The organism is Vogesella sp. LIG4, from assembly GCF_900090205.1.
Classification (GTDB): Bacteria; Pseudomonadota; Gammaproteobacteria; order Burkholderiales; family Chromobacteriaceae; genus Vogesella.
Genome location: NZ_LT607802.1, coordinates 1,966,491 through 2,019,957 on the forward strand (window position 1 = coordinate 1,966,491; position 53,467 = coordinate 2,019,957).

The 53,467-nt window shown below is 63.9% G+C and carries 60 protein-coding genes and 1 tRNA gene (2 of these 61 only partly in view); 33 read left to right on the top strand and 28 right to left on the bottom strand.

The features are described 5' to 3' along the window. From PSELUDRAFT_RS09240 to PSELUDRAFT_RS09265, 6 genes are all read left to right on the top strand, one after another. On the top strand, positions 1-83 hold the end of the coding sequence (locus PSELUDRAFT_RS09240) for a flagellar basal body P-ring protein FlgI (protein ID WP_231895347.1). The gene continues 1,024 nt to the left of window position 1, outside the view; the window shows 83 of its 1,107 coding nt (coding positions 1,025-1,107); its start codon lies off the left edge, out of view; its stop codon occupies positions 81-83. Continuing rightward, positions 83-427, top strand: coding sequence for a rod-binding protein (locus PSELUDRAFT_RS09245; RefSeq protein WP_088966571.1), 345 nt, complete (start codon positions 83-85; stop codon positions 425-427). The genes PSELUDRAFT_RS09240 and PSELUDRAFT_RS09245 overlap by 1 nt, the downstream gene beginning before the upstream one ends. Before the next feature lie 72 nt (positions 428-499). Further along, positions 500-1,879: a flagellar hook-associated protein FlgK gene (gene flgK / locus PSELUDRAFT_RS09250; RefSeq protein WP_088966572.1), complete on the top strand. Its 1,380-nt coding sequence runs from the start codon at positions 500-502 to the stop codon at positions 1,877-1,879. A 12-nt stretch (positions 1,880-1,891) separates the two neighbouring features. Beyond that, on the top strand, positions 1,892-2,806 hold the full coding sequence (locus tag PSELUDRAFT_RS09255; protein WP_088966573.1) for a flagellar biosynthesis protein FlgL: 915 nt from the start codon (positions 1,892-1,894) through the stop codon (positions 2,804-2,806). An 18-nt stretch (positions 2,807-2,824) separates the two neighbouring features. Beyond that, positions 2,825-3,850, top strand: a complete 1,026-nt coding sequence (locus PSELUDRAFT_RS09260; RefSeq protein ID WP_088966574.1) for a hypothetical protein — start codon at positions 2,825-2,827, stop codon at positions 3,848-3,850. A gap of 8 nt (positions 3,851-3,858) precedes the next feature. Further along, positions 3,859-4,440: a hypothetical protein gene (locus tag PSELUDRAFT_RS09265; protein ID WP_088966575.1), complete on the top strand. Its 582-nt coding sequence runs from the start codon at positions 3,859-3,861 to the stop codon at positions 4,438-4,440. A 10-nt stretch (positions 4,441-4,450) separates the two neighbouring features. On the opposite strand, the gene cysB is transcribed toward PSELUDRAFT_RS09265, so the two are convergent. Then, positions 4,451-5,389 (bottom strand): HTH-type transcriptional regulator CysB, encoded by a 939-nt coding sequence (gene cysB, locus PSELUDRAFT_RS09270; protein WP_088966576.1) that lies wholly within the window; start codon positions 5,387-5,389, stop codon positions 4,451-4,453. A 109-nt stretch (positions 5,390-5,498) separates the two neighbouring features. On the opposite strand from cysB, the gene PSELUDRAFT_RS09275 reads away from it, so the two are divergent. From PSELUDRAFT_RS09275 to ispH, 8 genes are all read left to right on the top strand, one after another. After that, positions 5,499-6,203: a phosphoadenylyl-sulfate reductase gene (locus PSELUDRAFT_RS09275; protein ID WP_088966577.1), complete on the top strand. Its 705-nt coding sequence runs from the start codon at positions 5,499-5,501 to the stop codon at positions 6,201-6,203. A 59-nt stretch (positions 6,204-6,262) separates the two neighbouring features. Next, a complete protein-coding gene (locus tag PSELUDRAFT_RS09280) occupies positions 6,263-7,921 on the top strand; it encodes a nitrite/sulfite reductase (protein WP_088966578.1) in 1,659 nt (552 codons plus the stop codon). After that, positions 7,905-8,399 carry a DUF934 domain-containing protein gene (locus PSELUDRAFT_RS09285; protein WP_088966579.1) on the top strand — a complete coding sequence of 165 codons (495 nt, stop codon included), beginning with the start codon at positions 7,905-7,907 and terminating at the stop codon, positions 8,397-8,399. The genes PSELUDRAFT_RS09280 and PSELUDRAFT_RS09285 overlap by 17 nt, the downstream gene beginning before the upstream one ends. Positions 8,400-8,650: 251 nt before the next feature. Further along, positions 8,651-9,322, top strand: coding sequence for an OmpA family protein (locus tag PSELUDRAFT_RS09290; RefSeq protein WP_088966580.1), 672 nt, complete (start codon positions 8,651-8,653; stop codon positions 9,320-9,322). A gap of 125 nt (positions 9,323-9,447) precedes the next feature. After that, entirely contained in the window at positions 9,448-10,383 is a 936-nt protein-coding gene (locus PSELUDRAFT_RS09295; RefSeq protein WP_088966581.1) for a bifunctional riboflavin kinase/FAD synthetase, read from the top strand. Next, entirely contained in the window at positions 10,380-13,163 is a 2,784-nt protein-coding gene (gene ileS / locus PSELUDRAFT_RS09300; RefSeq protein ID WP_088966582.1) for an isoleucine--tRNA ligase, read from the top strand. Before PSELUDRAFT_RS09295 ends, ileS begins: the two co-directional genes overlap by 4 nt. Then, a complete protein-coding gene (gene lspA / locus PSELUDRAFT_RS09305; RefSeq protein ID WP_088966583.1) occupies positions 13,156-13,668 on the top strand; it encodes a signal peptidase II in 513 nt (170 codons plus the stop codon). Before ileS ends, lspA begins: the two co-directional genes overlap by 8 nt. A gap of 46 nt (positions 13,669-13,714) precedes the next feature. Then, positions 13,715-14,665, top strand: a complete 951-nt coding sequence (gene ispH, locus PSELUDRAFT_RS09310) for a 4-hydroxy-3-methylbut-2-enyl diphosphate reductase (protein WP_088966584.1) — start codon at positions 13,715-13,717, stop codon at positions 14,663-14,665. Between the two features lie 72 nt (positions 14,666-14,737). Here ispH and PSELUDRAFT_RS09315 read toward each other — a convergent pair whose 3' ends face one another. The 13 genes from PSELUDRAFT_RS09315 to PSELUDRAFT_RS09375 form a co-directional block, all read right to left on the bottom strand. Continuing rightward, complete coding sequence (locus PSELUDRAFT_RS09315; RefSeq protein WP_088966585.1) at positions 14,738-15,643, bottom strand: DMT family transporter; 906 nt, start codon at positions 15,641-15,643, stop codon at positions 14,738-14,740. Beyond that, entirely contained in the window at positions 15,640-17,127 is a 1,488-nt protein-coding gene (locus PSELUDRAFT_RS09320; RefSeq protein ID WP_231895348.1) for an NAD(P)H-hydrate dehydratase, read from the bottom strand. The genes PSELUDRAFT_RS09315 and PSELUDRAFT_RS09320 overlap by 4 nt, the downstream gene beginning before the upstream one ends. Further along, entirely contained in the window at positions 17,124-17,738 is a 615-nt protein-coding gene (locus PSELUDRAFT_RS09325) for a flavin prenyltransferase UbiX (protein WP_088966586.1), read from the bottom strand. The genes PSELUDRAFT_RS09320 and PSELUDRAFT_RS09325 overlap by 4 nt, the downstream gene beginning before the upstream one ends. Positions 17,739-17,837: 99 nt before the next feature. Continuing rightward, positions 17,838-18,695, bottom strand: a complete 858-nt coding sequence (gene rapZ, locus PSELUDRAFT_RS09330) for an RNase adapter RapZ (protein ID WP_088966587.1) — start codon at positions 18,693-18,695, stop codon at positions 17,838-17,840. Beyond that, positions 18,676-19,632 carry an HPr(Ser) kinase/phosphatase gene (gene hprK / locus PSELUDRAFT_RS09335; RefSeq protein WP_088966588.1) on the bottom strand — a complete coding sequence of 319 codons (957 nt, stop codon included), beginning with the start codon at positions 19,630-19,632 and terminating at the stop codon, positions 18,676-18,678. The genes rapZ and hprK overlap by 20 nt, the downstream gene beginning before the upstream one ends. Further along, the gene (locus PSELUDRAFT_RS09340) at positions 19,625-20,083 is read right to left on the bottom strand and encodes a PTS sugar transporter subunit IIA (protein WP_088968451.1); all 459 of its coding nucleotides are present in this window, start codon (positions 20,081-20,083) and stop codon (positions 19,625-19,627) included. Before PSELUDRAFT_RS09340 ends, hprK begins: the two co-directional genes overlap by 8 nt. A 132-nt stretch (positions 20,084-20,215) precedes the next feature. After that, complete coding sequence (gene hpf, locus PSELUDRAFT_RS09345) at positions 20,216-20,545, bottom strand: ribosome hibernation-promoting factor, HPF/YfiA family (RefSeq protein WP_088966589.1); 330 nt, start codon at positions 20,543-20,545, stop codon at positions 20,216-20,218. 67 nt (positions 20,546-20,612) lie between these two features. Further along, on the bottom strand, positions 20,613-22,046 hold the full coding sequence (locus PSELUDRAFT_RS09350; RefSeq protein WP_088966590.1) for an RNA polymerase factor sigma-54: 1,434 nt from the start codon (positions 22,044-22,046) through the stop codon (positions 20,613-20,615). Between the two features lie 6 nt (positions 22,047-22,052). Beyond that, positions 22,053-22,781, bottom strand: a complete 729-nt coding sequence (gene lptB / locus PSELUDRAFT_RS09355) for an LPS export ABC transporter ATP-binding protein (protein ID WP_088966591.1) — start codon at positions 22,779-22,781, stop codon at positions 22,053-22,055. Next, complete coding sequence (gene lptA / locus PSELUDRAFT_RS09360) at positions 22,778-23,299, bottom strand: lipopolysaccharide transport periplasmic protein LptA (protein ID WP_088966592.1); 522 nt, start codon at positions 23,297-23,299, stop codon at positions 22,778-22,780. The genes lptB and lptA overlap by 4 nt, the downstream gene beginning before the upstream one ends. Beyond that, a complete protein-coding gene (gene lptC, locus PSELUDRAFT_RS09365; protein ID WP_088966593.1) occupies positions 23,289-23,855 on the bottom strand; it encodes an LPS export ABC transporter periplasmic protein LptC in 567 nt (188 codons plus the stop codon). The genes lptA and lptC overlap by 11 nt, the downstream gene beginning before the upstream one ends. Continuing rightward, positions 23,852-24,376: an HAD family hydrolase gene (locus PSELUDRAFT_RS09370; RefSeq protein WP_088966594.1), complete on the bottom strand. Its 525-nt coding sequence runs from the start codon at positions 24,374-24,376 to the stop codon at positions 23,852-23,854. The genes lptC and PSELUDRAFT_RS09370 overlap by 4 nt, the downstream gene beginning before the upstream one ends. A gap of 8 nt (positions 24,377-24,384) precedes the next feature. Then, on the bottom strand, positions 24,385-25,365 hold the full coding sequence (locus tag PSELUDRAFT_RS09375) for a KpsF/GutQ family sugar-phosphate isomerase (RefSeq protein WP_088966595.1): 981 nt from the start codon (positions 25,363-25,365) through the stop codon (positions 24,385-24,387). A 238-nt stretch (positions 25,366-25,603) separates the two neighbouring features. On the opposite strand from PSELUDRAFT_RS09375, the gene PSELUDRAFT_RS09380 reads away from it, so the two are divergent. Then, entirely contained in the window at positions 25,604-27,577 is a 1,974-nt protein-coding gene (locus PSELUDRAFT_RS09380; protein ID WP_088966596.1) for a monovalent cation:proton antiporter family protein, read from the top strand. Positions 27,578-27,689: 112 nt separating this feature from the next. On the opposite strand, the gene PSELUDRAFT_RS09385 is transcribed toward PSELUDRAFT_RS09380, so the two are convergent. Together PSELUDRAFT_RS09385 and PSELUDRAFT_RS09390 are read right to left on the bottom strand one after the other, a co-directional pair. Then, entirely contained in the window at positions 27,690-29,870 is a 2,181-nt protein-coding gene (locus PSELUDRAFT_RS09385; RefSeq protein WP_088966597.1) for an AsmA family protein, read from the bottom strand. A 135-nt stretch (positions 29,871-30,005) separates the two neighbouring features. Continuing rightward, positions 30,006-30,079, bottom strand: a tRNA-Gly gene (locus PSELUDRAFT_RS09390). Positions 30,080-30,324: 245 nt separating this feature from the next. Here PSELUDRAFT_RS09390 and PSELUDRAFT_RS09395 point away from each other — a divergent pair. The 8 genes from PSELUDRAFT_RS09395 (at position 30,325) to PSELUDRAFT_RS09430 (ending at position 36,185) form a co-directional block, all read left to right on the top strand. Next, positions 30,325-31,320: an asparaginase gene (locus PSELUDRAFT_RS09395; protein ID WP_088966598.1), complete on the top strand. Its 996-nt coding sequence runs from the start codon at positions 30,325-30,327 to the stop codon at positions 31,318-31,320. A gap of 273 nt (positions 31,321-31,593) precedes the next feature. Beyond that, complete coding sequence (locus tag PSELUDRAFT_RS09400; RefSeq protein WP_088966599.1) at positions 31,594-32,151, top strand: AAA family ATPase; 558 nt, start codon at positions 31,594-31,596, stop codon at positions 32,149-32,151. 238 nt (positions 32,152-32,389) lie between these two features. Continuing rightward, on the top strand, positions 32,390-32,605 hold the full coding sequence (locus tag PSELUDRAFT_RS09405) for an RNA-binding S4 domain-containing protein (protein ID WP_088966600.1): 216 nt from the start codon (positions 32,390-32,392) through the stop codon (positions 32,603-32,605). Beyond that, entirely contained in the window at positions 32,602-32,805 is a 204-nt protein-coding gene (locus PSELUDRAFT_RS09410; protein WP_231895349.1) for an oxidoreductase-like domain-containing protein, read from the top strand. Before PSELUDRAFT_RS09405 ends, PSELUDRAFT_RS09410 begins: the two co-directional genes overlap by 4 nt. A 1-nt stretch (position 32,806) precedes the next feature. Beyond that, a complete protein-coding gene (locus PSELUDRAFT_RS09415) occupies positions 32,807-33,685 on the top strand; it encodes a 3',5'-nucleoside bisphosphate phosphatase (protein ID WP_088966601.1) in 879 nt (292 codons plus the stop codon). Between the two features lie 3 nt (positions 33,686-33,688). Continuing rightward, positions 33,689-34,309, top strand: coding sequence for an L-threonylcarbamoyladenylate synthase (locus tag PSELUDRAFT_RS09420; RefSeq protein WP_088966602.1), 621 nt, complete (start codon positions 33,689-33,691; stop codon positions 34,307-34,309). Positions 34,310-34,322: 13 nt separating this feature from the next. Then, positions 34,323-34,961 (top strand): site-2 protease family protein, encoded by a 639-nt coding sequence (locus PSELUDRAFT_RS09425; RefSeq protein WP_088966603.1) that lies wholly within the window; start codon positions 34,323-34,325, stop codon positions 34,959-34,961. A gap of 27 nt (positions 34,962-34,988) precedes the next feature. Further along, positions 34,989-36,185: a tryptophan--tRNA ligase gene (locus tag PSELUDRAFT_RS09430; RefSeq protein ID WP_088966604.1), complete on the top strand. Its 1,197-nt coding sequence runs from the start codon at positions 34,989-34,991 to the stop codon at positions 36,183-36,185. A gap of 60 nt (positions 36,186-36,245) precedes the next feature. Here PSELUDRAFT_RS09430 and PSELUDRAFT_RS09435 read toward each other — a convergent pair whose 3' ends face one another. Genes PSELUDRAFT_RS09435 through PSELUDRAFT_RS09445 form a run of 3 tightly spaced genes read right to left on the bottom strand, consistent with a single transcriptional unit; the run spans position 36,246 to position 37,586 of the window. Then, positions 36,246-36,500, bottom strand: coding sequence for a hypothetical protein (locus PSELUDRAFT_RS09435; protein WP_088966605.1), 255 nt, complete (start codon positions 36,498-36,500; stop codon positions 36,246-36,248). Next, positions 36,497-37,036: a DUF4105 domain-containing protein gene (locus PSELUDRAFT_RS09440; protein WP_088966606.1), complete on the bottom strand. Its 540-nt coding sequence runs from the start codon at positions 37,034-37,036 to the stop codon at positions 36,497-36,499. The genes PSELUDRAFT_RS09435 and PSELUDRAFT_RS09440 overlap by 4 nt, the downstream gene beginning before the upstream one ends. A gap of 1 nt (position 37,037) precedes the next feature. Next, on the bottom strand, positions 37,038-37,586 hold the full coding sequence (locus PSELUDRAFT_RS09445) for a PAAR domain-containing protein (RefSeq protein ID WP_369800101.1): 549 nt from the start codon (positions 37,584-37,586) through the stop codon (positions 37,038-37,040). 161 nt (positions 37,587-37,747) lie between these two features. On the opposite strand from PSELUDRAFT_RS09445, the gene PSELUDRAFT_RS09450 reads away from it, so the two are divergent. The 5 genes from PSELUDRAFT_RS09450 to greB all read left to right on the top strand — a co-directional run bounded on the left by PSELUDRAFT_RS09450 (position 37,748) and on the right by greB (position 41,672). Next, the gene (locus PSELUDRAFT_RS09450) at positions 37,748-38,569 is read left to right on the top strand and encodes a ScpA family protein (RefSeq protein ID WP_088966607.1); all 822 of its coding nucleotides are present in this window, start codon (positions 37,748-37,750) and stop codon (positions 38,567-38,569) included. 2 nt (positions 38,570-38,571) lie between these two features. Beyond that, on the top strand, positions 38,572-38,895 hold the full coding sequence (locus PSELUDRAFT_RS09455) for a YnfA family protein (RefSeq protein WP_197693953.1): 324 nt from the start codon (positions 38,572-38,574) through the stop codon (positions 38,893-38,895). Positions 38,896-39,108: 213 nt separating this feature from the next. Then, entirely contained in the window at positions 39,109-39,720 is a 612-nt protein-coding gene (gene scpB / locus PSELUDRAFT_RS09460) for an SMC-Scp complex subunit ScpB (protein ID WP_088966609.1), read from the top strand. Between the two features lie 48 nt (positions 39,721-39,768). Beyond that, the gene (locus PSELUDRAFT_RS09465) at positions 39,769-41,025 is read left to right on the top strand and encodes a pseudouridine synthase (protein WP_088966610.1); all 1,257 of its coding nucleotides are present in this window, start codon (positions 39,769-39,771) and stop codon (positions 41,023-41,025) included. Between the two features lie 89 nt (positions 41,026-41,114). Next, positions 41,115-41,672, top strand: a complete 558-nt coding sequence (greB, locus tag PSELUDRAFT_RS09470) for a transcription elongation factor GreB (RefSeq protein WP_088966611.1) — start codon at positions 41,115-41,117, stop codon at positions 41,670-41,672. Positions 41,673-41,732: 60 nt separating this feature from the next. On the opposite strand, the gene PSELUDRAFT_RS09475 is transcribed toward greB, so the two are convergent. After that, positions 41,733-42,176: a MarR family winged helix-turn-helix transcriptional regulator gene (locus PSELUDRAFT_RS09475; RefSeq protein ID WP_088966612.1), complete on the bottom strand. Its 444-nt coding sequence runs from the start codon at positions 42,174-42,176 to the stop codon at positions 41,733-41,735. Between the two features lie 78 nt (positions 42,177-42,254). Here PSELUDRAFT_RS09475 and PSELUDRAFT_RS09480 point away from each other — a divergent pair, with 78 nt between their 5' ends. Continuing rightward, a complete protein-coding gene (locus PSELUDRAFT_RS09480) occupies positions 42,255-43,406 on the top strand; it encodes a PLP-dependent aminotransferase family protein (RefSeq protein WP_088966613.1) in 1,152 nt (383 codons plus the stop codon). Between the two features lie 151 nt (positions 43,407-43,557). Here PSELUDRAFT_RS09480 and PSELUDRAFT_RS09485 read toward each other — a convergent pair whose 3' ends face one another. Genes PSELUDRAFT_RS09485 through minC form a run of 4 tightly spaced genes read right to left on the bottom strand, consistent with a single transcriptional unit; the run spans position 43,558 to position 46,322 of the window. Beyond that, complete coding sequence (locus PSELUDRAFT_RS09485; protein WP_088966614.1) at positions 43,558-44,496, bottom strand: LysR substrate-binding domain-containing protein; 939 nt, start codon at positions 44,494-44,496, stop codon at positions 43,558-43,560. 4 nt (positions 44,497-44,500) lie between these two features. Further along, entirely contained in the window at positions 44,501-44,758 is a 258-nt protein-coding gene (gene minE / locus PSELUDRAFT_RS09490; protein WP_088966615.1) for a cell division topological specificity factor MinE, read from the bottom strand. A 3-nt stretch (positions 44,759-44,761) separates the two neighbouring features. Further along, positions 44,762-45,574: a septum site-determining protein MinD gene (gene minD / locus PSELUDRAFT_RS09495; RefSeq protein WP_088968454.1), complete on the bottom strand. Its 813-nt coding sequence runs from the start codon at positions 45,572-45,574 to the stop codon at positions 44,762-44,764. 25 nt (positions 45,575-45,599) lie between these two features. Beyond that, positions 45,600-46,322 (bottom strand): septum site-determining protein MinC, encoded by a 723-nt coding sequence (gene minC / locus PSELUDRAFT_RS09500; RefSeq protein ID WP_088966616.1) that lies wholly within the window; start codon positions 46,320-46,322, stop codon positions 45,600-45,602. 368 nt (positions 46,323-46,690) lie between these two features. Between minC and PSELUDRAFT_RS09505 the strand changes: the two genes are divergently transcribed. Beyond that, on the top strand, positions 46,691-47,260 hold the full coding sequence (locus PSELUDRAFT_RS09505) for a phasin family protein (RefSeq protein ID WP_088966617.1): 570 nt from the start codon (positions 46,691-46,693) through the stop codon (positions 47,258-47,260). 70 nt (positions 47,261-47,330) lie between these two features. Here PSELUDRAFT_RS09505 and PSELUDRAFT_RS09510 read toward each other — a convergent pair whose 3' ends face one another. Further along, positions 47,331-48,023 (bottom strand): hypothetical protein, encoded by a 693-nt coding sequence (locus PSELUDRAFT_RS09510; RefSeq protein WP_088966618.1) that lies wholly within the window; start codon positions 48,021-48,023, stop codon positions 47,331-47,333. Positions 48,024-48,027: 4 nt separating this feature from the next. Continuing rightward, the gene (locus PSELUDRAFT_RS09515) at positions 48,028-48,918 is read right to left on the bottom strand and encodes a LysR family transcriptional regulator (protein ID WP_197693954.1); all 891 of its coding nucleotides are present in this window, start codon (positions 48,916-48,918) and stop codon (positions 48,028-48,030) included. A gap of 220 nt (positions 48,919-49,138) precedes the next feature. On the opposite strand from PSELUDRAFT_RS09515, the gene PSELUDRAFT_RS09520 reads away from it, so the two are divergent. Then, positions 49,139-49,687, top strand: a complete 549-nt coding sequence (locus PSELUDRAFT_RS09520) for a flavodoxin family protein (RefSeq protein ID WP_088966619.1) — start codon at positions 49,139-49,141, stop codon at positions 49,685-49,687. A gap of 62 nt (positions 49,688-49,749) precedes the next feature. On the opposite strand, the gene ppa is transcribed toward PSELUDRAFT_RS09520, so the two are convergent. Then, positions 49,750-50,277 (bottom strand): inorganic diphosphatase, encoded by a 528-nt coding sequence (gene ppa / locus PSELUDRAFT_RS09525; protein ID WP_088966620.1) that lies wholly within the window; start codon positions 50,275-50,277, stop codon positions 49,750-49,752. Between the two features lie 108 nt (positions 50,278-50,385). On the opposite strand from ppa, the gene coq7 reads away from it, so the two are divergent. After that, entirely contained in the window at positions 50,386-51,006 is a 621-nt protein-coding gene (gene coq7 / locus PSELUDRAFT_RS09530; RefSeq protein ID WP_088968456.1) for a 2-polyprenyl-3-methyl-6-methoxy-1,4-benzoquinone monooxygenase, read from the top strand. 252 nt (positions 51,007-51,258) lie between these two features. On the opposite strand, the gene PSELUDRAFT_RS09535 is transcribed toward coq7, so the two are convergent. Next, positions 51,259-52,350 (bottom strand): extracellular solute-binding protein, encoded by a 1,092-nt coding sequence (locus PSELUDRAFT_RS09535; protein ID WP_088966621.1) that lies wholly within the window; start codon positions 52,348-52,350, stop codon positions 51,259-51,261. A 930-nt stretch (positions 52,351-53,280) separates the two neighbouring features. Between PSELUDRAFT_RS09535 and PSELUDRAFT_RS09540 the strand changes: the two genes are divergently transcribed. Further along, on the top strand, positions 53,281-53,467 hold the start of the coding sequence (locus PSELUDRAFT_RS09540; RefSeq protein WP_088966622.1) for a polyamine ABC transporter substrate-binding protein. The gene runs 911 nt beyond the window's last position; the window shows 187 of its 1,098 coding nt (coding positions 1-187); its start codon is at positions 53,281-53,283; the stop codon falls past the right edge of the window.

The window sequence follows — 53,467 nt, forward strand, 5'->3', positions numbered from 1 at the left end:
GCGCCACGCCGGACGACATCATGGCGATCTTGCAGGCGCTGGACGAAGCGGGCGCCATCGAAGGCGAACTGGTGGTGATCTGATGCAACAGAATTTTCCGCAATTCCCCGCGGCCGCACTGCCGCAGCAGGACCCGGAGACAAATGCCGCAGTGGCGCCGGCCAGCGATGCGGCCAACCCTGCCTACCGCAAGCAGGTGCAGGACGCCGCGGTGAAGTTCGAAGGCATGTTCGTCAAGCAGCTGCTGCACCAGATGCGGCAGAGCAACGAGGCGTTCAGCGACAAGGACAGCATTTTCAGCAACCAGCGCGACCGCGACATGCTGGATTTCGCCGACGGCCAGGTGGCGGACAGTCTGGCATCGCAACGCGCCTTCGGCATTGCCGACCTGATCGTGAAACAGCTGTTGCCGGGCAGCAAGGGCTGAGCCGGCGGCGGATTTAAGTTTCGCCCCGGCCCGGTCGCTCTGCCTGTACAAGCACCTTAACGGTAAGCACCCATGAGCATGATCAATATCGCGCTGTCCGGCGCCGTGGCGGCCCAGGCCGCACTGAACGCCAGCAGCCAGAACATCGCCAACGTGATGACGCCCGGCTATACCCGCCAGGGTGTGTTGCTGGCGGCGCAGGCGCCGCTGCAGGGCGGTGTCGCCGCTGCCGGCAGCGGTGTCAATGTCAGCGCCCTGCTGCGCTTCTCCGACAGTTACAAGAGCCAGCAGCTGTGGAGCGCCAACTCGCAGCTGGGCACGCGCGACACCGTGCAGCCCTATCTGTCGCAGCTGGAGCAGGTGATGGGCAGCAGCACCGCCAGCATCAACGTGGGGCTGGACGGCTTTTTCAAGGCGCTGAACGCCGCCAGCGTGGACCCGTCGTCCAGCCCGCTGCGCCAGCAGGTGCTGACCTCGGCCGGCGCGCTGGCGCAGAACTTCAACACCATGGCGCAGGTGCTGGCCAACCAGCGCATCTCGGTGGATGCGCAGCGCAGCAGCATGGTGACGCAGATCAACGCCTACAGCACCGCCATTGCCAAGTACAACCAGGAAATCAGCCTGGCGCAGGCCAATGGCGACAATGCCTCCGGCCTGATCGACCAGCGCGACCAGAGCATCGACCAGCTGGCCAAGCTGGTCGGCGTGCAGGTGGTGAACCAGGCCGATGGCGCGCGCAATGTGTCGCTGCTCAACGGCCAGCCGCTGGTGGCCGGCAACACCGCCGGCGTCATGGCGGTGCAAAGCTCGCCCAGCGGCGCCCAGGTGCTGACGCTGCAGTTCGCCAAGGAAAACTTCGTGCTGCCCGACAGCCAGCTGGGCGGCGCCATGGGCGGCCTGGGTTCGCTGGAGCAGCAGACGCTGCTGCCCATGCTGCAGTCGCTGAGCGATATGGCCTCCGGGCTGGCCACCGCGGTCAACAACCAGTTGGCCGCAGGCTTCACCCCGGCCGGCAACCCGGGCCAGCCGCTGTTCCTGCCGGCAGTGCCCGGCAGCAGCAATCTGCTGAGCGTGGATACCAGCCTGCAGGCGCAGGACCTGGCGTTTGCCGGCTCCGCCACCACGCCAGGCGACAGCAGCAACCTGCTGCAGATCATCGGCCTGCGCGGCTCGACCATGACGGTGAGCGGCCTGGGGCCGGTGACGCTGGGCGACGCCTACACCCAGCTGATGGGCAACCTGGGTACCCAGAGCCAGCAGAACCAGACCGCGCTGACCACCGCGCAGACCGTGCGCAATCAGACGGAAGAAAACTGGAAGTCCACCAGCGGGGTGAGCCAGGACGAGGAAGCCACCAACCTGGTGCAGTTCCAGCAGATGTACCAGGCCAACATGAAAGTCATTGCCGTGGCCAACCAGCTGTTCGACAGCACGCTGGCCATGATGGGTTAAGGAGTACAGCACATGCGTATCGCCAGCACACAGTACAGCGCCACCATGAACCAGGCCCTGCAGCTTGCCAGCTCGGGTATGGCCGACCTGATGCAGCAGATGGCCACCGGGCAGCGCATCCTGCGCCCGTCGGACGAACCGGTAACCAGCGTGCGCCTGGCGCGGCTGGAGCGTGAGGATGCGGCGCTGTCGCAGTACCGCGACAACATCAGCGCGCTGAAGACCCGCCTCACCAAGAACGAGGCACTGATGGACGGCATGGTGAAGGACATGCAGCAGGCGCGCGACCAGCTGGTGTGGGCGTCCGACAGCGGCGGCAACAGCAATGCCGACGTGGCGGCCATGGCCAGCACCCTGGTGGCGCTGCGCGACAGCCTCTACTACAGCACCAACAGCCGCGACGACGAAGGCCACTACCTGTTTTCCGGCACCGCCAGCAATCAGCCGGCGGCAACCTTCAACGCCGTGGCGCCGGCGGGCAGCCGCTACGCTTTCGGCGGCAATACCAATGCCCAGCTGGTGATGGTGGGCAATGGCGTGACCCAGGCGGCCAACGTCAGCCTGGACGAGATGGCAACCCTGCTGAACCAGCTGGACAGCACCATCGCCACGCTGCAGTCGCCCGCGCTCAACATCAGCAACCCGGCCACCCAGGCCAATATCACGGCCAGCCTGAACCTGGTGGACAGCACCATGAACTCGGTATCGGCCAAGATCGCGCTGCAGGGCGGTGCGCAGAACACGCTGCAGACCCTGGACGGCAACCACGCCAACGTCAGTCTTTCCAACCAGCAGGCGGCGCTGAGCCTGGGGCAGCTGGACTACGGGAAGGCGTCGGTGGAACTCAATGGCTACACCACCGCGGTACAGGCGACACAGAAGGTGTACGGCCGCGTCAGCCAGCTGTCGCTGTTCAACGCACTGTAAGGCAGGGGAGGCTGCGCGATGAAGCTTGAATCCACCTTGCCGGACAGTGGCCGGCTGGCCGGCAGCAGCGCGCTGGGCGCGATACTGCCGGCTGCCGCCACGGCGGCCGACAGCGGCACGCCGCCGGGGCTGCCACGGCTGCGGCTGTCCAGCAGCCAGGCGCTGGGCAACGATCAGCAGCTGAATGCGCAGATCACCAGCGCCCAGCAGGCGCTGGGCTTTCTCGACCGTACCGCCAGCCAGCTGCAGGCGCTGAAGCAGGAACTCGGCGCGCGCCTTGCCGGCCGCCCCGGCGACCAGGCTGCGCTGGCGCGGCACCTGGCCGACTTTGCGGCCAACTGGTCGCAGCGGGTAAGCGACACCGGTGCCTCGCTGGATGCCAGCCTGAAACTGGTGGCGCCGGGCGAGGCGCAGCGCTCATTCCGCCTGCGCGGCATCAGCCTGCAGAGCCTGCAGCAGGGCGGCACGGAAACCCTGAGTTTCTACCCCGGCGGGCCGGGCAAGCCGTCACAGTCGGTGGTGATCGATCCCGGCCTGACGGCCGACGAGATTGTCGGCCGCTTCAACAAGGGGTTGGCCGCAGCAGGGATAAGCGCCAGCTTGGGCAGTGACGGCGAGCTGACTTTCAGCGTGGCGGAAACCGCCTGGCCGGCACTGGCCGACAACCTGCAGCTGAAGGGCGACGGTATCCGCTTTCCGAGCGGGCAGCCCAACCGGGTGCGGCTGGACCCGCAAGGCGACAGCATCACCCCGGCCAGCTGGAGTGGCGACGACGTTGCCGGGCTGCGCCGCAGCCTGCAGCAGGTGGTGGCCGCCATTCAGCAGGTGCAGGCAAGCCGCGAGCGGGTGGAGGCCGCGCTGGCGCGCGCCAACAGCCTGATTGCCGCTGCCAGCTCGGTGGGTGAGCCTGCCTGGGCCAAGGCCTTCGCCGGTGATTTCAGCAGCAGCCTGCAGCAGGGTTCCGGCTATGCGCTGCTCAACAATATTGCCCCGGTGCTGATCGGCATCAGCCGCTACCGGGTTGTTTCGCTGCTGTCGCTGTAGGGCTGCTCATGATGTCTGCGCGCCGCTGGTTTCTGCTACTGGGCCCGGTGCTGGGCGTGTTGCTCGCGGTGCTGCTGGCGGCGTGCTCCTCCACGCTGCAGCCGGACGAGCGTGCCGCCGTGGCCAGGATCAGCCAGTACGAGGATATCGCCGGGGTGGCCTATGCCGCCAGCTTCCGGCTGATGCGCATGGAGCAACCGCACGACGACCGCTATACGCTGTTCTACAGCTACGAAGTGCGCGCGGCCGACGATTACCAGCATGCGGTGCTCAAGCTGGCCAGCACCATCGATGCCGACAGCGAAGATTACTACCCGGCCAGGCTGCGCGGGCAGATCGGTCCCTTCATGCTGCGCAAGGGCGTGGTGCTGGCGGCGGACAAGCTACCGGCAGCCTTTCAGGATTACCTGCACGCCGCCAGCACCACGCCCTACCGGGAGCGGCTGGAGCATCTGCAGCTGGCGATGTATGCGGCGCAGGCGTACGGCTTTCTGCCGGATACGGAAAAGGGCGAGATGCTGGAGGAGCGCAATATCCGCATCTATTTCCGCCATACCCAGGTCTACGGCTGGGTATCGGGTCTGGGTTAGGCGCTGGCGCCTACACTTCCTCTTCGCTGTGATGCAGCGCGCCGTCCACCGCCTTGCGTGTCAGGTGCGGGGCAAACAGCTCGATGAAGGTATAGGCGTAGCCGCGCAGGTAGGCATCCTTGCGCAGGCCGATCTTGGTGGTGGACGATTCGAACAGGTGGCCGGCATCCAGTGCGGCCAACCCTTGATCCTGCGCCGGCTCGAACGCCATGCTGGCGATGATGCCGATGCCCAGTCCCAGGCGCACATAGGTCTTGATCACGTCGGTATCGATGGCGGTAAGCACCACATTGGGGCTGAGGCCGGCGTCGTGGAACGACTGGTTGATCTTGGAGCGGCCGGCAAAGGCGAAATCGTAGGTGATGATGGGGTAGCTGGCGATGTCGGCCAGGGTGAGTTCGCGCTCCAGCAAGAACAGCGGGTGCCCCTGCGGTGCCACCACGCTGCGGTTCCACTGGTAGCAGGGCAGCATCGCCAGTTCCTTGTACAGCGAGATGCCCTCGGTGGCGATGGCCAGGTCGGCCTCGCCGGATACCACCATGTCGCAGATCTGCGTAGGGCTGCCCTGTTTGATCGACAGCCGCACCTTGGGGTAGCGCTGCACGAAGGCGCTGATCACTTTCGGCAGCGCATAGCGTGCCTGGGTGTGGGTGGTGGCGATGGTCAGCGAACCTTCCGCCTCGCGCGAAAACTCCTCGCCCACGCGCTTGAGGTTCTGTGCCTCGCGCAGGATGCGCTCCGAGATGCGCAGCACCTCCTTGCCGGGCTCCGATACCGCCACCACGCGCTTGCCGTTGCGGATGAACACCTGGATGCCCAGTTCGTCCTCCAGCAGGCGGATCTGCTTGGAAATGCCGGGCTGCGAGGTATGCAGCTTCTCGGCAGCTTCCGATACGTTCAGGCCCTGCTTGGCGACTTCCACCAGATAGCGCAGTTGCTGGAGTTTCATGAGCGCCCCTTTAAAACTGATAGTAATTAAATACTAACACAATATTCTTTTCGGAATTAAAGGCTTTGGCTACCATCGCACACTCTACAAGTATGCCCTGGAGCCCCCGATGAGCCTTGCCGACAAGCTCGCCCATACCGAAGCGTTGCTGAAAGAAATCGCCGCCAAGCACGGCAAGGTGGCGCTGGCCAACAGTTTTGGTGCCGAGGACATGGTGCTGACGCACCTGATCGCTACCCTGCAGCTGCCTATCGGCATCTTCAGCCTGGACACCGGCCGCCTGCCGGTGGAAACCTATGACCTGATGCAGAAGGTGGGCGAACGCTACCCGGCCAACCCGGTGCGTGTGTACTACCCGGATGCCGCCGCGCTGGAAGCCTATGTGAACCAGAACGGCATCAATGCCTTCTACAATAGCGTGGAGCTGCGCAAGGGCTGCTGCCACATCCGCAAGATCGAACCACTCAAGCGTGCGCTGTCCGGGCTGGAAGGCTGGATCACCGGCCTGCGCCGCCAGCAGTCGCAGACCCGTGTCGACCTGCCGGAAGCCGAATTCGACGCCGACAACGGCCTGATGAAGTTCAACCCGCTGCTGGACTGGACCGAAAAAGAAGTGTGGGAATACATCCGCGCCAATGACGTGCCGTACAACAGCCTGCACGACAAGCACGTGCCGTCCATCGGCTGTGCGCCCTGTACCCGCCCGATCGCGGTGGGCGAGGATATCCGTGCCGGCCGCTGGTGGTGGGAAAACCCCGACAGCAAGGAGTGCGGCCTGCACGTGAAGGCCAGCCCGCTCAAGCGCCCCGCTTAATCCGGAATCACCCCCGGTCTGCCGCATACTGCGGCAGACCTGCACAAGAGAGTTTCTGCATGTACAAGTACGATGAAGTGGACCACCGCCTGGTGCGTGAGCGGGTTGCCCAGTTCCGCGACCAGACCCGGCGTTTCCTGGCCGGCGAGCTGAGCGAGGACGAATTCCGCCCGCTGCGCCTGATGAACGGCCTGTATGTTCAGCGCCATGCGCCGATGCTGCGTGTCGCCATTCCCTATGGCCACCTCAACAGCACCCAGCTGCGCAAGCTGGCGCACATCGCCCGTACCTACGACCGCGGCTACGGCCACTTCACCACCCGGCAGAACATGCAGTTCAACTGGCCGGCGCTGGAAACCGTGCCCGACATCCTCGGCGAGCTGGCCGAAGTGGAAATGCACGCCATCCAGACCTCCGGCAACTGTGTGCGCAACACCACCACCGACGCCTTCGCCGGCGTGGCCGCCGACGAGCTGATCGACCCGCGCGCCTACTGCGAGATCATCCGCCAGTGGAGCACGCTGCATCCCGAGTTCGCCTACCTGCCGCGCAAGTTCAAGATCGCGGTGTCCGGCAGCCTGGAAGACCGTGCCGCCAGCTGGGTGCACGATATCGGCCTGCACGTGGTACGCAACGAAGCCGGTGAAGTCGGCTTCCGCGTGATCGTGGGCGGCGGCCTGGGCCGCACTCCGATGGTGGGCAAGGCGGTGCGCGAGTTCCTGCCGACCCGCCATCTGCTGACCTACCTGGATGCCGTGTTGCGCGTGTACAACCGCTTCGGCCGCCGCGACAACAAGTACAAGGCACGTATCAAGATCCTGGTGCAGGCAATGACCGTGGAAGCGTTCGCCGCCAAGGTGGAAGACGAATGGCTGCACCTGAAGGATGGCCCGTCCACCCTCAGCGATGCCGACGTGGCCTACTACGCCGCCTTCTTCACTGACCCGGCCTACCAGGCGCTTGCGGCCAACCCTGCCGACTTCGTGGCCAAACAGCAGGGTGAGCTAGCGTTCTCCCGCTGGCTGGAGCGCAATACCCACGCCCACAAGCAGTCGGGCTACCGCTCCGTGGTGCTGTCGCTGAAGAAGACCGGCGTACCGCCGGGCGACATCACCGCCGAGCAGATGGACGTGGCCGCCGACATGGCCGACCGCTACAGCTTTGGCGAACTGCGCGTGGCGCACGAGCAGAACCTGATCCTGCCGGATGTGCGCGAAAGCGACCTGTACCAGGTGTGGCAGCTGGCGAAGGAACATGGCTTCGCCACCCCGAACATCGGCCTGCTCACCGACATCGTGTGCTGCCCGGGCGGCGACTTCTGTTCGCTGGCCAATGCCCGCTCCATTCCGGTGGCCGAGGCGATCCAGCGCAAGTTCGACGACCTGGACTACCTGTTCGACCTGGGCGAGATCGACTGCAACTTCTCCGGCTGCATGAACGCCTGTGGCCACCACCACATCGGCAACATCGGCATTCTCGGCGTCGACAAGAACGGCGAGGAGTGGTACCAGATCACGCTGGGCGGCAGCCAGGGCAACCAGGCCGCCATCGGCAAGGTGATCGGCCCGTCGTTTGCCCAGGCCGACGTACCGACCGCGTTTGAAAAAATCATGAAGCTTTACCTTGAGCAGCGTCTCGCAGGTGAGCGTTTTATCGAGACCGTGCGCCGTATCGGCCTGGATCCGTTCAAGGAGCGTGTATATGCAAAACTTGATTAAGCAGGGCGCCCTGGTCGCCGACGACAGCTGGCAGCTGCTGCGCGATGCCGAGGCAAGCTTTGCCCCCGGCGATGACGTGATCCTGCCGCTGGCGCGTTTTCTGCAGGTGGCCGCCGCCGGTCACCAGGGCGGGCTGGCAGTGCTGCTGTCGCCCGACAGCGACCCGCTGGCGCTGCAGCCGCATCTGGCCAGCCTGCAGCTGATCGCCGTCGACTTCCCGGCGTTTGCCGACGGCCGTGGCTACAGCATTGCGCGCATTCTGCGCGAACGTTTGGGCTATGGCGGGGAACTCCGCGCAGTTGGCGATGTCTTGCGCGATCAGCTGTCGTATATGGCGCAGGTAGGCTTTGACGCTTTTGCCATCCGCGAGGATCGCTCAGCGGCAGAGGCGCTGGACGGCTTGGCCGATTTTAGTGAACAGTACCAGGGGACCGTACTCAAACCGGTACCGTTGCTTAAACGGCGTGTTTCGAATTGAGGTGTGTCTTTCCGGCAACTTATATGGATAATATCAATACATCCGCATGCCAAAGTGTTGCTTTTTTTATGATTTTTTAAAAATGCGACATTGACATGATGGTTATTGGTTTTCTATAGTCACGCAGGATGCGTTTGTTTTACCTTCCAGACGCAAGCGTGATAGCTGGAATCAGACTGTTCCCTTTAAAAAGCTCATTTTAAAGAACAGGTTTCACACCGTGATGCTTGCATCAACTTAGAGGATCCAACATGAAAAAATCGATCAAACTGAGCGCCCTGCTTGCCTCCCTGCTGGTGTCTACTGCTGCGATGGCTGCAGCAAACCAAGGCTATTCCGTTGATGGCCAGAACACCAACGTTATCAAGAACGCATACGGCGAATGCTGGCGTCTGCCGACCACCTACGACAAGGCCCGTGACGGTCTGGTTGAGTGTGGCGATCGCGAAGCACCGAAGCCGGTAGTTGCTGCTCCGGCCCCGGCTCCGGCCCCGGCTCCGGCTCCGGCTGCTCCGCAGTACGTGACCAAGAACGTAAGCCTGTCCGCTGAAGGCCTGTTCCAGTTCAACAGCGCCAAGATCATCGAAGGCAACCAGCAGCTGAACGACCTGGCCAACAGCCTGAAGTCCGACAACCAGCTGAAGTCCGTGACCATCACCGGCCACACCGACTACCTGGGTTCCGCCAAGTACAACCAGGCCCTGTCCGAGAAGCGTGCCAACGCTGTTAAGGACTACTTCGTATCCGCTGGTGTACCGTCCGACAAGATCACTGCCATCGGCAAGGGCGAGTCCGAAGCCAAGCTGACCGCAGAATGCACCGCCAAGAAGTTCAAGAAGCGTGCTGACCTGATCGCTTGCCTGGCCGGCGACCGTCGTTTCGACGTAACTGTTGAAACCGCCAAGCAGGAACAAGTGAAGTAATCGGCTAAATCGCTGATCTTCATTGCAAAAGCCCCGGCCCTGCCGGGGCTTTTTGTTTGGGCGTTTGACTGGCGTTGTCGGGGTTGGCTGGTTAAAATCGCCCTTTACCTTGTTTTAGTGCAACCATGCGTGCGTTTCTGGGAAGCCCTTGCCGTTTCGACCTGCCGCCCTGTGCCTTGACCATAGGCAACTTCGATGGCGTGCACCTGGGGCATCAGCGCATGCTGGCTCGGCTGCGCGAGGAAGCGAATGCGCGTGGCCTGCCCACCGCGCTGCTGACCTTCGAGCCGCATCCACGTGAATTCTTTGCCAAGGGCCAGCCGCCGGCGCGTCTTTCCGTGCTGCGCGACAAGCTGCAGTTCCTCGCCCAGGGCGATCTGGTTGACTACGTTTTTATCTACCGCTTCAACCATGCGTTCTCGCGCATGGCAGCGGAAGACTTCGTGCAGCAGGTGCTGCTGCAGGAGCTGAAAACCCGCTACCTGCTGATCGGTGACGATTTCCAGTTCGGCGCAGACCGCAGGGGCGACTTTGCCTTGCTGCAGTCGTGCGGCGACTTCGTCATCGAGGCGATGCCGTCGGTGCTGGTGGCCGGTGAGCGCGCCTCCAGCACCCTGGTGCGCGAAAGGTTGGCCGCAGGCGACCTGGATAGCGCCGCGCGCCTGCTGGGGCGCCCCTATCAGGTGTCCGGCAAGGTGATGCATGGCCAGAAGCTGGGGCGCACCATCGGTTTCCCCACCGCCAACGTACACTTGCCGCACCGCCGCCCGCCGCTGGAAGGCGTGTTCGTGGTGCAGGTGGATACCCCGGCCGGGCGACTGGGCGGCGTGGCCAGCCTGGGCAAGAATCCTACCGTGACCGATAGCCAGCACTACAAGCTGGAGGTCTACCTGTTCGACTTCCAGGGTGATCTGTACGGCCAGCGTCTGACCGTGCATTTCCTGCACAAGCTGCGGGACGAACAGCGCTTTAACGATTTGAACGAGCTGGTGGCGCAGATCGAACACGACGCCGCCAGTGCCAGAACCTATTTGAACAGTTTGCAACGAGACCAGGCATGAGCATCGACTACCGCAAGACCGTGAACCTGCTGGACACCCCGTTTCCCATGCGCGGTGATCTGGCCAAACGTGAACCCGCCTGGCTGAAAAGCTGGCAGGAACAGCAGCGCTACCAGAAGCTGCGCCAGATCGCGGCCGGTCGTCCCAAGTTCATCCTGCACGACGGCCCGCCGTACGCCAACGGCGACATCCATATCGGCCACGCCGTCAACAAGGTACTGAAGGACATCATCGTCCGCTCCAAGACCCAATCCGGCTTCGACGCTCCCTACGTGCCGGGCTGGGACTGCCACGGCCTGCCGATCGAGCTGATGGTGGAAAAGCTGCACGGCAAGGAAATCCCGGCTGCCAAGTTCCGCGAACTGTGCCGCGAATACGCCAGCGAGCAGATCGCCCGCCAGAAGAAGGACTTCATCCGTCTGGGCGTGCTGGGCGACTGGGACAACCCCTACCTGACCATGGCATTCAAGACCGAGGCCGACATTGTGCGCACCCTCGGCACCATCTACGAAAACGGCTACCTGATGAAGGGCGAGAAGCCGGTGCACTGGTGTATCGAGTGCGGCTCCGCGCTGGCCGAGGCCGAGGTGGAATACGAAGACAAGACCTCGCCGGCCATCGACGTGGGCTTCCGCGTGCTGGAAGGCGACAAGCTGGCCGTAGCCTTCGGCCTGCAAGGCAGCGTGGATGACGCCTACGCGGTGATCTGGACCACCACGCCGTGGACCCTGCCGGCCAACCAGGCGGTAGCGGTCAGCGCCAGCCTTACCTACCAGCTGATCGACACCCCCAAGGGCAAGCTGATCCTGGTGAAGGAGCTGGCCGAGTCGGCACTGAAGCGCTACGGCTTTGAAGGTGCGACCGTGCTGGGCGAAACCGTGGGCGAGCAGCTGGATCTGATCCGCCTGCAGCACCCGTTCTACAGCCGCGAAGTACCGATCATCTGTGGCGACCACGTTACCACCGATGCCGGTACCGGCCTGGTGCACACTGCGCCGGCGCACGGCCTGGAAGACTTCCAGGTGGGCCAGCAGTACGGCCTGCCGGTGGAAAACCCGGTAGCCGACAACGGCCGCTACAAGAGCAACACCGAGCTGTTCGCCGGCCTGTCGGTGTGGGAAGCCAACCCGAAAGTCATCGAAACCCTGATCGAGCAGGGCACGCTGATCCAGCAGGACAAGCTGCTGCACAGCTACCCGCACTGCTGGCGCCACAAGACCCCGATCATCTTCCGCGCCACCGCGCAGTGGTTCATCGGCATGGACAAGGCCGGCAACGACGACCAGGTACTGCGCGAGCGCGCCCGGCAGGCGGTGGACAGCACCGAATTCTTCCCGGCCTGGGGCCGTGCCCGCCTGGAAGCCATGATTGGCAACCGCCCGGACTGGTGCGTATCGCGCCAGCGCAACTGGGGCGTGCCGATGACCTTCTTCGTGCACAAGGAAAGCGGCGAGCTGCACCCGGATTCCGCCGCGCTGCTGGAACAGGTGGCGCTGCGCATCGAGCAGCAGGGCATCGAAGCCTGGTTCAGCCTGGATGCGGCCGAACTGCTGGGTGAGGATGCGGCCAACTACCGCAAGCTCAGCGATACCCTGGACGTGTGGTTCGACTCCGGCTCCACCCACTTCGCGGTGCTGAAGCAGCGCCCGGAACTGGCCTGGCCGGCCGACCTGTACCTGGAAGGCTCCGATCAGCACCGCGGCTGGTTCCAGTCCTCGCTGCTCACCGGCTGCGCCACCATCGGCCGCGCGCCGTACCAGCAGCTGCTGACCCACGGTTTCGTGGTGGACGGCAAGGGCATGAAGATGTCCAAGTCCAAGGGCAACGTGGTGGCGCCGCAGAAGGTAAACGACACCCTGGGTGCCGACATCCTGCGCCTGTGGGTGGCTTCCACCGACTACTCCGGCGAGCTGGCGATCTCCGACGAGATCCTCAAGCGCGTGACCGAGAGCTACCGTCGCCTGCGCAACACCATCCGCTTCCTGCTGGCCAACCTGTCGGACTTCGACCCGATGGAAAACGCCGTGCCGTACGAGCGCCTGGCGGAGATCGACCGCTACGCGCTGATGATGGCCAAGGAAATGCAGGAGAAGGTAACCGGCGAGCTGTACCCGCGCTACGCCTTCCACCACGCCATGCAGGAGATCGTGAACTACTGCTCGGAAGACCTGGGCGCCTTCTACCTGGACGTGCTGAAAGACCGCCTGTACACCACCAAGGCCGACAGCCATGCCCGCCGCAGCGCGCAGACCGCGCTGTACCACATCACCCGTAGCCTGCTGCTGCTGCTGTCGCCGGTACTGTGCTTCACCGCCGACGAAGCCTGGCAGGTGCTGCTGGGCAGCGAGGAGGAAACCCCGCTGTACCACGTGTGGCACGAGTTCCCGAACCCGGCCGCCGGCAGCGAAGCCGCCCTGGTGGCCAAGTGGCAGGCAATCCGCGATTTCCGCGCCGAGGTGAACAAGGAGATCGAGGCACTGCGCAGTGCCGAGCAACTGGGTTCCTCGCTGCAGGCCGAGCTGGAAGTGGTGGCTTCCGGCGAGCTGTACCAGCAGCTGGCCAGCCTGGGCGACGATCTCAAGTTCGTGCTGATCGTGTCGGGCGTGAAGCTGAGCCAGGGCGCCGAGACCCGTATCGCGGTATCGCCGTCCGGCCACGCCAAGTGCGAGCGCTGCTGGCATTACCGTGCCGACGTGGGCGCGCATGCCGGCCACGAAACCGTATGCGGCCGTTGCGTGGACAATATCGACGGTGCAGGCGAGGCGCGTATCCATGCTTAAAGCCAGCCCCGCGGCTGCCGGCTCGCCGGCAGCCAAGCGCAGCCTGCGCTGGTTCGCTCTGGCGCTGCTGGTGATCGTGCTGGATCAGCTCACCAAGATCTACTTCAACGGCAGCTACCAGTTCGGCGAGCAGCGCGAGGTCATCCCCGGTGTGCTGAACTTCACCCTGCTGTACAACCCGGGCGCGGCGTTCAGCTTTCTCGCCGGCGCCGGCGGCTGGCAGAAGTATTTCTTCACGCTGCTGGCCTTCGGTGTGTCCGGCTGGCTGGGCTGGAACATCATGCTGGGCCGCTTCGGCTGTCTGATGAACCTGGCGGCGTCGTTCATCATCGGCGGCGCGCTGGGCAATGTGATCGACCGCATGATCCACGGTCATGTCATCGATTTCATCCTGGTGCACTGGCAGCAGAGCTGGTACTACCCGGCGTTCAACGTGGCCGACAGCTTCATCTGTGTCGGTGCGGCGCTGATGGTGATCGACAGCCTGCACAAGCCGCAGCACTGACCCGTTGGCCGCCTTGCGGCCAACCTTTTCTTGCAAGGACATTCCGATGACGAAAACCATCATGCTGGCCAACCCGCGCGGCTTCTGCGCCGGCGTGGACCGTGCCATCGCCATCGTCGAGCGCGCGCTGGAGCTGTACGGCGCGCCTATCTACGTGCGTCACGAAGTGGTGCACAACCGTTTCGTGGTGGAGAACCTGCGTGCCAAGGGCGCGGTGTTCATCGAGGAACTGAAGGACGTGCCGGCCGGCAGCACGCTGATCTACTCCGCCCACGGCGTGCCGCTGTCGGTGCGGCAGGAGGCCGAGGCACTGGGGCTCACCGTGTACGACGCCACCTGCCCGCTGGTGACCAAGGTGCACGTGGAAGTGAAGCGCATGCACCAGTCCGGCATGGAGATCATCATGATCGGCCACGCCGGCCACCCGGAAGTGGAAGGCACCATGGGCCAGGTGGACGACCACATGTACCTGGTGGAAACCGTGGCCGACGTGGCGAAGCTGCAGGTGCAGCACCCGGATGCGCTGTCCTACGTCAGCCAGACCACGCTGTCGGTGGATGAAACCCGCGACATCATCGAGGCGCTGAAGGCTCGCTTCCCGGCGATTCACAGCCCGAAGAAGGACGATATCTGCTACGCCACGCAGAACCGCCAGGACGCGGTGAAGGTGCTGGCCGACCAGTGCGACATCGTCATCGTGGTGGGCTCGCCCAACAGTTCCAACTCCAACCGTCTGCGCGAAGTGGCGGCGCTGCGCGGCGTGGACGCCTACATGGTGGACAACGCCAGCCTGCTGAAGGCGGAATGGTTTGCCGACAAGCGCCAGGTGGGCGTGACCGCCGGTGCCAGCGCGCCGGAGGTGCTGGTGCAGGCGGTGATCGAGCAGATCAAGGCCTACGGCGCCGGTAACGTCAGCGAGCTGGAAGGCGTGGAGGAGAGCATCACCTTCGCGCTGCCGCCGGGCCTGCGCGAGCCGAAGGCGGGCAGCGCAGCCTGATCCTCCGGCAACCGGAAAGCATGCGGCCAACCCTGAGTCATCGGGGTTGGCCGCATTGTTTTATGGGTCGCGTCAGTATTCGCTTACCGCTTCCAGCGGCCGCCGTACCGGCAGCTTCTGCAGCAGCAGCCCGCCGAGGATCAGCGCCAGCCCGGCCAGCGTGCTGGGCAGGATGGGCTCGCCCAGCAGCAGGTTGATCAGGAATAGCGACAGCATCGGCGACAGGAAGATCAGGTTGGCGATGCGTGCGGTGCTCTGTGTCAGCTTCATCGCCGACAGCCACAGCACGAAGGTAAAGCCCATCTCCAGCATGCCCACATAGGCGGCGCCGGCGATGCCCTGCCAGGCCACTGGCTGCAGCTCGCCGCGCAGCGCGCACCACAGCAGCGTCAGCGGCAGCGACAGCAGGAAGTTGAGGGTGAGGCCGATCACCGGCTCGCGCTCGTCGCGGGTATTGAATAACCAGTAGCCGGCCCACAGCAGGGTGGAGAGCAGCGCGAAGCCGACGCCAGGCAGGTTGCTGAACTGCAGCGCAAACGGCGCGCCGCGGGTGGCGATGGTGAGCACGCCGCCGTAGCACACCACGGCGGCCAGGGCGTCCTGCGTGCGCAGCCGCTGCCCCAGCACCGGCACCGCCAGCAGGGTCATGGTCAGCGCCCAGGTGTAGTTCAGCGCCTGCGCCTCCTGCGCCGGCAGCAGCGCATAGGCCTGGAACAGGATCAGGTAGTAGACGAAGGGATTCACCGCCCCCAGCAGCAGCGAGCGGCGCCAGTGGCGGCGCAGCGCCGGCAGCAGCTCGCCCAGGCGGCGCTGCCAGCCGAGGATGGTAAGCAGCGCCAGCAGCGAGAATGCGCTGGCGTACAGCAGCAGCTGTGCCGGGCTCAGGTGCTGCAGGCTGATTTTGAAAGCGGTGGCGACGGTGGACCAGGCAAGTACGGCGGACAGACCAAACAGATAGGCTTTACTTTGTTGCTTCAAAACGGTGGAACTCCGGAACGCGAAATGCGGTGATTCAGCTCCCGCGTCATCAGCGGCAGCAGGCAGTGGCTGGTGAGGCCGATGGGGCCGCCGGCCTGCTCGCTGTAATGCTCGCCGGCGCTGGCGTGCACGTCGGCAGCCAGGTGGGCGGCATCCAGCGCTGGCATGCCCTGTGCCAGCAGCGCGGCAATGGCGCCGGCCAGCACATCGCCCTGGCCGGCCACCGCCAGCGACGGGCTGCCGCGCGTCAGCAGGCGGTAGGGTTGGCCGTAGCGGGCCAGCAGGGTACCACAACCCTTGAGCAGCACCACGCAGTCGAAGCGCTGCGACAGCTCGCGCACCGCGGCGACGCGGTCGGCCTGCACGCTGGCGGTATCGCTGTCCAGCAGGCGAGCGGCCTCGCTCGGGTGCGGGGTGAGAATGGTGTCGCCGCTGCGCTGGTGCAGCAGCTGCTGCAGGCTGTGGTCGGCGGCCAGCAGGTTCAGGCCGTCGGCATCCAGCAGCAGGGTGCCGGGGTGCAGCAGGGCGCGCTGCAGCGCGGCGTGCGCCTGGTCGCTGAGCCCCAGCCCCGGGCCCACCACCAGCTGGTGGTTGTCCGGAATCAGCAGATTGTGCTGCCAGGGGCGCAGCATCAGCTCGGGGCACAGCGGGTCCAGCGTCAGCGCGCTGTCCAGCGGGTGCACGAAGATCTTGCCGGCGCCCATGGCCAGCGCGGCGCGGCCGGCCAGCAGCGCGGCGCCGGTCATGCCCGGCGCGCCGCCGATGATGCTGAGCACGCCATGGCTGCCCTTGTGCGAATCACGGCGCCGGCGCAGCAGCGCGGCATCGGGCAGCGCCAGGCTGCCGGCAACGGGCGGGTACAGTGTGGGCGGGCAGGCCAGGTCATCGATGATTACCTCGCCGCAGTAGTCTGGGCCGGCGGCGGTGTACAGGCCGGGCTTGGGGCACAGAAAGCTGAGGGTGACATCGGCATGCAGTGCCACGCCCTGCGGCTGGCCGCTGCCGGCATCCAGCCCGCTGGGCACGTCGATGGCCAGCTTGCGGCAGGGCAGCTGTTCCAGCTGTTCGATCAGCATGCGCCATTCGCCCTGCAGCGGGCGCGTCAGCCCCACGCCGAACAGGCCGTCCAGCAGCAGCTCCGGCGGCGGTGCGCTGGCACTGGCGGACAAGGTTGGCCGCACGCTGCCGCCCAGTGCCCGCCATTCGGCCAGCGCCGCCTGTACCGCGGCGTTGCCTTCCGCTGGCAGCAGCACGTCCACCTGGTAGCCGGCGCGTTGCAGGCGGCAGGCGGCGAACAGCGCGTCGCCGCCGTTGTTGCCGGGGCCGACTGCCGCCAGGATGCGGCTGGCCGGCGGATAGTGCTTGCTCACCCAGGCGGCGATGCTGTCGGCGGCGCGCTGCATCAGCGCCAGCCCGGCGGCATCGGCGGCCAGCTCCAGCTGGCGCAGGCCGGGCAGATCCAGCATGTCGGTTTGCGGGTTCATGCGCGCTCCTCGCCCCAGCGGGGCTGCAGCTGCTGCGGTACGCGCAGCTGGTCCAGGATGCGGGCGACCACGAAGTCCACCATGTCGTCCACGCTTTGCGGGTGGGTGTAGAAGCCGGGCGAGGGCGGCAGGATGCACACGCCGAGGCGCGCCAGCTTGAGCATGTTTTCCAGGTGGATGGCGGACAGCGGCGACTCGCGCGGCACCAGCACCAGCTTGCGGCCTTCCTTGATCGTTACATCGGCGGCGCGTTCGATCAGGTTGTCGCTCATGCCCTGTGCCACCGCCGCCAGGGTGCCCATCGAGCACGGGCAGATCACCATGGCGTCCGCCGGGTTGGAGCCGGAGGCCGGCGGCGCGAACCATTCCTCGCGGCCGAACACCCGCAGCTGGCCGTCCGCCGGCTGGTAGCGTGCGGCCAACCATTGCTGCAGCTCGGCCGGGCGCGAGGGCAGGGTGAGGTTCATTTCCTGCTGCGCCACCACCTGCGCCGCCTGCGAGTACAGCACCCACACCCGCACGCCGGCGGCGAGCAGGCAGTCGATCAGGCGCAAGCCGTAGGGCAGGCCGGAGGCGCCGGTAAGGGCAACGGTAACGGTGTCAGGTTTCATCCGTGGCGGACTCCGGCAGATTCTGGGTATGGTCTTGCGGCAGCAGGCAAGACGATGCGGGGGCAAGGCAGAGACTGGCGGCGCTGCGAGGCTCCGCTTTTATTTATGGCTGTCGCCGCTGCGGCCATCCAGCTGGCGGTGGCGCAGCAGCACCTGCTCATCGGCAAAGCCTGCGGCCAACCTTTCGGTCAGGTAGACCGAACGGTGCTGGCCGCCGGTACAGCCTATGGCCACGGTGACGTAGCTGCGATTGTCCTGCTTGAAGCGCGGCAGCCAGCGCTGCAGGAAGGTGGCGATGTCCTGCTGCATCTGCGCCACTTCCGCCTCGCCGGCAAAGAAGTCGCAGATTGCCTGGTCGCGGCCGGTGAGCGGGCGCAGTTTTTCGTCGTAGTAGGGGTTGGGCAGGCAGCGCACGTCGAACACGAAATCGGCATCCAGTGGAATGCCGTGTTTGAAGCCGAAGGATTCGAACACCAGGGTCAGCCGGCTGCTGTCGGCCTCGGCCAGCACTTTCACGTAGCTGCGCAGCGCATTGGCCGACAGGTTGCTGGTGTCGATGCGGTGGCCCAGATCCACGATGTGCTCCAGCATCTCGCGTTCCAGCTGGATGCATTCCTCCACCGTCAGGCGGTTGCCGGACAGCGGGTGGCGGCGGCGGGTCTCGGAGAAGCGCTTCACCAGCACTTCGCTGGTGGCTTCCAGGTACAGCAGGCGCACGTCGGTGCCGCCGGCTTTCAGCTGGGCCACCACCTGCGGCAATGCGGCCAACGTTGGTGCCGAGCGGGTATCCACGCTGATGGCGATGTGCTGGTAGCCGAACTGGCTGTACAGCGCCATGGCATCGGCCAGCATGGTGGCCGGCAGGTTGTCCACGCAGTAGTAGCCGACGTCTTCCAGCACCCGCAGTGCCACGGATTTGCCGGAGCCGGACAGGCCGCTAATCAGGATCAGCTGCATGTTCCTGGTCCCGGAGCAGGTTGGTGTGGCGGTCGATGAATTCACGGGTGCTGTCGATACCGCGCAGCTGCAGGATGTAGTTGCGCACCGCGGCTTCCACCAGTACCGCCAGGTTGCGGCCGGCGGCCACCGGCAGGATCACCTTGCGCACGGTGACGCCGAGAATGTCCTGGGTTTCGGACTGAATGTTGAGGCGGTCCAGTGCCTGCATGGCCTGGTCGTTGGCCTTGATCAGCTGGATGATCAGCTTCAGCACCTTCTTCGGCCGTACCGCGGTTTCGCCGAAGATGGTACGGATATTGAGGATGCCGAGGCCGCGCACTTCCAGGAAGTCGCGCAACAGCGGCGGGCAGCGGCCTTCCAGCGTTTCCGGGCCGATGCGGTACAGCTCCACCGCGTCGTCGGCCACCAGGCCGTGGCCGCGCGAGATCAGTTCCAGCGCCAGCTCGCTCTTGCCCATTGCCGAGTCGCCCATGATCAGCACGCCGATTTCCAGCACGTCCAGGAACACGCCGTGCATCACGGTGGATACCGCCAGTGCGCGCGCCAGGTAGATGCGCAGCACGTCCATCAGGTACGGGCTTTCCAGCGGCGTGCTCATCAGCGGCACGCTGTCGCTCTGGCAGTAGTCCTGCAGCAGCTTGGGCACCGGCTGGCCGTTGGCGACGATCACCACCGCCATGGTCTTGTGGAACAGTTGATCCAGCGCGGTGCGCGCCGCTGCCTGCTCCAGCTTGTCCAGGTATTCCACCTCGGCCAGGCCCAGCACCTGCACCCGGTTGGGGTGGATGAAGTTCAGGTGGCCGACCAGCGCCTGTGTCGGCCGCTGTTCGTCGTTGGAAATCAGGTTGTCGGAACCGGCCTTGCCGGCGATCCAGCTCAGGTTGAGTTTGTGCTGATTGTCCTGGAACAGGCGGCGGACACTGACATTAGGCATGGTGGCTGTCTTCGCAAAGCATGGCGTGCAGGGTGAGATTGTCGGCGCAACACATCTTTTCGCGCAGGCTGCGGCTGGAGAACAGCTGGGCCAACTCCGACAGCACCTGCAGGTGCAGGTCGGTAGCCTGCTCCGGCACCAGCAGCACGAACAGCAGGTTCACCGGCTTGCCGTCCGGCGCCTCGAACGGTATCGGGGTTTTCAGGCGCACGAAGAAGCCGGTGGCGTCCTTCAGGCTCTTGAGGCGGCCGTGCGGAATGGCCACGCCCTGGCCCAGGCCGGTGGAGCCCAGCTTTTCGCGGGCGAACAGGCTGTCGAATACATCGCTGCGCGCAATGCCGAAGCTGTTCTCTACCAGCAGGCCGATTTGTTCGAACAGCCGTTTCTTGCTGGAGATTTCCAGGTCGGCCAGTACGTGCGACTGGGGAAGAATCTTGCCGATCAAGCTCATGATATCTGTGAGGGGCAGAAAAACGTCGGCCATTCTACGCTGAGTCCGGCGTTTTCCATAGCAAGGTCAGTGGTTGCGGCTAGCAAAAACGGGAGCCTGTGGCTCCCGTTGTCATCTTGCTGTCGTCCTGATTTACAGGGCGGCATCGGCAGCGTTTGCCTGCGGCGTTACGCTACGGTGTTCCCCCTGTTTTTCCTTGAATTTCAGAACCTGACGGTCCAGCTTGTCCATCAGGGCATCGATGGCGGCGTACATGTCGGCGTCGGTTGCCTCGACATGGATGTCCTTGCCTGCCAGATGCACATTGACCTCCGCTTTTTGTACCAGTTTATCCACGGACAGCGTCACGGTGATGCCGATCACGTTATCGACATGGCGGGTGATGCGTTCCAGTTTGCTCTCGATGAATTCGCGCAGGGGCGGGGTAATTTCGAGGTGAAGACCGGTAATTTTGAGGTTCATACCCTGACTCCTTCTGTTGACGGCACGGTCGGGCTGGCCGTACCGGGTTTTCGTCGCACTCTTTCTTTTAAAGTGCTTTGCGAAGGTTAACTGGCGGTATCTGCATAGCTTCACGATACTTGGCTACGGTGCGCCTGGCAACCTGTATGCCCTGTGCCGTGAGGCGGTCGGCGATGGCACTGTCGGACAGCGGTTTCCTGTTGTCTTCACCATCGATGATCTGGCGGATATGCGCCTTGATCGCCGTGGCGGAGCATTCGCCGCCGCTATCGGTTTCCAGGGCATTGCCGAAGAAGTATTTGAGCTCGAACAGGCCTCGGCTGCACAGCAGATACTTCTGGGTGGTGACCCTGGAAATCGTTGACTCATGCAGCCCGAGTTCATCCGCGATGTCGCGCAGAATCAGGGGTCGCATGGCCACTTCGCCGTGTTCAAAGAACGCCTGTTGCCTGTCAACGATAGCTTCCGACACTTTCAGAATAGTGTCAAATCGCTGCTGGATGTTTTTCACCAGCCAGCGCGCCTCCTGCAGTTGGCCGCTGAGATTGTGGCTGCTGTCTCGCTGTTGCAGCATGCCGGCATATAGTTGATTTACCTGCAGTTTCGGCAGCGCGCCGCGGTTGAGCTGGGCCATCCAGCGACCGTTGCGCCGAATCACATGGATATCCGGCGCCACGTAGTGGGTTTCGCCCTGATCGAAGCCGCTGGTCGGCCGCGGGCGCAGGGTGGAGATCAGCTGGTGCGCGGCACGCAGTTCGGCTTCGCCCACGCCAAGCAGTTTCTTCAGCCGTACGTAGTCGCGGTTGCCCAGCAGTGCCAGGTGCTCGCGCACCAGGGTCAACGCCAGCTCGCGTGACGGGGTGGCCGCCGGCAATGCGGCCAACTGCAGCTGCAGGAATTCGGCCAGATCACGGCTGCCGATGCCTACCGGCTCGAACTGCAGCAGCAGCTTGCGTAGGTATTCCAGCTCGTCGGTGTCGATGTCCAGTTCCAGCGGCAGGCTGGCGGCGAATTCATCCAGCGGCGTGGTGAGGTAGCCGTCTTCGTCCAGTTCGTCGATCAGCAGCGTCAGCAGCGCGCTGTCGCGGCGGCTCAGTGGCCGCTCGCCGATCTGCGCTGCCAGGTGCTCGCGCAGGGTAGGGCGGCAGGGGGTGTTGAGGATGGGGTCGAACTCGTCGTCGTCATCGCGGCTGCCACTGCCGGAACCGCTGCCGCTGCCCCAGTCGCTGAGGTCCATTTCCTCGCGCTCGCGTTCGCGTTCCTGCGGCGCGTCCTCGCCGCCGCTGTCGCCGGCGGTGTCGTTGCCGCTGCCGGCTTCCACCGGCTCATGCTCGGCGGGGCCGTCGCCGTCGGCGCGTTCCAGCAGCGGGTTTTCCAGCAGGTAGCGTTCCAGCTCGCTGGACAGGTCCAGGGTGGACATTTGCAACAGCTTGATCGACTGCTGCAATTGCGGGGTCAGGGTCAGATGCTGGCTGACTTTGAGTTGCAGTGTCTGTTTCATGCCGCTTTACAAGTGGAAGTGCTCGCCCAGGTACACCTGGCGCACCTGTTCGTTGCTGACCAGTTCGGCCGGCAGGCCGGAAGCCAGCACGCGCCCTTCGGAGATGATGTAGGCGCGGTCGCAGATGCGCAGGGTCTCGCGCACGTTGTGGTCGGTGATCAGCACGCCGATGCCGCGCTCCTTGAGGAAGGAGATGATCTTCTGGATGTCGATCACCGCGATCGGGTCCACGCCGGCAAACGGTTCGTCCAGCAGGATGAAGCGCGGGCGGGTGGCCAGCACGCGGGCGATCTCCACGCGGCGGCGCTCGCCACCGGACAGCGCCATGGCATTGCTGTCGCGCAGGTGGCCGATGTTGAGATCGTCCAGCAGCAGCTCCAGCTCCTTGTCCAGCTGTTCGCCGCTGTAGCCGGCCACTTCCAGCACCGCCTGGATATTCTCTTCCACCGTCATCTTGCGAAAGATGGAGGCTTCCTGCGGCAGGTAGCCCAGGCCCAGGCGCGCGCGCTTGTGGATGGGCAGGTGGGTGATGGCTTCGCCGTTGAGGCTGATGTTGCCGGCGTCGGCGGCGATCAGCCCCACCACCATGTAGAAGCTGGTGGTCTTGCCGGCGCCATTGGGCCCCAGGAGGCCGATGACTTCACCGCTGGCGATGTCCATCGACACGTCCTGCACCACGGTACGCTTCTTGAAGGTTTTCTTCAGGTGCTGGATGGTCAGGCGGCTTTGCGTCATGGCTTTTCCTGCGCCTTGGGCTGGAGGATCACGGTGACGCGGCCCTTGGCGGCGCCACTGGCCGTCGGGTTGTTGCCTGCCACCTGGTAGATTTCGGTGACGGTGTTGTAGGTGATCTGCTCGCCGGTCACCAGATCCTGGCCGCGCTTGACGCGCGCCTTGCCGGTGAGGATGACCTGGTTGCTGGCGCTGGTGTAGTCAACGCGGCTGCCCTGGCCGTCCACGTATTCGTTCTTGCCTTCCACTTTCTGGCGGAAGGTGGCCGGGTTGCCGAAGGCCTGCAGCGTCTGGTTGCCCTGCGTGTCGCGGGTGACGATGGTCTTGTCGGCATGCAGGGTCAGCGTGCCCTGGGTGGCAACCACGTTGCCTTCCAGGATGTTGATTCCCTGCTTCTGGTCCAGCGAGCCGCGGTCGGCGGCCAGTTCGATCGGCTTGTTGCTGTCGGCCCGTTCGGCGTAAACGTTGGCCGCAACACCGCTCAAGCCCAGAATCAGGGCGAGCATCAGGCTATGGCGCATAGTGCATCCTTACTTGGGACAGCAGTTTGAGCTGCCCGGCTTGATGGTTATAGATGAGGCCGACGCTGCGCACCCGGCTGTTGCCGTAGTTCATCAGCACTTCGGTATGCGAGCTGGCCAGCTGGTTGCGGTTGTCCAGGCGCAGTGCCTGGGTCTGCAGTGTCATGTCGGGTTTGCCGGCCTGCCCGGTGCGCAGCAGGTGCACGTTGCCGCTGAAGTCGGCGATGTCCTGCGGCCGGTTGTAGCGGCCGCTGTCTGCAGTGATGTGCAGGTCCGGTGCGCCCTGCTGGTACTGTTTCAGGTCGGGAGCCGTGAAGTATACCGATTCCACCTTGGGCAGCTTCCACATGCGGGTGGCCACCAGCTGCTGCCACGGGCGGCCCTGTTCATCGAAGCGCTTGGCGGTGAGCTGCTCGATGGTGTACTCGGGCTGGTTGGGGTTGAGCTCGCGCTGCGCCGGCTGCTGCCACTGGGTCAGCACGTCCAGCCAGGAGGTGAGCAGGCCCATGCCCACGAGCAGGGCCAGCGGGAACAGTTTGCCGGCGCGGGTCTTCATGCCAGGTAGGCCGCCATCAGGCGCTCATAGTTGCCCTGCGCCTGCAGGATCAGCTCGCATAGCTCGCGCACCGCGCCGTTGCCGCCACTGCAGCCGGTAACGAAGTGGGCATGCTGGCGCACGAAGCTGGGTGCATCCGGCACCGCCACCGCGAAGCCGGCGCGCGACATCACCGGCAGGTCCACCACGTCGTCGCCGATGTAGGCGCACTGGCTGGCGGTGAGGCCAGTTTTCTGCAGCAGCTCGGCAAACACCGCGCGCTTGTCGTGCACGCCTTCGTAGTAGTGGTCGATGCCCAGGCCGCGGGCGCGGTGTGCCACGCCCGGCGCGGCGCGGCCGGTGATGATGGCCAGCTGCACGCCGGTGGACTGCAGCATTTTCAGGCCGTGGCCGTCCAGGGTGTTGAAGGCTTTCAGCTCTTCGCCGCTGGCGGTGATGAAGATGCGGCCGTCGGTGAGTACGCCGTCCACATCCATGATCAGCAGCTTGACCTGTTTTGCCAGTTCGGTAATCGGTTGCATGGGCAGTCCTAAACCACGCCTGCCTTCAGCAGGTCGTGCATATTGAGTGCGCCGGCAAGGCGCCCCTGCTGGTCTACCACCAGCAGGCCGTTGATCTTGCGGCGTTCCATTTCCTTGACGGCTTCCACCGCCAGCAGGTTGGCCGCAATGGTGCGCGGCTGGCGCGTCATCACGTCGTCGATGGCGAGGCCGGCCAGGTCCAGCGTGCGGTCCAGTGTGCGGCGCAGATCGCCATCGGTAAAGATACCGATAAGGCTGTCGGCAGCGTCCACCACCGCGGTCATGCCCAGGCCCTTGCGCGTCATTTCCAGCAGTGCTTCTTTCAGCGAGCTGCCGCTTTGTACCCGCGGCAGCGCGTCGCCACTGTGCATCAGGTCGCTGATGTGCACCAGCAGGCGGCGCCCCAGGCTGCCGCCCGGGTGCGACAGCGCGAAGTCTTCCGGCTTGAAGTTGCGCGCATCCAGCAGCGTCACCGCCAGCGCGTCCCCCAGCGCCAGCGCGGCGGTGGTGCTGGTGGTGGGGGCCAGGCCCAGGGTGCAGGCTTCCTTTTCCACCGCGGCATCCAGGTGCACGGTGGATTCGCGCCCCAGCGTGGACTGCGGGCGGCCGGTCATGGCGATAATGGGAATGCCCTTGCGTTTTACCGCCGGCAGCAGCGCGACCACTTCCGCGCTTTCGCCGGAGTTGGACAGCGCCAGCAGCACGTCCTGCTCGGTGAGCATGCCCAGGTCGCCATGCGCGGCTTCGGCCGGGTGCATGAAGAACGACGGCGTGCCGGTGCTGGCCAGCGTGGCGGCGATCTTGTTGCCGATATGGCCGGACTTGCCGATGCCGGTCACCACCACCCGTCCCGGGCATGCCAGGATCAGGTCGAGGGCGGCCAGAAAATCGTCGCCCAGTCGGTTGGAGAGGGCGACGATGGCGTCGGCTTCGGTGTGCAACACCTCGCGTGCCAGCGCAAGACGCTGTAGTTTGAGCGCATTATCCATAGACGGTAATTATAACAGTTTATAATCGGCCCCTGTCCCGCAGGTGCAATTTTTGCTTGGGCGTCAACGGGCGCCTCGACAGCCTCGGTTTCCAAGCGAGACAAGGCGCGAATGAAAAATCCCGACGCAGCATATGTTTGATATGTAAGGAGGGATTTTTCGTGAGTAACGCCGTATCGCAACGAAAACGGGGGTGCACGAGGTGACCGCCGGTTGGCGCCAGGAGTTTCCCGACATAATGCACTCTTCCTTGTTTCCCGTAGTAATGGTGTTGCTGGTGGCCGTACTGGCCGTCACCGGCTGTCGCCGGCTGCATGTGCCGCCGATGCTGGGCTACCTGGTAGTGGGTTTTCTGGCCGGCCCCGGTGTGATGCACCTGGTGCCGGAGGGTCCGGAAACCGAGTTTCTGGGCGAAATCGGCATCGTGTTCATGATGTTCTCCATCGGCCTGGAGTTTTCGCTGGCCAAGCTCAAGGCCATGCGCCATCTGGTGTTCGGCCTGGGGCTGGCGCAGGTGCTGCTGACCATGCTGCTGGTGGGTAGCGGCATCGCGCTGCTGTCCGGCAGCGTGCTGTCCGGCTTTGCCATTGCCGCGGCGTTGACCATGTCGTCCACCGCGATTGTCAGCAAGCTGCTGTCCGAACGCCTTGAGCTGCCGCAACCGCATGGCCAGCTGGCCATGGGCGTGCTGCTGTTCCAGGACATCGCCGTGGTGCCGCTGCTGATCCTGCTGCCGGCGTTTGCGGCCAACTCCAGCAGCCTGTGGCAGGACCTGGGCCTGGCGCTGGTGAAGGTGGTGCTGGTGCTGAGTCTGCTGCTGGTGTTCGGCCAGAAGCTGATGCGGCGCTGGTTCCACCTGGTGGCGCGGCAGCGTTCCGGCGAACTGTTCATGATCAACGTGCTGCTGGTTACCCTGGGGGTGGCGCTGATCACCCAGCTGGCCGGCTTGTCGCTGGCGCTGGGGGCGTTTGTGGCCGGCATGCTGATTTCGGAAACCGAATACCGCTTCCAGGTGGAAGAGGACATCAAGCCGTTCCGCGACATCCTGCTGGGCTTTTTCTTCGTTACCGTCGGCATGCGGCTGGACGTGAGCGTGCTGTTCTCCGAATCCGGCAGCATCCTGCTGGTGCTGTTCCTGCTGCTGCCGCTGAAGCTGGCGGTGGTATGGGCGCTGGCGCGGCTGTTCGGCCAGCGCAGCAAGGACGCGCTGAAGGCAGCCCTGGCGCTGGCGCAGGGCGGCGAGTTCGGCTTCGTGCTGCTGTCGCTGGCCGGCAACCTGCACCTGTTCGGGCCGGCGCTGGAGCAGGCGGCCATTGCCGGCATCCTGATCTCCATGTTGGCCGCACCGTTCCTGATCCAGAACGCGGAGCGCATCGCCAAGCGCCTGGTCAAGCAGGACTGGACCATGCAGTCGCTGGATCTGCACCAGATCCTGGTGCAGAGCATGCTGAAGAACGAACACGTGATCGTGTGTGGCTACGGCCGTAGCGGCCAGTACCTGGCGCGCCTGCTGCAAAGCGAGGACATCCCGTTCTTTGCGCTGGATCTGGACCCGGAGCGGGTGCGCGAAGCGGGCGAGGCCGGCGACGCGGTGGTGTTCGGCGATGCCGGCAAGCGCGAGGTGCTGATGGCGGCCGGGGTGATGCGCGCCAAGGCGGTGGTGATCACCTTTGCCGACACCCACGCCTCGGAGCGCATCATCGACGTGGTGCGCCAGCTGCGCCGTGACCTGCCGGTGATCGTGCGCACCATCGACGATACCGATATGGCGCAGCTGCGCGCCGCCGGTGCCGACGAAGTGGTGTCCGAGGTGATGGAAGGCAGCCTGATGCTGGCGTCGCATGCGCTGATGGTGCTGGGTGTGCCGCTCAACCGCGTGCTGCGCCGCATCCGCACCGTGCGCGAGCAGCGCTACGACCTGTTCAAGGGCTTCTTCCGCGGCGCTTCCGACGAGGTGGACGGCATCGACGATGAGCAGCTGGAACGCCTGCTGAGCGTGCAGCTGCTGCCGGGCGCCAGCGCCATCGGCATGCACGTGGGCAGCCTGCCGCTGCCGACGCTGGGGGTGCAGATCAAGGCGGTTCGCCGTGGCAGTACGCGCTACACCGAGCTGGGGCGCGATTTCGAGCTGGCCGAGGATGATGTGCTGGTGCTGCTGGGCAAGCCGGCCCCGCTGACCCAGGCGGAAAGCCTGCTGCTGCAGGGGGAATAGCCGGCGCGCGGATATAGGCACAAGGTGGGCCGCAGCTTGCGGCCAACCTACGCTACGGCAAACAAAAAGCCCTTGCGCACTGCGCAAGGGCTTTGTCGTTCATGGCCTGCGTTTACTTCTGGTGAAAGCGGTCGCCCGGTAACGGCAGGATGCCATTGATCTGGTTCTTCAGCTCCTGTTTCAGCGCCTGCTGTTTTTCGCCCTGGGTCTTCTTGCCCTTGACGATGGAGTTGAAGTCCAGCGCGTACACCGGCTGGTTGATCGGGCCAGTGATCTTCAGCGGAATGTTCACCCCGCCCAGCCGGGTAAAGGCCTTGGGGTTGGCGCGCACGTTCAGCGTGTAATCGACGATGTTCTGCGGCAGGTCGATCTTTCCGCCGCCGTTGACATCCACCAGCGAGGAGGCCAGCTTCAGGTCCTGGCTGCGGGCAACGCCGTTTTGCAGCTCGAATGCCGCCGACAGCGCCGAGAAGGTGGTTTTCTGGTCCGCGCGCGCGGTCATGTTCCAGTCCTTCAGCTCCGTTGGCAGGTTGCGCAGCGCCGAGGCGAGGTCGATGCCGGTGAGCGCGCCTTTTTCCAGCCGCACCGCCACCTTGCCATTGAGGTTGTTGCGCAGCGCCGCCAGCGAATTGCCGTGCGCATCCAGCTGCACCCAGCCGTTGCCGGCGCCTTCCACGCGGCTGAAGTCGAACAGGTCCTGCATCAGCGGGCGGATCTGCATGCCCAGCAGCTGTTGCGATACCTGCAGCCGCGGCTCCTTGTCGCGCAGCAGGTGCAGCGAGCCTTTCAGCGAGCCGTCGTAGATGTCGGCGCTGAGGTTGTCCAGCGCCAGGGTTTCCGGGCGCACGCTGACATCGGCGCCGATATTGCGGATGCGGAAGCGGCCCATGGACAGCTCGCCGATATTGAGCTTGCCGTTCAGGTCGAAGAAGTCCATCCAGTCCAGGTGGAACGGGGTGCCGTTCTTGAACAGCGCCACGGTCTCCGCGCCCTGGTTTTCCGGCAAGTAGCGGTTGAGGTCCAGCTTGCCCACCGACAGGGTGACCTCATGCCGCGGCGAAACGAAGCCGTACTGGGTGGCGGTGGCGGCCAGCGCGGCGCCATCCAGCTGGCCACTCACGCGCAGGTTGAGGCGGCTTTCGTTCAGGTCGCCATCCAGCTCGCCGCCGAGCGATGCCTGTAGTTGGCCGCGCGGCAGCGCCGGGGTCTTCAGCTGGGTGCTCAGTGTCAGCGGCTGCAGGCGCAGCAGGTTGTAGTTGGCCAGGCTCAGCGGCGCGTGCAGCGTCATATTCAGCGAATGCGCACCCACCTGCCAGGAGAGCTGGCTCTGCAGCTGGCTGGCGGCGGCGCCGTCGTGGTTCAGGCGCACATCGGCCAGCTGGCTGTTGAAGCGGTACTGGGTGCGGGCGTAGTCGATGCTGCCGTTGATGCTGGCTGCCGGGGTGGTGAGCTCGGACAGGCTGGCGTTCACTGCCGGCAGCAGCGCCTCGGCATGGCCCTTGGGCTGCGAGGTGTCCAGTGTCAGCTTGAGGTTTTCGCCGCTGGCCAGCAGGTTGCCGAAATTGAGCTTGAGCTTGCCTTCGGCCTTCAGTCGCACTTCGCCCAGCTTGTCGGTGCTGCTGATTGCCAGTGCCGACAGCTGGTCGATGCTGATCTGGTCGTCCTGGCGGGTGAACGGCGCCTGCATCGCCAGGCTGATGACGCGGTTGCCGCTGGCCAGCCGGCCGCCGAACGACAGGTTGGCCTCGCTGTGCAGGCCGGTGACATCCAGGCTGCCTTCTTCCAGCTTGCTGTTGATGCCGTTGACGCGGTCGGACAGCAGGATGGTGGTGCCGCGCAGCGCCATGGTGTCGAGGTCCAGCTTGAAGCGGCTGGGTTTGCGCCGGCGCAGCAGGTCGGCAAAGTTCAGCGAGCCATCGGTTTCGCGCAGCAGGTGGAAGGTGCTGTCATGCAGCTCCAGGTGGGTGATCTGCAGATCGCCGAACAGCAGCGGCATCCATGCCAGGCGGGCCTGGATCTTGCCGATGCGGGCAAATTCGTTCTTGCTGCCGGGGTCGCTGATGCTGACATCGCCCAGCGACAGGCCGGGCGAGGGGAAGACCATCGGCAGGACCGAGCCGTTGATGGTGACGGTGCGCTGGGTGTCGTCCAGCGAGCGTTGCAGGTTCACGCGCACGCTCTGGCTGTCGAAGCGCAGGAAGAACAGGGTCAGTGCCATTGCCAGCACGGTGGCGAACAGCAGTACGGTGTACACCGATACTTTCAGCCACAGGCGGCCGGAATTCCATTTCATTGTGCAGTACCCATCCCGGTAGTCGTCAGTTTGGCGTCTTGCCCAGGCGCGGCATGGCGGCCAGTGACTTCAGCGGAACGACAGCATGGCGGCGGATGACGGCGGAGGCAGGGCAGGCTTCGGTATAAGGCGGGGTGGAGCGGGTGAAGGGAATCGAACCCTCGTCGTAAGCTTGGGAAGCTTCTGCTCTACCATTGAGCTACACCCGCATCAGGCGAAGCGCGAGTATACGCATGCAGCCCGGGCTGCGCAACGTGGCTGCCTGGCAGGGAGGCTGGCTGGACGCTTGGTGGGGCGCCTGGCGCATGGTATGGTTGGCCGATTGTATTTCATATGCAATCAAGGCTTTCCAGGGCCGGAAACGTTCCAATCCAGGGCCACGATCACCACGAAACCGCATCGCCGCTTGCCGGTACCGTTTCGTGGCTACCGTGCCCAAAGCAAGGAGATATGCATGAGCAAACTGCTCATCCTGTATACCGGTGGCACCATCGGCATGGACTACACCCCGCAGGGGCTGGCGCCGGTATCCGGCTACCTGCCGCGCCAGCTGGAGCGCCTGGCGCGCGACGGCGTGAGCTGGGACGTGGTGGAGTACCCGCAGCTGATCGACTCTTCCGCCATCACCATCGGCCACTGGCACCAGCTGGTGGCCGATATTGCCGCTGCTTATCAGCAGTACGACGGCTTCGTGGTGATCCACGGCACCGACACCATGGCCTACACCGCCAGCGTGCTGGCCTTTGCGCTGCAGAACCTGCAAAAGCCAGTGATCGTCACCGGCTCGCAGTTGCCGCTGGTGCACCCGCGCAGCGATGGCTGGAGCAATGTCGGCGTGGCCATCGAGGCTGCCTGCCAGCCGGATCTGCATGAAGTGGCCATCGCCTTCGATAATGTGCTGCTGCGCGGTTGCCGCGCACGCAAGGTGGATGCCACCAGCTTTGCCGGCTTCGATAGCCCCAACGCCGCGCCGCTGGCGCGCTTCGGCATCGAGGCGCACTGGTATCGCAGCCAGTGGCGTCGCGGCAGCGGCGAATTCCACGCCGTGCTGCCACGGGAACAGGACATCCGCAGCGGCTTCCTGCTGCCTGGCGGCATGGCGGCGGCGTTCGGCCGCTGGTTGGCCGCAGAGGTGCCGCATGGTGCGCTGCTGTTCTCCTACGGCAACGGCAACACCCCGGAAGAGCCGGCGCTGCTGGATGGCATTCGCGCAGCCAGCGCCGCCGGCTGCGTGGTGGTGAACCTGACGCAATGCCCGCGTGGCGCGGTGGAAGTGGGCGCCTATGCCGCCAGCCAGCCGCTGGCGCAGGCCGGTGCGGTAAGCGGCGGCGACATGACGCCGGAAGCAGCGCAGGCCAAGCTGCTGCTGCTGCTGTCGCAGGGTTTGTCCACAGCTGGGATTCGCGCCGCATTCGAGCGCGATCTGGTGGGTGAAATCACCCTGGTTTGATTAAAAAATAAGCAGGCGCGGGTTTGTCCTGCGGCATCAGGTACTTGCCGCGTTTATCCACAAGCGGCTCACAGCACTATGCAAAAAGCTGCGGGATAATCCAATGGCTGCTGCTCAAAAAATAATCAGCAGCGATTGCCGCCTGCTGGCTCAATGACTTAGCCTGCTTTTCCACAACGCGCCCACATCCTTGCTCCCACAGGATGTGGGCGTTTTGCATTCTGTTGTGGACAAGCGCCGTGGTGGGGGTTCGGCACGCTATAATGGCGGGCTATGTCAGAGTCTGTTCAATGTCTGCGCATTGCCATTGTCGGCCCGGAGTCCTGCGGCAAGACCACGCTGGCCGCCGACCTGGCCGCTGCCTTGCAGCAGCATGGCGTGGCGGCGGCGCTGGTGGCGGAATACGCCCGCGATTACTACGCCAGCCGTGAATACCGCCCGACGCCGGCCGACGTGCTGGCGATCGCCCGTGGCCAGCTGGCGGCGGAGGACGCGCTGGCGGCTACCGCACCGCTGTTGCTGTGCGACAGCACGGCGCTGACCTGCCGCATCTGGGCCGAGGTGGCGTTCGGTGAGGCCGAGGAGGCGCTGCTGCAGCTGAACCGGCCGCAGGATTACGCGCTGACGCTGCTGGCGGCGCCGGATATTCCGTGGCAGTACGACCCGCTGCGCAGCCACCCGGCGCAGCGCGAGTGGCTGTTCGGGCTGTATCACGCCGCGCTGGAGGCCGCCGCTGTGGATTACCACGTGGTAGGCGGCAACCGGCAGCAGCGGGTGGCGGCGGTGTGGCCGTTGCTGCGGGTTTTACTGCCGCAATTGCCTGTTTTTTGAGCAACTGGCGGATTGTTACGCTGTCTCAATGACTTGGACAACTTGTCCACAGACGGCTCACAAGGCTGTCCAGCCCGGATGTGGAAAGCCCGTAGCGCCTGCCTGTTTTTTAGGCAGTCGAAAAAAATATCGATGAATCAGCAGCTTGTGTGTCTTGTCCACAAGCGGCTCACAAGGCTGTCAAAAGACGTTGTGAAAAACGTTGGCCGCAGCCGGCAAACAGGTGTGAACAACCGTGATGAAAGAAAGCTACACCCTGCAGGGTGACTACATTCCGCTGTGCGATCTGCTGAAAACCTGCGGCGTCTGCGATACCGGCGGCCAGGCCAAGCACTTCATTGCCGAGGGCAATGTGCTGGTGGACGGCCAGGTGGAACTGCGCAAGACCAACAAGATCCGCGCCGGCCAGCGGGTAAGCGGCGACGGTTTCGAAATCAGCGTGGTAGCGGCGTGAGCGAACCGCTGCCCGTCGGCGACGACGACTTCGACCCGATGCCGGAAGCGCCGGAAGTGCCCAGCGACGATATGTGCTGCGGCAGTGGCTGCGACCCCTGCATCTGGGACATCTACAACGCGGCGGTACAGGACTACCGCCGCAAGCTGGCCGACTGGCAGGCGCGCGAGGCCGTGCGTCATACAAGACAGGAAGGCTGACATGGCCACCGTAGATCTGCATTTTCACTCCACCGCTTCCGACGGCGGCCTGCCGCCGGCCGAGGTGATCCGCCGCGCCGCCGAGCGCGGCGCCACGCTGCTGGCGCTGACCGACCACGACTGCACCGCCGGCTTTGCCGAGGCGGCTGCCACTGCTTCCGCCTGCGGCGTGCCGTTCCTGGCCGGGGTGGAGGTATCGGTGACCTGGGAAGAGCGCCATACCGTGCACATCGTCGGCCTGGGCGTGGATCCGGCCAACCCGGAGCTGGTGGCCGGGCTGCAGAGCATCCGCGAAGGCCGCATCGAGCGCGCGCGGCTGATGGCGGCGGCGCTGGAAAAGGTGGGTATCGAGGGCGCCTTCGACGGCGCCATGCAGTTTGCGGCCAACCCGGAGATGATCAGCCGTACCCACTTTGCCCGCTTCCTGGTGCAAAGCGGGGTAGTGAAGGACGTGAAAGGCGTGTTCCGCAAATACCTGGCGCAGGGCAAGCCCGGTTACGTGAAACACCGCTGGGCCGACCTGCACGACGCGGTGGCGTGGATACGGGGCGCCGGCGGCATGGCGGTGATTGCCCACCCCGGCCGCTACGATATGGGCCGCACGCTGATCGAACGGCTGGTGACCGAATTCCGCGATGCCGGCGGCGAGGGCATTGAAGTGTCCAGCGGCAGCCACAGTCTGGACGACATGCTGAAGTTCGCGCTGGTGGCGCAGAAGTTCGGCCTGTACGCCAGCGCCGGCAGCGATTTCCACGCCCCGGGCGAGGGCGGCCGCGACGTCGGCTACACCGAGAACCTGCCGCCGATCTGTCGCCCGATCTGGGAGCAGTTGGCCGCGCGCATTCATCAACCGGCCGCCGCGCCGGCCAGCGGAGCCTGATACATGTCGCAGTTTTTCATGATCCACCCGGAAACGCCGCAGCTGCGGCTGATTCGCGAGGCAGCCAAGATCATCCGCGATGGCGGCGTGGTGGTGTACCCCACCGACTCCTGCTACGCGCTGGGCTGCCACCTGGGCGACAAGAAGGCGATGGAGCGCATGCTGGCCATTCGCCAGATCGACCTCAAGCACCATCTCACCCTGGTGTGCGCCGATCTGTCGTCGCTGGCCACCTATGCCCGGGTGGATAATGCGCAGTTCCGCCAGCTGAAGGCGGCAACCCCCGGCAGCTTCACCTTCATCCTGGAAGCCAGCCGCGAGGTGCCCAAGCGCACCCTGCACCCCAAGCGCGCCACCATCGGCCTGCGGGTGCCGGAGCACGCGGTAACGCTGGCGCTGCTGGAAGAGCTGGGCGAGCCGATTCTGTCCTGCACCTTGCTGCTGCCGGGCGACGAGGAGCCGCTGACCGACCCGTATGAAATCCGCGAGCGGCTGGAACATCTGGTGGATCTGGTGATCGATGGTGGCTGGTGCGGTACCGAGCCCACCACCGTGATCGACATGACCGACGGCGTGGAACTGATCCGCCGCGGCAAGGGCGACCCGGCCATACTCGGGCTGTGAAAGGAAACGGATCTTGGACGAACTCAACATCATTCAGAAAATTTCGGTGTACGCACTGCCGGTGCTGTTCGCCATCACCCTGCACGAAGCGGCGCACGGCTACGTGGCCAAGCTGTGCGGCGACGATACTGCCGAGCGCCTGGGCCGCGTATCGCTGAACCCGATGCGCCACATCGACCCGGTGGGCACCATCCTGCTGCCGCTGTTGAGCCTGGTGCTGGGCGGCTTCATGTTCGGCTGGGCCAAGCCGGTGCCGGTGCGCTTCGGCAACCTGCGCAAACCGCGCAGCGGCATGCGCCTGGTGGCCGCCGCCGGCCCTGCGGCCAACCTGCTGATGGCAGTGGCGTGGGTGCTGCTGCTCAAGCTCGCCATCGTGATGGACAACAGCTACAGCGAGCCGCTGGCACTGATGAGCCAGGCCGGCATCGGCATCAACGTGGTGCTGATGGTGCTCAACCTGATGCCGATCCTGCCGCTGGACGGCGGCCGCATCGTGGAAAGCCTGCTGCCGCCGCGCCAGGCGTACAGCTTTTCCAAACTGGAACCCTACGGCATGTGGATACTGCTGGCGCTGGTGATGACCAATACCCTGTCGCCCATCCTGCGGCCGTTCATGAATCTTGTTTTCAATCTGCTCGGGCGCATGCTCTGAGCCAAACCATCAAGCGGAATCTTCTTCATGTTTGCCAACCGTATCCTTTCCGGCATGCGCCCCACCGGCAGCCTGCACCTTGGCCACTACCACGGCGTGATCAAGAACTGGGTAGAACTGCAGCACAGCCATGAATGCTTCTTCATGGTGGCCGACTGGCATGCGCTGACCACCAATTTCGACGATGTGTCCATCATCGGCAAATCCGTCAACGAAATGGTGATCGACTGGCTGGCCTCCGGTGTGGACCCGGAAAAATCCACCATCTTCGTGCAGTCCAAGGTGGCGCAGCACGCCGAACTGCACCTGGCGCTGTCCATGGTTACCCCGCTGGGCTGGCTGGAGCGCGTGCCCACCTACAAGGATCAGCTGGAAAAACTCAGCCACAAGGACCTCACCACCTACGGCTTCCTCGGCTACCCGCTGCTGCAGGCCGCCGACATCCTGATCTACAAGGCCGGCCTGGTGCCGGTGGGCGAAGACCAGGTGCCGCACATCGAGCTGACCCGCGAAGTGGCACGCCGCTTCAACCACATGTTCGGCCGCGAGCCGAATTTCGAGGAGCTGGCGAAAGCCGCGGTGAAGAAGATCGGCAAGGCCGGCAAGCAGTTCGAACAGCTGCGCACCGCCTACCTGCAGGATGGCCACGCCGAGGCACTGGCGCAGGCGCACGAGATTCTGGCTGCTAGCCAGAACCTGGGCGCCGCCGACCGCGAGCGGCTGATGGGCTGGCTGGAGAACAAGGGCAAGACCATCCTGCCGGAGTGCGAGGCCAAGCTCACCGCCGCTTCCAAGATGCCGGGCCTGGACGGTCAGAAGATGTCCAAGTCCTACAACAACACCATCACCATGCGCGAAGCGCCGGAGGCGGTGTCCAAGAAGATTCGCGGCATGCCCACCGACCCGGCGCGCGTGCGCCGCACCGACGCCGGCAACCCGGCCAAGTGCCCGGTATGGCAGCTGCACGAGGTGTACAGCAGCGGCGAGACCAAGGAATGGGTGAAGGCCGGCTGTACCAGCGCCGGTATCGGTTGCCTGGACTGCAAGCAGCCGGTGATCGACGCAGTGGTGCGCGAACAGCAGCCGATGTTCGAACGTGCCGAGAAATACCTGACCAACCCCAAGCTGGTGCTGGACATCCTGGCCGACGGCAACGCCCGCGCCGAGAAAGTGGCCCGCGCCACCATGAACGATGTGCGCGAGGCGATGGGGCTGGGTTACTAAGCGATCTGCTAGCTGTCGTGCATGAAAGGGTTGTGGCCAGGGTTGGCCGCAACCCTTTTGCTATTTCTGAAAGGCGTCGTCCACAACCCAGCCTTCTTTGTTGCTGCACCTGACTTTGGTGTACGCATAGACCTTCTGTACCGACTCATCCAGCGGCGTGCATGCCTCTCCCTGCTTGATGGTGAAAACCGGGTTTCTCAAGTCATCATTTGCCTGTTCGAATGCCGGCATATCCTTCGTTGCTGTCCATGTTTCTCCGTGAAATTTTGAGCAGGCAATGAGAGGGAGCACGGCAAGGGCGGCGAGTTTTTTCATGGCTTTGGGTAGGTTTTCCTGAGTTTCAGCCTGGGGGAGTGCGCCAGGCCTGTCATGAGGTCGGCGGGTGATATGGCGCCGAAGTTCCACCGCGGGTCATGAACCGGAATGCCAGCCAGATCGAATATCTCTGCAATATTGGATGAGCAACTATTGCTACTGAGCGAGTAGGGCTCATTGCGCATTGCACGGTGTTTTATTTCTTTCAGAATGATGGCCTTTTCCTGCGGCGATACCCGCAGTACGTAGCCCCAGGTATCTCTTCGCATTTTTTCACGTTGTCGGCGCAGATAGACATCGCGGCTGCTTATGTCCCAAGCCGGATGGGCTCGCCCATACACTGTTCCATCAATCGCTATGGCGGTGTGGCCGAATTGAGAGCCCCAGTACGCCAGACGTGAATCACTGACGAGAATCTCCACCTCTTCGAACTTGACCGGCACAGGTTTGGCAGCCTGATCAGTCTGCAAGGTGGTTTTTCTGCTGGCGACCAGGCGCAATGTCTTGCTATTCGGGCTGGTGAGGGTCTGTACCATGCTAGCCCTCTACATACAGACTGATTTTTTCGGTCATGGTCGTGGCGCTCAACAAGTGCGTGCAGCCGTCGGCATCGGTGCGCCCGTGTTCGATTTCCCCCGATTCGCGCTCGATAGCATACGCAAGATCCACCAGCGGCTGACCGGACTCCGCATCCACCAGTTTGAAGCGCTCGTCGAATTGTGGACTTCCGGTAGCGGCGGGTATTAAGGCACGTGCGGCAGGGAGGGTTGGCCGCAAGGTCATGGCGTTTTCCAGCTGCTGGCAGCGGCGATCCTGATTGGCGAGCAGCCTGGGCAGGGGCACACAGGCACAGGCGCACAGGTCACCTTCCAGTGCGACATGCCTGCCGTTGAGTGTTTCCATGTGGCGAGGCCCGGTGCAGATGATGCTGCCCGGCCCCTGGCAGGCGGGGCAGGCGATCTTGTCTCCTTCCAGGGCCATATTCCTGCCATCGATTGTCATCATGTGGGAGGCGGATACCACACGACCGCCAACGCTGGTGAGCGCTCCCAGAGTGATATGGTATCGGCGCATGCTGTCCCCCATCGAAAGCAGCTTGGGGCTGACTGCGGCGGGATGGTTCGTTCGGCTAACCGTTGTTTGGACTTGTGTGCCCAGTCCATGGCGCGGTAAACAGTGGATCGGGCAGCGGTGCTATCTCGTACAATTGGCGCTTCTTCTGCGGCCAACCTTTTCTCAGAAACACCATGACCGATCCCGACTTCCAGCTCACTCCGCCCGAACTGCCTGCCGGCGTGCCGATTGCGCACGTATTCGGCCAGCCGGTGCTGGAAGTGCCGCAGGATCTGTTCATTCCGCCGGATGCGCTGCAGGTGATCCTGGAGAGCTTCGAAGGCCCGCTGGACCTGCTGCTGTACCTGATCCGCAAGCAAAACCTGGACGTGCTCAACATCCCGATGGCCGAGGTCACCGCGCAGTACATGGGCTATATCGACGCCATGCGCAGCGGGCGGCTGGAGCTGGCGGCGGAATACCTGCTGATGGCGGCGCTGCTGATCGAGATCAAATCGCGGCTGCTGCTGCCGCGCCCGCCGCTGGAAGACGGCGCGGAAGACCCGGACGACCCGCGCGCCGAGCTGGTGCGCCGGCTGCTGGAGTACGAGCAGATGAAGCTGGCGGCGCTGGAGCTGGACAAGCTGCCGCAGGCCGACCGCGATTTCGCCTGGCTGGCGGTGCTGGTGGAGCAGTCGGCGGAGCAGCGGCTGCCGGAAGTCAGCCCGCTGGACCTGCGCCAGGCCTGGCTGGCCATCCTGTCGCGCGCCAGGCACAACCGCCACCACAAGGTGGAAAAGGACGAGCTGTCGGTGCGCGAGCAGATGAGCTGGATCGTGCGCTATCTCGATGGCCGCGATTACGTGGCGTTCGAGGAGCTGTTCGACATCCACAAGGGCGTGGCGCACCTGGTGGTGAACTTCATCGCCGTGCTGGAGCTGGTGAAGGAGGGCATGATCCGCGTCAGCCAGGACGAGCCCTACCAGCCGATCTACGTGCGGCTGGCGCTGGTGTGAACATGCTGCGTACCTTGCTGCTGTTCGCCATTACCGCCTGCGCCGAAATCCTTGGCTGCTACCTGCCGTGGCTGTGGCTGAAGCGGGGTGGAACGCCCTGGCTGCTGCTGCCGGCGGCAGCGAGCCTGGCACTGTTCGCCTGGCTGCTCACCCTGCATCCGGATGCATCCGGCCGCATCTACGCCGCCTACGGCGGGGTGTATGTCAGCGTGGCGCTGCTGTGGCTGTGGTGGGTGGATGGCGTGCGGCCAACCTTGTGGGATGTTGGCGGCGTGGCGCTGTGTCTGGCCGGCATGCTGGTGATCATGTTTGCTCCTCGCACTTGATCTGTGCGCCTCGCAAAGCGCCCGCTTTCGTCGCGATACTGCGTTGCTCATGAAAAATGCCTCCTTACATATCACGCATATGCGGCGTCGGCATTTTTCATTCACGCCTTGTCTCGCTTAGAAACCGGGGCTTTTCGAGGCGCACAGGCCGGCCGGCAAAAAATCGTGTAAAATCCGCGCCTTCCGTTTTGCTGTGCCCGTACCGGGGCTGTCATGTCCACCATTACCGACCTCGCCTACCTCAAGATCGTGCTGGAAACCGCGCTGCTTACCGCGCAGGAGCCGCTGACCGTGCATCAGCTGAAAAAGCTGTTCACCGAGGACGTGAAGGCGGCGCTGATCAACGACATCCTGGACGAGATACAGCAGGCCTGGAAGGGCAGGGGTATCGAGCTGGTCAAGCTCGCCTCCGGCTGGCGCTTTCGTGCCCGCGCCGAGTTCACCCCCTACCTCAACCGGCTGACCCCGGAAAAACCGCCGCGTTACTCGCGGGCGGTGATGGAAACGCTGGCCATCATTGCCTATAAACAGCCGGTAACGCGCGGCGACATCGAAGCCATACGTGGCGTATCGGTGTCCACCAGTGTGATGCAGACCCTGCTGGAGCGGGGCTGGATCGAAGTGATCGGGCACAAGGACGTGCCCGGCCGTCCCGGTCTGTATGCGACCACGCACAAGTTTCTCGACGATCTGGGCTTTGCCACCCTGCGCGACCTGCCGCCGCTGGCGGAACTGGCCACGCTGGTGATCGCGGAAACGCCTGCGACAAGTGACGACGAAGAGCCCCTCGTGGATGAGGCGCCCCGGGTGGAAGAAGAAGGCTAAGCGCCTTCCGGCATGCGCCACCCCCTACATCAGGAAGCAATAAGCATTATGTCTAAAGGACAACGCAACAATTCGCGCCAGCCGCTGGCGCGTGTCCGTGGCCAGGAATCCGGCCAGTCCCGCAAACCGCAGGCCCCGCGTGGCCCGCGCGCACTCAGCCCGCTGAATGCACCGGCAGCCCCGGCCGCGCCGCGTGCCAAGCCTGCGGCCAACGTTGGCCGCGAGCAGCCGCAGCAACATGCCCCAAAACGCCGCCGTGCCGATGGCGAAACCGCCCCGGCGCAGCTGCAGCACGAACGCCGCTTCGGCAACAAGAATGCCGCCATGCCGGCTGCCGCCAGCGAACAGCCCGGCCGCGAATTCGGTGAAGCCCGACGTGCTCCCGGCGGTGCGCCGGCCACTGCCAAGCCGCACGCCAAGGTACCGCGTGCCAAGAAACTGGCGTTGCGCGCGCCCAACCAGAAAGTGGTGGACCGCTCGCTGCGTCTGCGCGAGACCCGCGTCGAGTACGACGATATCGAACCGGTACGCCTGCAGAAGGCCCTGGCTGCCTCCGGCGTGGGCTCGCGCCGCGAGATGGAAGAATGGATTGAAGCCGGCTTTGTTACCGTCAATGGCAAACGCGCCAGCATCGGCGACAAGGTAGGCCCGCGCGATCGCGTGGTGGTGAAGGGCGACAGCATCAAGCTCAAGTGGGCCGACCGCCTGCCGCGCGTCATCATGTACCACAAGCAGGAAGGCGAAATCGTTACCCGTGACGACCCGGGTGGTCGTGTCACCGTGTTCGACCGCCTGCCGCAGGCCAAATCCAGCCGCTGGGTGGCCATCGGCCGCCTGGACGTGAACACCTCCGGCCTGCTGCTGATCACCACCAGCGGCGAGCTGGCCAACCGCATGATGCACCCGAGCTTCGAGTTCGACCGTGAATACTCGGTGCGCGTGCTGGGCGAGCTGACCCGCGAGCAGATGGCCGAGATGACCAAGGGCGTGGAACTGGAAGACGGCCCGGCGGTGTTCCAGCGCATCAGCGAGAAGGGCGGCGCGGAAGACGGCGCCAACCGCTGGTACAACGTGGTGATCCGCGAAGGCCGCAATCGCGAAGTGCGCCGCATGTTCGAACACTTCGGCCTCACCGTCAGCCGCCTGATCCGCGTGCGCTTCGGCAACATCGGCCTGCCGCCGCGCCTGAAGCGTGGCCAGTACTACGAGCTGAACGAGGCGGAAGTGGCCGCGGTAATGAAATGGGCCGGCTTGTCGGCTACCGGCCAGGAATTGCCGGCTCGCGGCGGCAAGCGCGCCCGCTAAGCGTTACACTACACGCCCCCAGCTACGATAGAAGCTGGGGGCGTTTTGTTTGTAGACCGCGGGCAGACCGTGGTGTGGAAGGAAGCAGCATGAGCAAGGCATTTACCCGCGAATCCGACGACGAGCAGGACGACGACCTGCCCGTCGAGCAGCGCCTGCCAAGCGCCAGCAAGAACTACATCACGCCGGCCGGCTGGCACCGCCTGCGCCAGGAGCTGAATCACCTGGTGAAGGAAGAGCGCCCGCACATGACCCAGGTGGTGAACTGGGCGGCCAGCAATGGCGACCGCTCGGAAAACGGCGACTACCTGTACGGCAAGCGCCGCCTGCGCGAGATCGACCGCCGCATTCGCTTCCTCACCAAGCGGCTGGAAATCGCCGAGGTGGTGGACCCGGAGCTGCGCGAAGCCACCGACCAGGTGTTCTTCTCCGCCACGGTGCTGATCCTGCGTGGCGATGGCAGCGAGCAGCTGCTATCGATTGTCGGCGTGGACGAGATCGACCTTGGCAAGGGGCATATCAGCTGGATTTCGCCGATTGCGCGCACGCTGCTGAAGTCGCGCGAGGGCGATACCGTGTACTTCCGTGGCCCGCAGGGCGAGGAGGAGATTGAGGTGCTGGAGGTGCGCTATCAGCGCATTGAATAGCGTCTTGTAGCCGGACTGCTGTTGCTTACGGCCAACCCATAAGGTTGGCCGCAATGCTTTCTAGGGCGCGATGGCGTGCAGTGCCATGGCCTGGTTCACCGCCAGCCAGCCGCGGGTGGCGTCCTCGCCGGCTTCGGCAAAGGCCTGCATCAGCAGCTTGGCCTGCTCGCGGTGCAGCGCTTCTTCCAGCTTGCGGCCTTCCTCGGTCAGGCGCAGCTCCTTCACCCGCTTGTCGTGCGCGGCGGTGCCGGCGACGATCAGGCCCATTTCCATCAGCTGCCGCAGCGGGATGTTGATGGCCTGTTTGGTCACGTCCAGGTAGCCGAGCAGGTCCTTCACCGACAGCGCCGGATGCAGTGCCACGAAGAACAGGATGCGGTGGTGAACGCGCGCCAGACCACGCTTGGCCAGCATTTCGTCCGGCTTGTCGGTAAAGGCGAGATAGGCGTGAAAGAAGGCTTTCATCGCGTCGCGCAGCAGGGTGTTGGAGAGTGGAGTTTGCATATTGACGTTTGCGTCAATTGACGTTAGATTGGTCAAACAAATTGACTTATAACATACCTGTCAGCCAAGGAGAGTACCATGTTTTCCGAACGCGTCGAACGTCTGTCCGGCTCGCTGATCCGCGAGATTCTTGCCGCCGCGCAGCGCCCGGAAGTGATTTCCTTCGCCGGGGGCCTGCCGGCCGCGGATTGCCTGCCCGAACTGGACTTCAACGGCGTGCCGCCGCAGCTGGCGCAGTACGGCACCAGCGAGGGTGAGCCCGAGTTCCGCGCTGCCGTGGTGCAGGAGCTGGCGCGCATCGGCCTGAACGTGGATGCCTCCCAGGTGCTGGTGCTGTCCGGCTCGCAACAGGCGCTGGATCTGGCGGCCAAGCTGTTCATCGACCCGGGTACACCGGTGATTACCGAAGGCCCGACCTACCTGGCCGCGCTGCAGGTGTTCAAGCTGTTCGGCGCCGACATCACCACCGTGCAGCAGCAGAGCGACGGCCAGCTGTCCGCCGCCACGCTGCAGCAGGCGATCGACAGCAGCAAGGCCAAGCTGGCCTACCTGATTCCGACCTTCCAGAACCCGTCCGGCGCCTGCTACAACGAGACCACCCGCCAGCAGCTGGCAGCGGTGATCGACGCGGCCAAACTGCCGGTGATCGAGGATGATCCCTACCGCGCGCTGTCCTACGACGGCGACGCGCCCAAGCCGCTGGTAACGCACCTGAAGAACGCACCGTGGGTGTACTGCGGCTCGTTCTCCAAGACCCTGGCGCCGGGCCTGCGCATCGGCTACCTGGTGGCCAGCAAGGATCTGATCCAGTACTTCGTGCGCCTGAAACAGGCTGCCGACCTGCACACCAACCGCCTGGGGCAGTGGTTCAACACCCGCTGGCTGCAGAGCGGCGAATACCAGGACCACCTCAAGCAGCTGCAGCAGAGCTACAAGGTTGGCCGCGACGCGATGCAGGCAGCACTGGAAAAACACTTCGGTGACATCGCCGACTGGCTGGTGCCGCAGGGAGGCCTGTTCTTCTGGCTGACGCTGAAGCAACCGCGCGACACCCGCCCGCTGCTGAAAGTGGCGCTGGAGCAGCACAACGTGGCCTTCATGCCGGGTGAAGCGTTCTACGCCAAGCCGGAACAGGGTCTCGGCCACCTGCGCCTGAACTTCAGCCATGCTTCGCCGGAGCGCATCGAGGAGGGCATTGCCCGCCTGGCCGGCGTGATCCGCGCAGCCTGACCTGTCGGGCGGAAGCCCCGCTTGCCGGGGCGTTCCGCCGACAAGGTGTGCGCTGCATGTGGCGGAACACCTCTTCGAGGCCTCCGCCCTACACAAAAAAAGCCACCGCGAGGTGGCTTTTGTTTTTATGCGGCCAACGTTGGCGTGGCATTCAGGCCAGTGCCACCTCGTCTTCCAGCATGCTGACGCCTTCCAGCCCGGAGCGGAACACCGCCTGTTGCAGGGTCTGGATTGCCTTCTTGCGGAAGAACTGGCGGCGGGTCACCAGCAGCACGCGGCGTTGCGGTGCCGGCTCGGCGAAGGGAATCACCGACAGCAGGTTGTCGTCGCCGGGCGAGATCGACGTCTGCGGCAGCACGGTGATGCCCATGCCGCTGGCCACCATGTGGCGGATGGTGTTGAGCGAGCTGCCCTGCACCATGGACGCCAGACTGCCGGACTGATGCTGGCGGCTGGCCACCTCGCTGCAGGCCTGCAGCACCTGGTCGCGGAAGCAGTTGCCCTGCGCCAGCAGCAGCACGCTCTGGTTGTGCAGTTCGTCCGGCTTCACCTGCTTGCGCTTTTCCCACTCGTGGCCCTTGGGCGTGGCCACCACGAATTTCTCGTCGTACAGCGGGTAGGCTTCGGTGCCCGGTTCGTCGAACGGGTCGGCCACGATGATGGCGTCCACTTCGCCGCGCTTGAGCATTTCTGCCAGCCGCGCGGTGTAGTTCTCTTCCAGGATCAGCGGCATGTCCGGCGCCAGGATGCGCAGCGCCGGAATCAGCCGTGGCAGCAGGTAGGGGCTGATGGTGAAGATCACCCCCAGCTTCAGCGGCCCGGCCAGCTCGTTCTGATGCTCGCCGGCCAGGCGCTTCACCAGTTCGGCTTCTTCCAGCACGCGCTGCGACTGCTCGATGATGCGCTCGCCGATCTCGGTGACCGCCACTTCCTGCCCGCCGCGTTCGAACAGGGTCACCCCCAGTTCGTCCTCCAGCTTCTTGATGGCGATGGACAGCGTGGGCTGGCTGACGAAGCAGCTCTGGGCCGCGCGGCCGAAGTGGCGCTCGCGCGCCACAGCCACGATGTAACGCAGTTCGGTCAGGGTCATGGTGTCAGCGCTGGTGTTCCGGCAGCACGATGTTCACTTCCAGCACTTCGAAGTCGTCCTGGCGCTCCACCTGTACCTTGATGTCGTCCAGGTTCACGGCCACGTACTTGGAGATCACTTCCATCAGCTCGCGCTGCAGCGCCGGCAGGTAGTCCGGGGCGCTGCGGCCGTTGCGCTCGTGCGCCAGGATGATCTGCAGGCGCTCGCGGGCGATGGAAGCGGTTTTCTGGCGTTTGCCGAACAACATATCGATCAGCGACATGGCTTAGCCTCCAAACAGACGCTTGAGGAAGCCGACTTTCTCGGCTTCGAGGAAACGCATCGGGCGGGTTTCGCCCAGGAAGCGCGCCACTACGTCGTTGTAGGCCTCGGCGGCATCGGTACCCTTCTGGTGGATCACCGGGGTGCCGGAGTTGGACGCCTGCAGGATGGCCTGCGATTCCGGAATCACGCCGATCAGGTTCACGCGCAGGATTTCCTTCACGTCGTCCACCGACAGCATTTCGCCTTTTTCCACGCGGCCCGGTGCATAGCGGGTCAGCAGCAGGTGTTCCTTCACCGGCTCGCGGCCTTCAATGGCACGGCGCGACTTGGAGGACAGGATGCCGAGGATGCGGTCGGAGTCGCGTACCGAGGACACTTCCGGGTTGGTCACCACGATGGCCTCGTCGGCGAACAGCAGCGCCAGCAGCGCGCCCTTTTCAATGCCGGCCGGCGAGTCGCAGATGATGTACTCGAAGCCCATGTCGCCCAGCTCCTTCAGTACCTTCTCCACGCCTTCCTCGCTCAGCGAGTCCTTGTCGCGGGTCTGCGAGGCCGGGATCACGAACAGGTTGTCGCAGTGCTTGTCCTTGATCAGGGTCTGGTTCAGGCTGGCTTCGCCATTGATCACATTGATCAGGTCGTACACCACGCGGCGCTCGCAGCCCATGATCAGGTCGAGGTTGCGCAGGCCGACGTCGAAGTCGATCACCACGGTCTTGTGGCCGCGCAGCGCAAGGCCGGAGGAGAAGCTGGCGCTGGTGGTGGTTTTGCCTACACCGCCTTTGCCGGAGGTAACAACGATGATTTTTGCCACGATGGTGATTCCTTCATGCGAGTTCTTATGCACCGAGCGCGCTCATCACGAGGCGCTCGTTCTCAAGGTAAATCTGTGCCGGCTTGCCCTGGATGCTGTCGGGCAGGCTCTGTTCGATGGTGCGGTACACGCCGGCGATGGAAACCAGTTCGGCTTCCATGCTCTGCACGAAGATGCGTGCCTGGGTGTTGCCGCGGGCGCCGGCCAGCGCACGGCCGCGCAGCGGCGCGTACACGTGGATGCTGCCGTCGGCGATGATTTCCGCGCCCACGTTGACCATGGCCAGTACCACCAGGTCGCCGCCCTTGGCGTAGATCTGCTGGCCGGCGCGCACCGGGCGGTCGATCACCAGCGTGTTGGCCGGCTGTGGCGCCGCTTCCACCACGGGGGCCGGGGCCGGTGCTTCCATGGCCAGCTCGCTCTGGCGCGGCGTGTTGGCGCTGCTGACGAAGGCCAGGCCGTGCTGGCGCGCCAGCGCCGCCACGGCGTGGTCGCGGTGGCGCAGCGCGATGATGAGGATGCCCTTGGCGCGGAACAGCGTGCAGATGCGCGCCAGGTCCAGCGACTGCGGCTGGTCGATGCTGTCCAGATCGAGCAGGAAAGCCTCGCTCTGGCTGGCGTCCACCTTGTTGCCGAAACGGGTATCCAGCGCGGCAGCCAGTGCCGTGCAGTCGCCGCTGCGCAGCAGGATGGCCAGCAGGTCCAGGCTGGCGGATTTGATATCGAAGAGGTTGGCCGAGTGGCTCATTGTGAGACTTTGCTAACAGATAGATTTAATTTATGACGGCGAGTGTATAGCTTTGCCCTACTGCTTTCAACGCGCAGCAGTGGCTTTTGCTTGTATCGGTGGGACAGGTGGCGGCCGTGGCATGCCAGTGTGGTTTTCTTGCTGTGCACGGCAGCAATGCCTGGCTTGTCATCGCGTTGTCATCCGCGGGCGGCAAACTGCGAAAGCTGTTGCAAAAATAGTCACTTACGCCGGCGGTTATGCAAATACACTTGACATTGCTGCGGTGCAATATATGATGTGAATTGTTGCACCGCAACAACCAGAACAAGGATAAGAACCAACGGTTTTGCTGCTGAGTTCTCAATTACTGCGAAGAGGATTACTCCATGTTTACCAACGTACAAGAATTGTCCGCTTTCGGTCAGGCCCAGTTCGACAAAGCCGTTCGTCTGTCGTCCATCATGCTGGCCAGTGCCGAACGCATCTCCAACCTGCAGCTGGACATTGCTCGCAAGGTTCTGGCCGAAAACGCCGAAACCGTTAAGCAGCTGACCGGCATCAAGGACCCGAAGTCGCTGGCCGAATTCCAGGCTGGCCTGGTTCAGCCGAACCTGGACAAGACCCTGGCCACCGCACGTGAAGTGTACGACGCCACCGTGGCTGCCCAGACCGAGCTGACTTCCTTCGTGGAAGAGCAGGTTGCCGAAACCAACAAGCAGGTGCTGGAAGCGCTGGACCGTCTGGCCAAGCACGCACCGGCCGGTTCCGAATCCGCCGTACAGGTTCTGAAGAACCTGGTGAGCTCCGGCAACGCCGCTTTCGAAAACGCGTCCAAGACCGCCAAGAAAGTTGGCAGCGATTTCGCCGAAGCCAGCGTGGAAGCTGCCCAGTCTTCCGCCAAGGCTGCTACCGCTGCTGTTAGCCGCGCGCGCAAGGCCGCTACCCCGTCTGCCTGATCGCTTACCGCGATTGTCAAAAAGCCCGCAATAGCGGGCTTTTTGCTTTTTGGCACGTGCTGGCGGCTGGCTAAGGCGGGCTGTTGCCGCCGGTCGCGGCGGCCATCCCGTCCAGGGCGGTGTCCAGCAGCTGGCGCGCATTTTCACCCAGCTCATTGGCCAGCAGCAGTAGCCGCGCCAGGTTAAGGGCGAAGTGCTGCTGGCGGGCGGGCGGCTGGCGAAACTCGTCCAGCAGCTGCCATTGTTGCTGTTCGGTGATGGGGGCGGCGCCCTGTTGCTGCAGGTAGTCCTGGCACAATGCGGCCAACTGTTGCAGCAATTCCTGCTGTTGCAACAGCAGCGTGGGCCAGTCGATCAGCTTGCTGTCGGGTTGGGGCAGTTGCTGCAACAGCAGGGGGCCGCTGAGGTAGAACAGCAGGTCGAATGCCCGGCGGCAGAAGCTGGCGGCGCCCAGCGGGCCGCAGTACAGCCAGGCGCCAGGCTGCAGTGCCAGAGCATCCAGCAGCGGCCGCGCCTGTTCCAGCGCGCCGGGCTGGCCGGCTACCAGCAGGGCAAAGCCGTTGCCGCTCTGCGGCGGCAGCCACGGGCTGTTGATTTCCAGGTCGGGGGCGGTGCGCGGTGGCTTGGCCAGTGACAGCACACCGCAGTGGATGCGCAGCTGCTGCCATTGCAGGCAGTTGGCCCTGGCTTGCTCCGTTACATCCAGCGCCGCGGCCTGTAGCCGTTGCCGCAGGGCGTGCCGGTAGGCTGGGTCCGTGGGCATGTCGTCAGTTCAGGTGCCAGTCGAAGGTTTGCAGGCGCTTGATGAACCAGCTCAGCGCCTGACCGGGCTGGCTTTCCTTCCAGGCATAGTGCAGGCCGACCAGCGGGCGCTTTTCTTCCAGCTCCCGGACGACCAGGCGGCCGGCGGTCAGGTCGTCGTGGATGCGGCAGGTCGGCAGGAAGCCCACACCCAGGCCGGCTTTCTGCACCGCGATCTTGTCTTCCACGCTGGCTACCGTCAGGCGCGGCTGGCCTTCCTGGATGGAGATGCTGCGCGGCGGCAGGCTGCGCGAGGTGTCGGCGGCCACCGCCACGCGGTAGCGGCGCAGCACGTGTTGTGGAATCGGTTCCTCGGCGCTGGCCAGCGGGTGATCCGGCGCCACGCAGAATACGAACTGCACCTTGCCCATCGGCTTGCTGTGGAACACGCCACCCTGGCTGTTTTCGGTGGCGCCGATCACCAGGTCGGCGCGGTTGTCCACCAGCGCGTCCCAGGTGCCGCCGAACACCTCGCGGCTCAGTCGCAGCTCGGTATCCGCCTCAAGCGCATCGAATTCGCTGATCAGGCGCAGCACGTCGTCGAAGCGCAGCAGGTCGGACATGGCGATGCGCAGCTGGCCTTCCCAGCCGGTGGCGTGGGTCTTGACCCGGCTTTCCACCATGGCGGCCGAATCCAGCAGCGCGCGGCCTTCCTTTAGCAGCAGTTCGCCGGCCGAAGTCAGCCGGGCCTTGTGTCCACTGCGGTCGAACAACTGCACATTCAGATCCTGTTCCAGCTTTTGCACGCTGTAGGTAATGGCAGAGGGGACGCGGTACAGCTCCTCGGCCGCGGCGGCAAAGCTGCCGCGACGGTCGATGGCATCCAGCACCATCAGTGAATCCAGAGTCAATTTCATCGTCAGATTTTCTGAAAATAAAAATCAAAATGTTCTGCTGTTTTTGCAGGCAGGGCGTTTTTATACTGCGCCATGCCTTGTCAAATCAAGGGCAGTTGCCTGATTTGATGCGTGCCGGCAACAGGCTTGCACGCCAGTTTTTTTGAATTTATCGGGCCGCTTGCTGCTGCAGCCGGCTGGTCACTATGCCTTCGTTCTATCGTTATATAAGGATTTTTGAATGACTACCAAGCTTGCCGTGGTGTATCACAGTGGTTATGGCCATACCGCCAAAGTAGCGGAAGAAGTGGCTGCCGGCGCTCGCGACCATGCCGAAGTGGCACTGTTTACCGCCGAGGACGCCAGCCAGCGTTTGGACGAACTGCTGGCCTTCGACGCCATCATCTTCGGCGCACCGACCTATATGGGCAGCGCATCTGCCGGCTTCAAGGCCTTCATGGATGCCAGCTCCAAGATCTGGTTCACCCAGGGCTGGAAAGACAAGATCGCCGCCGGTTTCACCGTTTCCAACAGCCCCAGCGGCGACAAGCTGAACACCTTGCAGCAGCTGTCGGTGTTTGCCGCCCAGCACAGCATGATCTGGGTGGGCACCGGCCTGCTGCCGGGTGGTGTGACCGGTAGCCAGATCAACCGCTACGGCAGCTCGCTGGGCCTGATGACCCGTACCGACAATGCGCCGGCCGAGGTTACCCCGGATGCGTCCGACCTGGAATCCGCCCGCCTGTTCGGCGCCCGCGTGGCCCAGACTGCCGGCCGTTTCGCCAAGTAAGGTTGGCCGCAAGCCAGCAAAAAGCCGGAGCATGCTCCGGCTTTTTTTGTATCTGACAACGATCAGGCCTTGGCGCGTTCGATGCCTTCCACCAGTTCGCGGGTGGCGTCTTCCAGCGAGCCCCAGCCCTGGATCTTCACCCACTTGCCCTTTTCCAGATCCTTGTAGTGCTCGAAGAAGTGCACCATCTGGTCGCGTAGCAGCTGCGGCAGGTGTTCCAGTTTCTGGATGTCCTTGTACATCGGGCACAGCTTTTCCACCGGCACGGCTACCAGCTTGGCGTCCACGCCGCCGTCGTCTTCCATCTTGATCATGCCCAGTGCGCGTACGCGGATCACCACGCCCGGCGGCAGCGGGAACGGGGTTACCACCAGCACGTCAACCGGGTCGCCATCGCCAGCCAGGGTCTGCGGCACGAAGCCGTAGTTGGCCGGGTACATCATGGAGGTGCCCATGAAGCGGTCAACCATGATGGCGCCGCTTTCCTTGTCGAATTCGTACTTGATCGGCGCAGCGTTGGCGGAGATTTCGATTACGACGTTGAAGTCGTTCGGCATGTCTTTGCCCGGGCCGATGAGGTCGATGTTCATGCGAGGAGTCCTTTTCCGCTTGTGTTGGAAACAAATAACCGCGGGATTATACCAGCAGGCAGGGCAGGGTATAATTGCCACTATTGATGACCTTCATCACCGTGCATGATGCTAGATACCCTGATTACCGAATTCGATCGCGGCCTGCGCACGCTGTTTGCGCCGGCGCACAGCGCCCGCCCGCATCCCGACCATGCCGTGGCCGAGGCCGATCTGAACCACGACGAGAAGCAGCACGCGCTGGGGCTGATGCGCGTGAACCACTGCGGCGAGGTATGCGCGCAGGCGCTGTACCAGGGCCAGGCGCTGACCGCGCGTGACCCGGCGGCGCGCGAGGCGCTGCGCCATGCCGCCTTCGAGGAGGTGGAGCACCTGGCGTGGACCGAGCAGCGCATCCGCGAACTGGGTGGCCGCCCCAGTCTGTTCAACCCGTTGTGGTATACCGGCTCGCTGGCCCTGGGCGTGGCCGCCGGCATGCTGGGCGACAAGTGGAACCTGGGTTTCCTGGAGGAAACCGAGCATCAGGTGGGCGCCCACCTGGAAAGCCACCTCAGCGAGCTGCCGGTGCAGGATGCGCGCAGCCGCGCCATCGTGGCGCAGATGCACCAGGACGAGCTCAAGCATGCCGACATGGCGCACGAGTACGGCGCGGCGAAGCTGCCGGCGCCGGTGCGCGGCATGATGAAGCTCACCGCCAGGCTGATGACCAGTACCAGCTACCGCGTCTGAAGCAGCACCCGCACAAACGACAAGGCCGCCGTCAGGCGGCCTTGTTGCATCTTGCGGCCAACCTTTGAGTTGGCTGCATGCGCTACTGCCATGCCCGCTATCCGGGCCTTGGGGTCATGTCGCGAGGTGGCCGTTTTCCCCGTCTGGCGACAACAAAAAAGCGGAACCGGTGGGTTCCGCTTGGTGCAGGCTGTTTCAGTGCCGGGTCGTCTTGCGTAACAGGTGCATCCTGCTACGCAAGAGATGACCGGATCAGCTCGGGCGATTCAGTTTGAAGTTCTGCCACAGTCGATTGTAGGCCCGCAGAATCTTGGGATCGACGGCGCGAATGATGAAGCCGTTCTTCAAATCTTCCGAGGACGGGAAGATGCTGCGATCGCTCAGGTATTTCTTTTCCACGTACTGGCGGGCAACCTGGCTGCCTGGTGCGTAGGTAACCTTATTGGCGTTTGCTGCGGCGACCTTGGCATCCAGGTTGTAGTTGATCCATGCCAGCGCATTGGCGACGTTCTTGGCATCCTTGGGGATGGTCATGCTGTCAACCCAGATGCCCACACCGGATTTCGGTACCAATGGCACGATTTTCACGCCACGCTTCGCCTCTTCGGCCCGGCGCTTGGCGATGTTCAGGTCGCCACCGTAGCCGAGGGCCAGGCAGGCGTCGCCACTGGCCATGTCATTGATGTAGCCGGAGGAGGAGAAGCGGGTGATGCTTTCGCGAATGGCGGCCAACTTGGGGGCGATATCCTTGTAGTCCGCCTCATTGCTGCTGCTGGTGGGCTTGCCAAAATAACGCATGGCCACCGGCAGGAAGTCGGACGGGGAGTCCAGTACGCTGACACCGCAGGATTTCAGTTTGGAAACGTATTCGGGCTTGAACAGCAAATCCCAGGCGTTATCCGGCAGCTTGCCACCCAGCGCCTTCTTTACCTTCTCTTCATTGATGCCCAGAGTAACCGTGCCCCAGAAATAGGGGACAGCAAACTTGTTGCCCGGATCGGACGCTTCCATCAGCTTGAGCAGCGCCGGGTCAATGTCCTTGTAGTTCGGGATCTTGCTCTTGTCGATCGGCTGGAACAGGCCGGCCTTGATTCCCACTTCCAGCGCGTTGTTGGACGGCACGGTGATGTCATAACCGGAGTGACCAGTCAGCAGCTTGGCATTCAGGGTTTCCATGCTGTCATACACGTCGTAGCGCACTTTGATCCCGGTCTGCTTGCTGAAGGCCGGCACAGTAGTCGGTGCGATGTAGTCGGACCAGTTGTAGACGTTCAACACGGGCTCTGCATGAGCCGCAACCATGACAGAAGCGGCCAGCAGGCCACCGGTCAACTTATTTTTCATCACTTCAGTCCTGTGTGTGAGCGCGCGTGCGCGATCTTGCGTTTAATAAATTAGCCACAAAGTAGCAACTCTACCACAATTTATTAAACGATGGCTTGGGTTGCGCAAGGTGGCTGGAATGGTAACGATTACTGGGAAAAGCGCTTGCCATATGCTTCTCATGCGCTGTTGCCATGGCGCGGCAGGAAAAGGAGATTGCTTTTCGAGGGAAGACTGACAATGGGTGTTAATGCTAAGTGAATTTCCGGTATTCCGAAACTGCCCGCTTGGCGGTGAGTGGGTGCCCCGGACCGCCGGCTGCGCAGCTTGTCACTGGGTCATCAGGCCTGCTGCCAACCGGTAGCGCCAGACTCTGGGGCGCACGGTGCATAAGTAGCAAAGCATGACTGCATATTTTACCTGATGTAACGGCCCTGCCAGCGGAAGTTGGCAGGGCCGCTGCGTTTCTTGAGGGCATGGCGGCCGAGATTGCCGGCATTTCGCTCAGGGCGGACAGGTGTGGCGATTACGCCCGGTGACAAGAAAAGCCCGAGGGCGATAGCACCTTATCTCATGCCGGGCGTGCGGCCAACTCCCCCAGGGTGGGTACCTACCAAGGGTAATGTACAGCATGAATAAGCAGTGTCATTACTAATTGGGCAGGTAGCTGGCGTGTACAGCTGAGTCATCCAGGCATTCGCCTTGGGCAAAATGTAAAAGGCATGCCGACAAGTCAGTGCGGCAGTTTATGCTTTTGTCGTTTTGTGCTTGCGGCATTACTGCGCCTTTGCTGACAGGGCTTAAGCCACAAAGCCAAACCTGCTTGTCCTGCGTTATTTGAGGGTTGTTCTTTGCGCCTGTTGCGAGAACACTGGCTGTAAGCCGGGCGCTCGGGAGTTGCCGCATTTATCTCCTCCAATTGCTATAACCATCTGCTTAGGGAGTGCTTTCATGTCTTATTCATGCAGAATCAAACTGGCGGCTTTGTGCCTCGTATTCGGCGCTGTTCAGGCGCTCGCCAGTGAGCCAACTATTAATATCTATAACTGGTCGGATAATATTGGCACCGGCACGGTGGCTGGTTTTGAAAAAGCAAGTGGAATAAAGATAAAGTACGATGTCTATGACGGCGACGATA

Bases quoted from the DNA above. Each gene is read 5' to 3' on its own strand.
- PSELUDRAFT_RS09465 (WP_088966610.1), top strand. From the start codon at position 39,769: ATGTCTAAAGGACAACGCAACAATTCGCGCCAGCCGCTGGCGCGTGTC.
- PSELUDRAFT_RS09260 (WP_088966574.1), top strand. From the start codon at position 2,825: ATGAAGCTTGAATCCACCTTGCCGGACAGTGGCCGGCTGGCCGGCAGC.
- PSELUDRAFT_RS09350 (WP_088966590.1), bottom strand. From the start codon at position 22,046: ATGAAACAGACACTGCAACTCAAAGTCAGCCAGCATCTGACCCTGACC.
- coq7 (WP_088968456.1), top strand. From the start codon at position 50,386: ATGCTAGATACCCTGATTACCGAATTCGATCGCGGCCTGCGCACGCTG.
- PSELUDRAFT_RS09395 (WP_088966598.1), top strand. From the start codon at position 30,325: ATGAGCAAACTGCTCATCCTGTATACCGGTGGCACCATCGGCATGGAC.
- PSELUDRAFT_RS09370 (WP_088966594.1), bottom strand. From the start codon at position 24,376: ATGCAACCGATTACCGAACTGGCAAAACAGGTCAAGCTGCTGATCATG.
- lptB (WP_088966591.1), bottom strand. From the start codon at position 22,781: ATGACGCAAAGCCGCCTGACCATCCAGCACCTGAAGAAAACCTTCAAG.
- PSELUDRAFT_RS09520 (WP_088966619.1), top strand. From the start codon at position 49,139: ATGACTACCAAGCTTGCCGTGGTGTATCACAGTGGTTATGGCCATACC.
- PSELUDRAFT_RS09385 (WP_088966597.1), bottom strand. From the start codon at position 29,870: ATGAAATGGAATTCCGGCCGCCTGTGGCTGAAAGTATCGGTGTACACC.
- PSELUDRAFT_RS09515 (WP_197693954.1), bottom strand. From the start codon at position 48,918: ATGAAATTGACTCTGGATTCACTGATGGTGCTGGATGCCATCGACCGT.
- PSELUDRAFT_RS09450 (WP_088966607.1), top strand. From the start codon at position 37,748: ATGACCGATCCCGACTTCCAGCTCACTCCGCCCGAACTGCCTGCCGGC.
- PSELUDRAFT_RS09510 (WP_088966618.1), bottom strand. From the start codon at position 48,023: ATGCCCACGGACCCAGCCTACCGGCACGCCCTGCGGCAACGGCTACAG.
- ppa (WP_088966620.1), bottom strand. From the start codon at position 50,277: ATGAACATCGACCTCATCGGCCCGGGCAAAGACATGCCGAACGACTTC.
- ispH (WP_088966584.1), top strand. From the start codon at position 13,715: ATGACGAAAACCATCATGCTGGCCAACCCGCGCGGCTTCTGCGCCGGC.
- PSELUDRAFT_RS09320 (WP_231895348.1), bottom strand. From the start codon at position 17,127: ATGAACCCGCAAACCGACATGCTGGATCTGCCCGGCCTGCGCCAGCTG.
- PSELUDRAFT_RS09255 (WP_088966573.1), top strand. From the start codon at position 1,892: ATGCGTATCGCCAGCACACAGTACAGCGCCACCATGAACCAGGCCCTG.
- PSELUDRAFT_RS09405 (WP_088966600.1), top strand. From the start codon at position 32,390: ATGAAAGAAAGCTACACCCTGCAGGGTGACTACATTCCGCTGTGCGAT.
- PSELUDRAFT_RS09480 (WP_088966613.1), top strand. From the start codon at position 42,255: ATGTTTTCCGAACGCGTCGAACGTCTGTCCGGCTCGCTGATCCGCGAG.
- PSELUDRAFT_RS09375 (WP_088966595.1), bottom strand. From the start codon at position 25,365: ATGGATAATGCGCTCAAACTACAGCGTCTTGCGCTGGCACGCGAGGTG.
- greB (WP_088966611.1), top strand. From the start codon at position 41,115: ATGAGCAAGGCATTTACCCGCGAATCCGACGACGAGCAGGACGACGAC.
- PSELUDRAFT_RS09435 (WP_088966605.1), bottom strand. From the start codon at position 36,500: ATGAAAAAACTCGCCGCCCTTGCCGTGCTCCCTCTCATTGCCTGCTCA.
- PSELUDRAFT_RS09380 (WP_088966596.1), top strand. From the start codon at position 25,604: ATGCACTCTTCCTTGTTTCCCGTAGTAATGGTGTTGCTGGTGGCCGTA.
- PSELUDRAFT_RS09440 (WP_088966606.1), bottom strand. From the start codon at position 37,036: ATGGTACAGACCCTCACCAGCCCGAATAGCAAGACATTGCGCCTGGTC.
- PSELUDRAFT_RS09485 (WP_088966614.1), bottom strand. From the start codon at position 44,496: ATGACCCTGACCGAACTGCGTTACATCGTGGCTGTGGCGCGCGAGCGC.
- minC (WP_088966616.1), bottom strand. From the start codon at position 46,322: ATGAGCCACTCGGCCAACCTCTTCGATATCAAATCCGCCAGCCTGGAC.
- PSELUDRAFT_RS09455 (WP_197693953.1), top strand. From the start codon at position 38,572: ATGCTGCGTACCTTGCTGCTGTTCGCCATTACCGCCTGCGCCGAAATC.
- PSELUDRAFT_RS09505 (WP_088966617.1), top strand. From the start codon at position 46,691: ATGTTTACCAACGTACAAGAATTGTCCGCTTTCGGTCAGGCCCAGTTC.
- hprK (WP_088966588.1), bottom strand. From the start codon at position 19,632: ATGCCTAATGTCAGTGTCCGCCGCCTGTTCCAGGACAATCAGCACAAA.
- ileS (WP_088966582.1), top strand. From the start codon at position 10,380: ATGAGCATCGACTACCGCAAGACCGTGAACCTGCTGGACACCCCGTTT.
- lptA (WP_088966592.1), bottom strand. From the start codon at position 23,299: ATGCGCCATAGCCTGATGCTCGCCCTGATTCTGGGCTTGAGCGGTGTT.
- PSELUDRAFT_RS09415 (WP_088966601.1), top strand. From the start codon at position 32,807: ATGGCCACCGTAGATCTGCATTTTCACTCCACCGCTTCCGACGGCGGC.
- PSELUDRAFT_RS09340 (WP_088968451.1), bottom strand. From the start codon at position 20,083: ATGAGCTTGATCGGCAAGATTCTTCCCCAGTCGCACGTACTGGCCGAC.
- PSELUDRAFT_RS09420 (WP_088966602.1), top strand. From the start codon at position 33,689: ATGTCGCAGTTTTTCATGATCCACCCGGAAACGCCGCAGCTGCGGCTG.
- minE (WP_088966615.1), bottom strand. From the start codon at position 44,758: ATGTCGCTGATCGATATGTTGTTCGGCAAACGCCAGAAAACCGCTTCC.
- lspA (WP_088966583.1), top strand. From the start codon at position 13,156: ATGCTTAAAGCCAGCCCCGCGGCTGCCGGCTCGCCGGCAGCCAAGCGC.
- PSELUDRAFT_RS09475 (WP_088966612.1), bottom strand. From the start codon at position 42,176: ATGCAAACTCCACTCTCCAACACCCTGCTGCGCGACGCGATGAAAGCC.
- flgK (WP_088966572.1), top strand. From the start codon at position 500: ATGAGCATGATCAATATCGCGCTGTCCGGCGCCGTGGCGGCCCAGGCC.
- PSELUDRAFT_RS09285 (WP_088966579.1), top strand. From the start codon at position 7,905: ATGCAAAACTTGATTAAGCAGGGCGCCCTGGTCGCCGACGACAGCTGG.
- scpB (WP_088966609.1), top strand. From the start codon at position 39,109: ATGTCCACCATTACCGACCTCGCCTACCTCAAGATCGTGCTGGAAACC.
- PSELUDRAFT_RS09445 (WP_369800101.1), bottom strand. From the start codon at position 37,586: ATGGGGGACAGCATGCGCCGATACCATATCACTCTGGGAGCGCTCACC.
- PSELUDRAFT_RS09535 (WP_088966621.1), bottom strand. From the start codon at position 52,350: ATGAAAAATAAGTTGACCGGTGGCCTGCTGGCCGCTTCTGTCATGGTT.
- cysB (WP_088966576.1), bottom strand. From the start codon at position 5,389: ATGAAACTCCAGCAACTGCGCTATCTGGTGGAAGTCGCCAAGCAGGGC.
- PSELUDRAFT_RS09275 (WP_088966577.1), top strand. From the start codon at position 5,499: ATGAGCCTTGCCGACAAGCTCGCCCATACCGAAGCGTTGCTGAAAGAA.
- PSELUDRAFT_RS09265 (WP_088966575.1), top strand. From the start codon at position 3,859: ATGATGTCTGCGCGCCGCTGGTTTCTGCTACTGGGCCCGGTGCTGGGC.
- PSELUDRAFT_RS09290 (WP_088966580.1), top strand. From the start codon at position 8,651: ATGAAAAAATCGATCAAACTGAGCGCCCTGCTTGCCTCCCTGCTGGTG.
- PSELUDRAFT_RS09245 (WP_088966571.1), top strand. From the start codon at position 83: ATGCAACAGAATTTTCCGCAATTCCCCGCGGCCGCACTGCCGCAGCAG.
- PSELUDRAFT_RS09400 (WP_088966599.1), top strand. From the start codon at position 31,594: ATGTCAGAGTCTGTTCAATGTCTGCGCATTGCCATTGTCGGCCCGGAG.
- PSELUDRAFT_RS09430 (WP_088966604.1), top strand. From the start codon at position 34,989: ATGTTTGCCAACCGTATCCTTTCCGGCATGCGCCCCACCGGCAGCCTG.
- PSELUDRAFT_RS09325 (WP_088966586.1), bottom strand. From the start codon at position 17,738: ATGAAACCTGACACCGTTACCGTTGCCCTTACCGGCGCCTCCGGCCTG.
- PSELUDRAFT_RS09295 (WP_088966581.1), top strand. From the start codon at position 9,448: ATGCGTGCGTTTCTGGGAAGCCCTTGCCGTTTCGACCTGCCGCCCTGT.
- rapZ (WP_088966587.1), bottom strand. From the start codon at position 18,695: ATGCAGCTGATCCTGATTAGCGGCCTGTCCGGCTCCGGCAAATCCGTG.
- hpf (WP_088966589.1), bottom strand. From the start codon at position 20,545: ATGAACCTCAAAATTACCGGTCTTCACCTCGAAATTACCCCGCCCCTG.
- lptC (WP_088966593.1), bottom strand. From the start codon at position 23,855: ATGAAGACCCGCGCCGGCAAACTGTTCCCGCTGGCCCTGCTCGTGGGC.
- PSELUDRAFT_RS09280 (WP_088966578.1), top strand. From the start codon at position 6,263: ATGTACAAGTACGATGAAGTGGACCACCGCCTGGTGCGTGAGCGGGTT.